The organism is Cryobacterium sp. M15, assembly GCF_002929675.1.
Classification (GTDB): domain Bacteria; phylum Actinomycetota; class Actinomycetes; order Actinomycetales; family Microbacteriaceae; genus Cryobacterium; species Cryobacterium lyxosi.
Window position 1 is genome coordinate 57,672 of sequence record NZ_PJJW01000039.1, and the last position, 57,671, is coordinate 115,342.

A 57,671-nucleotide genomic window follows, 5' to 3' on the forward strand; every position below is an offset into this window, starting at 1 on the left:
TCGACACGAAGACCACCATCTCGCCCACTGCTGGCAGCATTTACTCCATCGGCGAAGACGGAACACCAGAGCTCAACCCCGACTATGCAACGTCGGTCGAGCTCATCAGCGAAGATCCCCAGGTCGTCGAGATCAAGCTCAACCCGGACGCCGTCTGGCAAGACGGTGCTCCCATCACCTACAAGGACTACGAGTCCACCTGGGGTGCCATGAACGGTGCCGATGAGGCCTACCAGCCGGCCTCGAGCGCGATCTGGGAAGAGATCGAATCGATAGAGCCGATCGAGGGGGACTTCGACTTCACGGTGACGTTCAGCAGCGTCAACGCGGACTGGCAGTCCGTCTTTGCGGACCTGCCTGCCATTCTTCCGGTTGCTGCCACCGCCACGTCGGAGGCCTTCAACACCGGTTACATCACGTCGCCGATACCGTCCAGCGGACCGTTCATGATTTCGGACATCGACACGACCGGCCAGGTCGTCACGCTCACCCGCAACCCGGTGTGGTGGGGTCAGACGCCCAAGCTGGAGACCATTTACGTGAAGGTCGTCAGCGGCGACGCGCAGGCGGCAGCATTCGGCAACTCCGAAACGGACGTGCTCTACATTTCGTCCAACGCCGACGCCTACCAGACCGCCCAGGGACGAACGGATGCCCAGATCCAGTCCTCCGGTGGCCTCACGTGGACGCACGTGACCTTTAACGGTTCCAAGGGGCCGCTCGCCGATGTGAAGATGCGTACAGCGCTTGGTCACGCCATCAACCGGTCCGTTATTTCCGAATCAGCCAACACCCCGGTGGGCGTTCCTGCCACAACGCAGGGAAGCTACATCTTCATGCCCGGTCAGAAGGGGTTCGAAGACAACGTCGGTGACGCGATCGGCTTCGACGTCGACAAGTCCAAGGCACTCCTCGATGAACTCGGTTACACGGAAGGTGACAACGGCGTGCGTGAGAAGGATGGCACCCCTCTCGTTCTCACCATGACGATCCCAGCCGAGACGGCCACGAACAAGCAGCGTGCCGTTCAGGTGCAGGCCGACCTCAAGGATGTCGGCGTGACTGTCGAACTGAACGAGGTTCCCGCGGCTGGATTCTTCTCCGACTACGTCATCACGGGCGACTTTGAAATGACGGGCTTTTCCTGGGCCGGTACCGCCTTCCCGATTTCGTCGTCGGAGGCGTTGTTCTCCCCGGTCGGTTCCGAGTCGAACTTCACCGGGATCACCGATGACTCGCTCACCGGTCTCTTCGACCAAGCAAACACCGAGCTCGATCCCGAGAAGCGCCTGGTGATCGCCGACAAGATCGACAAGGTGCTGGCCGCCTACGTGCCCATCATTCCGATCGCACCGCTCCCCAATGTGTACGCGGTCAAGGACGGTCTCGTGAATTACGGAGCCACGCAGTTCGAAACCGTCGACTGGACCCTCGTCGGTTGGAAGAACTAACCGACTCGCAGCACTGCTACGCGGGGTGAGGCCATCCGGTCTCGCCCCGCTTGTGTCTGCCTTCGGGCTCGCGGTCCGCCGGAGCGTAAAAATCATACGGTAGGATACTACTTTGGGTCACACTATGACCCTTGGTATCCATTCTTCGTCGCGCGCGAGACTCTGCGGCACTCATTCTTCGTAAGGATTTATTTTTATGGCGATTGCTACACGCAATAACCTCCGAAATGTTGCAATCGTTGCTCACGTTGACCACGGTAAGACGACGCTGGTCGACGCGATGCTCAAGCAGACCGACTCTTTCGCTGACCACTCTCACGTTGAAGAGCGCGCGATGGACTCGAACGAGCTCGAGCGCGAAAAGGGCATCACGATTCTCGCCAAGAACACGGCGGTTTCGTACAAGGGCATCCACGCCACCGAGGGTCCCATCACGATCAACGTGATCGACACCCCGGGCCACGCCGACTTCGGTGGCGAGGTCGAGCGCGGACTGTCCATGGTCGACGGCGTCGTGCTCCTCGTCGATGCTTCAGAGGGCCCGCTGCCGCAGACCCGTTTCGTACTCCGCAAGGCGCTCGAAGCCAAGCTTCCCGTCATCCTGCTGGTCAACAAGACCGACCGTCCCGACGCGCGTATCGATGAGGTCGTGGCCGAGAGCCAGGACCTCCTGATCGGCCTCGCGAGCGACATGGCCGACGACTTTCCCGACCTCGACCTCGACGCCGTCCTCGACGTACCCGTCGTCTACGCGTCGGGCCGTAACGGTGCCGCCAGCTGGAACAAGCCCGAAGACGGCACCCTGCCGGACAACGATGACCTCGAGCCGTTGTTCGATGCGATCCTCAAGCACATCCCGGCACCGACCTACGATGACACGCACCCGCTCCAGGCGCACGTCACCAACCTTGACGCGTCGCCGTTCCTCGGCCGTCTCGCACTGCTGCGCATCTTCCAGGGCACCATCAAGAAGGGTCAGACCGTGGCCTGGGTGCAGCAGGACGGCACCGTCAGCAATGTGAAGATCACCGAGCTGCTCATCACCAAGGCTCTCGACCGCTACCCGACCGAGAGCGCTGGCCCCGGCGACATCGTCGCCGTAGCCGGTATCGAGAACATCACCATCGGTGAGACCCTCGCCGACCCCGACGACGTGCGCCCATTGCCGACCATCACGGTCGACGACCCGGCCATCTCGATGACCATCGGCACCAACACCTCGCCGCTCATGGGCAAGGTCAAGGGCCACAAGCTCACCGCCCGCATGGTCAAGGACCGCCTTGACCGCGAACTCGTCGGTAACGTCTCGCTCAAGGTCGTTGACATTGGACGCCCGGACGCGTGGGAGGTTCAGGGCCGTGGTGAACTGGCCCTCGCCATCCTGGTCGAGCAGATGCGTCGCGAAGGCTTCGAACTCACCGTTGGCAAGCCGCAGGTGGTTGTCCGGCGCGTTGACGGCAAGATCCACGAGCCGTACGAGCACCTCACCATTGATGCGCCCGAAGAATACCTCGGTGCCATCACGCAGCTGCTCGCAGCCCGCAAGGGTCGCATGGAGAACATGGCCAACCACGGCACTGGCTGGGTTCGCATGGAATTCATCGTTCCGTCACGTGGATTGATCGGCTTCCGCACCCAGTTCCTCACCGACACGCGTGGTACCGGTATCGCCAACGCGATTCTGCACGGCTACGAGCCTTGGGCCGGCACCATCAACACCCGCACAAACGGTTCCATCGTGGCCGACCGCTCCGGTGCTGTCACGCCGTTCGCGATCATCAACCTGCAGGAGCGCATGTCGTTCTTCGTGCAGCCGACCAGTGAGGTTTATGAAGGCATGGTCATCGGCGAGAACTCGCGCGCCGACGACATGGACGTGAACATCACCAAGGAAAAGAAACTGACCAACATGCGTCAGTCCAGTTCCGACACGTTCGAGTCGATGACGCCGCCCAAGGTGCTTTCGCTCGAGCAGTGCCTCGAATTCGCTCGCGAAGACGAGTGCGTCGAGGTCACCCCCGCCGCCGTGCGTATTCGCAAGGTGGAGCTGACGGCATCCGCTCGCTCACGCCAGGTTTCACGCGTCAAGAAGATGGACGCGAACTAGCCAGTTTCGCTCCCAAGAGCGTAAAAAGTGCCGCTTTGACCAGGTCAAAGCGGCACTTTGTGCATCCTCGCGGTGTACTCATTCGCATAACGTGAAAGGTTTTTTCATGACAACCAGCAGACCAACACGACGAGTTGTTCTCGCTCTCGTAGTCGCTGCCGCCGGGTTACCGCTCTTGGCGGGCTGCTCCGTGGGCGAGTCCGTGCGCGATAGCGTGAATGGCGCCGTCAACGGGGCTGTTCAGGACGCGACGGGCGGTGACGTCAGCCTCGGTGGGCAGCTTCCCGCCGACTGGCCGACCGAAATTCCTGTGCTCGACGGAGAGGTTCTCTTCGCGACCGGTGGCCTGGGCGAGAGTGGGGTCGGTGCCTGGGTCGTGACCGTCAGTACCACGTCGACGGCTCCCCTGGACGACGCGCGGGCCCAGCTGTTGGCGGCCGGCTTCACCGAAGTTGTGGCCGGAGTAGACGCTGAGGTGGTCACAATGGCGAATGCGACGTACGGCGTCGTCGTCGCTGGAAATTCCGATGGCGTTCTGTACACCGTCACTCCGGTGCCGGCGCTCGGTTAGGCGAACAGGGCTGCGCCGACGTAATTCTTGGTCGGAGATGCCTCCGGGAACGGCGAAAAGGGCGCTGCTAACGCGCCGAAATGTACTCGTCGAGCGCGTCGAGCTTGACCAGGTTCAGCTGCACAGTAGCGAATTGGGTGGCGACCGCTGGAAGCTGATGCAGAACAACCCGGCTTCCAGTCGCCCCAACTCATCGTTGCCATCGACGAAATTGTAGCTGGGACGCAGTAATTTGGTGCCGTTGTTCTGGGCTGTATGCGCCAGCCGCACGTGTGCCAGGCGGTCCGGTCCTGGTCCTCTTCGAGGTCGGGCTCGCGCAGGTCGAGCGTGGGGTCAAGGTCGCCGAACGATTCGGTGCCCGTGACGAACTGGTTGATCTACTGAGAGACGTATGAGGCGTAGTCGGAGTTGGCGGTGTCGATCTGGGCGGCGCGGTTGACGCTGACGGTGGCGGCGGCATCCGTTTTGGTAGCGGTGAATTCGGCCTTGCCGACGCTGTCGCCGGCCATCCCCGGCTTACAAGAGGTGAAGTAGCTACCGGCGTCGAGCTGCACGACGAGGTCGCGACTAAGACCGGGGCCGATGTTCTCGGCCTCGCCGACGATGCGCAGACCGTCGGCGGCGAGCAGGTAGAACTCGGTCACCTGGTCACCGGAATTGGTGACCGAGAAGCGAATGCTGCCAGCCGGCGCCTCGTCGGCTGACACCGCACAATTCGTCGCGTTGCTGTCCACGGCGAGGGCCGTGTGCGAGGCGGCCGGGTTGTTTGCGACGCAGCCGCTGAGCAGAGTGACACCGAGAACACCGACGCCGAGCAGGCGGGCATAACGCAAGACACGAGGCATGAAGATCCTTTGGCAGAGAAATGAGAAGTCAGTGCGCGGCAACCGGAACGGGTGCCGGCGTCTGGGGTGCGGTCTGAACCGGGTGGGTGGTCGTGCGGCCGTGGCGGCTTTTTTTGATGAAGAGGCTCAGTGTCGGCACGGCGTAGGCCAGCCAGGCGAACATCTCCAGCCAGGTGGTGGCGGGGGAGAAGTTCAGGGTGCCCTTGAGCAGCGTGCCATACCAGCTGTCGGGCGGCACGGCGGCGCTCACGTTGAAGGCCAGGGCATGCAGGCCGGGCAGGAATCCGGCTTCCTGCAGGTCGTGCACGCCGTAGGAGAGTACGCCCGCAGCGACGATGATGAGAATCGCGCCGGTATAGGTGAAGAACTTAGACAGGTTGATCTTGAGCATGCCCGCGTAGATCAGTGCGCCGAGGCCGATCGCCGTCGCGATGCCGAGCGCCGCGCCGAGCAGTGGCATGGTCGTCGCCCCGGTGGCCTGCACGGCGGCCCAGAGGAACAGGGCGGTCTCGATGCCCTCACGACCGACCGCGAGAAAGGCGACGAGAACGAGGCCGAGGCCGGTGCCGACAAGGTGCTTGTCGATGTTGCCCTGCAGGTGCCCCTTGAGGTCGCGTGCGGTGCGCAGCATCCAGAACACCATCCAGGTCACCAGGCCGGTCGCGACGATCGACAACACGCCCCCGATGGTCTCCTGTGCGGTGAACGAGAGCCCATAGGTGCCATAGGTGAGCAGGGCGCCGATGCCGAGGGCGAGGAGCACGGCCAGGCTCACGCCGATCCAGATGCGCGGCAGCACGTCACGACGGTTGATTTTCACGATGTAGGCGATGAGGATCGTCACGATCAGCGCGGCCTCAAGGCCTTCGCGCAGGCCGATCAGGTAGTTTGCGAGCACAGGGTCCCTCGAATAGGTCGGGCACGTTTCGGGTGAAAGCTTTGGTAAGGCTATCCTTACCGAATCCGACTCTAGTCGGAACGGCGCGAACGTGTCTAGTTATAATTTGACTCGAGCACGGGTGTTACCCAGCAAGATGAATAGCCAGCAGAACAGAAACGGTGCGTACGCCCATGGTCATGTCCGGCAGCAGCGAACGAATCCTGTTCGTGCATGCCCGGCCCGGCGACGAATCCGCACTTACCGGCGGCACGATTGCCCGGCTGCGCGCCGATGGGTCACGGGTGGTTGTGCTCTACGCCGGTGCTCTCATCGAAGCAGACGCCGTGATCTTTGCGGCGTTGGCCGAGCTGGGGGCGCGCAGCTGGCACCGCTTGCCACAGGTCTCCGCGCTCGAATTCGTCTCGACTTTTCGAGAGGCGATTGACGCACTCGGGGCAACCGCAGTGGTCGTTGGCGCCGTCGATGACGGTCTGCGTGTGGTCGCGACGACCGCAGCGCACGAGGCCGGCCTGCCGGTGTTCCTGGCCTGCACGGTGCGGCAGGCAGCCGGCCAGCGTCTCATCGCCATCGACGTCGGCGCTCACCTCGACCAGAAACTGCGCGCCCTCTCTCACTTCCCTGCGCGCTGGACGCTGACCGAGCACACCCGCGTCCTGGCGGACGGGGCTATCGATGTCATCACCGACACCGAAACGTTCCTGAGAGCGGATGCCCCGCGCACAGCGCTGCCCGCGCCCACCCGACGGCCCGCGCGCCCGACCCTGGCGAACCGTTCGTTGGGCGGTCTCGGCGGACTGCTTCTGGGCATCCTCTTCGGTGTGCTGGGAACCATCGCTCACCAGGCCACCCTGACCCTGTTCGGGATGGCGCTGCCGATCGGCCTGACAATCGCGTTCGTCGGCATCGGAGCGCTGCTGCTCGGGCTGCGCCTTGTCGTGGGGGACAGGTTCGTGGTCGGCCTCGCCGCGACGGGATTACTCCTGACCATTTTTGTGCTGTCACTGCGCGGTTCCGGGGGGTCGGTGCTTGTGCCGGCGGGCCTGCCCGGAACCCTGTGGACTGTTGTTCCGGCGCTGATCGCGGCTTTCGTGCTGGCTTGGCCGAAACTGCCGCCGCGCCGGCGCTAGCCGGCGCCGCGTAATACGGAAAGAGGCCTGACCGAGGGGGCGTACAATCAGGTGTCCGCTCTCGAAGGGAACCCCCAGCCTGTGACGTATGTGATCGCTCTTCCGTGCGTTGATGTCAAAGATCGTGCCTGCATCGATGAATGCCCGGTGGACTGCATTTATGAGGGCGAACGATCCCTCTATATCCATCCGGACGAGTGCGTCGACTGCGGCGCCTGCGAACCGGTCTGCCCGGTCGAAGCCATCTACTACGAAGATGACCTGCCCGAACAGTGGTCCGACTACTACAAAGCCAACGTCGAATTCTTCGACGACATCGGCTCCCCCGGCGGAGCCGCCAAAATCGGCGTCCTCGCCAAGGACCACCCCGTCATCTCCGCACTGCCACCACAGGTTCAGCACTAAGCGATTTTCGTGCTGAAGCCGCTTCCGGACTACCCGTGGGACCAGATGGTTCCGTTCGCCGAACAGGCTCGGCAGCATCCAGGCGGGATCGTCGACCTGTCGATCGGTTCGCCGGTCGATGCCACGCCCGACGTCGTGCAGCAGGCGCTGCGCACCGCAACGGATGCCCACGCTTATCCGCAAACCGTCGGTACGCCCGCCCTGCAGCAGGCGATCATCGCCTGGTATGCCCGGCGCCGCGGTGTCACTGGGCTGGAGCCCAAGAACGTGTTGCCCACGATCGGTTCCAAGGAGCTCGTGGCGCTCATGCCGTTCATGCTCGGCCTCGGTGATGGCGACACGATCGTGCACCCGCGGGCGGCCTACCCGACCTACGCGATCGGTGCGGCTATTGCCGGTGCTGTGGCCGTGGCCTCTGATGATCCGGCCGAGTGGCCCGAATCGACCAAGCTGATCTGGCTGAACAGCCCCGGAAACCCGGACGGCCGAGTCTTGTCGGTCGACGACCTGCGCGCTGCCGTTGCCCGCGCCCGCGAACTCGACGCCGTGATCGTGAGCGACGAGTGTTATGCCGAGCTTGGCTGGGACGCCCCGTGGAATGCCGAGGCGATCCCGAGCATCCTCGACCCCCGGGTTATTGACGGCGACCGACGCAAAATCGTCGCTATCTACTCGCTCAGCAAGCAGTCCAATATGGCCGGCTATCGGGCGGCTTTCGCGGCCGGCTGTAGCGCCGTGCTCGAGCGCCTGCTGACCGTACGTAAACACGCCGGCCTCATGCTTCCGGCGCCGCTACAGGCGGCAATGATCGCCGCTCTCGGCGACGACGAGCACGTGAGCGTTCAGAAAGAGCGCTATCGCGCACGCCGCGCTGTGCTGCTTCCCGCGCTGGAGGAGGCCGGCTTTCGCATCGATCGCAGCGAGGCGGGGCTCTACCTGTGGGCGACCGAGGGACGACCGGCATGGCAATCCGTCGAACGGATGGCCGCCCTCGGCATTCTGGCCGGTCCCGGTCCGTTCTATGGTGATGTCTACCCTGAGCACGTGCGATTTTCGCTCACCGCGACCGATGAGCGTATTGCCGCCGCTGCAGCACGCCTGGTGGTTTGAAGCAGCGTTTGTCTGGGCTGAGGGCTTGTGGACTTCTGCCAACGAATCGACCGAAGTCTTAGCTGATGCAACAGCGGGTGGTCAGGCGGATTAGGCTGTAGTCGCGACGGAGTCGACCACAGCATCTTGATCACTGGCCGACTCAGTGACGCGTCGTCACATTTCATCCGGCAGTGATACCCGAGGAGGCTCCGTGACCGACGTCGCGCAGCACACAACATCCGGCGAACCGATCAGCGCTGACCCGAATAAGGTCACCATCACCTTTCCTGGCGGGAGTGCAGAGTTCCCGATCCTGACCAGTGTGGACGGCGTGTCGAGCATCGATATCTCCACCCTGACCAAGAAGACCGGCCTCACGACGCTGGACTACGGTTTCGTGAATACTGCGGCAACTCGCTCCGCGATCACCTATATCGACGGTGACGCCGGTATCCTGCGCTATCGCGGGTATCCGATCGAACAGATCGCTCAGAACTCGAACTTTCTCGAGACGGCCTGGCTGTTGATCTACGGTGATCTGCCCAGCGCGAGTGAACTGGCTAACTTTGACGATCGCATCCGCCACCACACGCTGTTGCACGAAGACATGCGTCGGTTCTTTGACTCTCTGCCGCACAAGGCGCACCCGATGAGTGTGCTCGCCTCGGGCGTCTCGGCCCTGTCCACGTTCTACCAGGACTCGCTCGACCCGAGGGACCCGGAACAGGTCGAGATTTCGACCATTCGCCTTCTGGCCAAGCTGCCGGTCATGGCCGCCTACGCGCATAAGAAGAGCGTCGGTCAAGCCTTTCTCTACCCCGACAACTCCCTGAGCTTCGTCGACAACTTCCTCAAGCTCAACTTCGGCAACATGGCCGAGCCCTACGAGATCAACCCGGTCGTCAGTAAGGCCCTTGAACGCCTACTCATGCTTCACGAAGATCACGAGCAGAACGCGTCGACCTCGACGGTGCGCCTGGTCGGCTCGACGGAGGCCAACCTATTCGCGTCGGTCTCCTCCGGCATCAACGCGCTGTTCGGGCCGCTGCACGGCGGAGCCAATGAAGCCGTATTATCGATGCTCGGTGAGATCCAGGCATCTGGCCAGGGCGTCGAAAAGTACGTCGAACGCGTCAAGAATAAAGAGCAGGGCGTGAAGCTCATGGGCTTCGGGCACCGGGTCTACAAGAACTACGACCCGCGCGCCACGTTGGTCAAGGAGAGCGCCCATGAGGTATTGGCCGCCCTCGGCGTGCAGGACGACCTGCTCGACATTGCGCAGGAACTTGAGCACATTGCGCTCAATGACGATTACTTCAAGGAACGTCGCCTGTACCCCAATGTCGACTTCTACACCGGCGTCATCTACAAGGCGATGGGCTTTCCGACCCGCATGTTCACTGTGCTCTTCGCGATCGGTCGTCTGCCCGGCTGGGTTGCGCACTGGCGTGAGATGAACGAGGATCCGGCCACCAAGATCGGCCGCCCGCAGCAGCTCTACGTGGGTTCCCCGGCCCGCGACTACCCCCGCAGATAGCATCGCGCCTGTACTCTTCCTGCGCAAATGACCCGGTGCTGAAGACCCCGCGCACTACGAACAGGGGCGCAATCACGGGTCGATAGCGCGGGCGCGCGAGCTGCTGGTGGGTGTTTGAAGAGCAATAGCTGTGATGTGCTCTGGTGACTGGCGTGTGGCGTGATGGGTGCTGACGCGGTGGCCTGCGTCAACGGCCGGCGCAGTAATTATTTATGGATACATCCGCACGGTCGAGCGTGCGGACCGACGCCCCAAATCACTCGGACGTCGGCTGTCCCTCGTTGATCGCGCCTTCCGCCGTCTGCCCTCCGCATCTAGCTTTTCGCTTTTAGCCGGAGCTGGCATGGACCTTCGGAACGTATTCGTGGGACGGAATATGCACGGGAATAGTCTGTGAAAGGGCGCCCACCCGTGGTGTCCGTCACTGAAAGGTTCGCTTATGACTCTGCTCCAGATGACTGCGTCCGTGATACTTGCGACGGCCACATCCACGACTCCGCGCCCAACGCAGGCGCTGCCAACCATCATTCAGGGCGGCATGGGAGTTGCCGTGTCATCGTGGCAACTCGCCCGCGCGGTGTCCAAGGCGGGGCAGCTCGGTGTCGTCAGCGGTACCGCTCTCGACACGGTCATAGCAAGGCGCTTGCAGGACGGCGACGCGAGTGGCCACGTGCGCCGCGCGTTGGCTCATTTTCCGGTGCCGGCCCTGGCCGATCGGGTACTGCGGAGATACTTTCGGGCCGGTGGCCGTCGCTCTGGAATTCCGTACCTTCCCATCGCGAAGGTCAGCCAGCATCCGCTTGTGAAATCGCTAGAGCTGAGTGTCGTCGCGAACTTCGTCGAAGTCTGGCTGGCCAAGGAGGGCCACGAGGGTCTGGTCGGCATCAATTTTCTTGAGAAGGTGCAATTGGCCACCCCGAGCGCGGCCTACGGAGCAATGTTGGCTGGCGTCGACTATGTGCTGATGGGAGCTGGAATCCCGGCCGAGATACCCGCGCTGCTCACCGGACTTGCCCGGCACGAGACCCGGGCGCTCGACCTGCACGTCGAGAACTCCACCACCAGATACTCCGTCGAATTCGATCCGGAAGCCCTGACCGGTGGAGGACTGCCGCCGTTACACCGCCCCCGTTTTCTGGCGATCGTCGCTGCCCATGTGCTCGCTGTGTACCTGACCCGGGAGGAGTCGACGCGTCCCGACGGCTTCATCATCGAAGGACCGCGGGCCGGCGGGCACAATGCGCCTCCGCGCGGACGCGGTTCCCTCGATGACGACGGCCAACCCGTCTACGGCCCCCGGGATGACGCCGATCTGGCGAAGGTCGCAGCGGTCGGCCTGCCGTTTTGGGTCGCTGGCGGTTATGGCACCCCCGAGCGGGTCAAGGAAGCCCTCGCGATTGGTGCTGCTGGCGTTCAGGTGGGGACACTGTTCGCCCTCGCGGCCGAATCCGGCCTCGACGATACCCTGCGGGAGCAGCTGCTCCGCCAAATCGACAGCCAGGAGCTGGAGATTCGTACCGATCCGCTGGCCTCCTCGACAGGATTCCCGTTCAAAGTCGCGACGCTTCCGGGAACCCTGTCGGACGCCACCCTGTATGAAGAGCGCCCACGCCTATGCGATCTCGGTTATCTCCGGGTGCCGTACGAACGTTCCCCCGGAGTGCTCGGCTACCGGTGCCCAGCCGAACCGGTCGCGACGTTTGTGCGCAAGGGCGGTTCCAGCGCGGAGGCCGCCGGCCGCAAATGCCTGTGCAACGCCCTCACGGCCAACGTCGGACTCAGCCAGACCCGGCGAGATGGATACGAGGAGTTGCCGCTGGTTACTCTCGGTACTGACCTCGACGGGGTCACCGCCTTGCGTGCCGCGTACCCCCAGGGCTGGGCCGCCACCGAAGCCGTAGCCTATCTCGAGTCTAAATCTCGATGGCAGCCCACGGACTGAACCGGCGCAGTGCGGGTTTCAGCCGTGCGGGTACAGCTGGAAAGCTGAGCAAGGGAGAGTCTTATCGGTCGGGTTATGGGCGAGGTAGCGGTACCGGTGATTTGAGGCCGGGACGTTGTCGCCACGACGAGCGCGCACACGGAGTTGCGGTGAATCTCTCGATGTCGAGCGTGTGGTGGTTGTGTCGGTCAGCAGCCGGGTCCGCGGGGGTTGGTGTTGCAGTCTTGGGCGACGAGCACGGTTGATTCTTTGGCAGCCATAACGGTNGCGAGCCAGACAGGGTCTTGACCAGCCACGGCGTTGACCAGCCACGGCGTTGACCAGCCACGGCGTTGACCAGACACGGTGTCGACCAGCTCGATCGACGGATATGGAATGGCTACGGGCATGAGCGGGTTCTGGGATTCGGATGTCACCATGTATGACCTCCGAATGGACAGAGTCCCGGCCGATTGTCGTGCGCGTATTGACTAGTGGGTGCGCGGCGAGGTTTGGGTGGGCCGTCGCCAATCGGTCAGCAGCCGGGTCCGCGGGGGTTGGTGTTGCAGTCTTGGGCGACGAGCACGGTTGATTCTTTGGCAGCCATAACGGTGAAGGGGGCTGACGGCACGGTGACGATGCCTTCGACGGGCCGCCAGCCTTGGTCGCCGAAGCTGTAATCGGCGCGGTAGTCGATGGTGAGGCTGACGGTGTAGGTGCCTTTTGTGGCGTACGTGTGGCTGGTGGTGGTGTTGGAGAATTCGGCGAGGTTGAGGTTGTTCCAGTTCGAGCCGCTTGTTGGGGTTGAGGTGGTGTTGCTGTCTCCGTAGTCCCAGTGGTAGCCGATCGGGGTGAACATGACGTGGGCGGGTTGGCCGAGGAGTAGTCCTTCTTGGATTTGTGCGGATGGGGCGGCCCAGAAATTTGTGGGCAGTCCGACGATGGTCCAGCCGTTGGGTTCCATGTTTGTGGGGGCGGCGTAGGCGGGGAAGTTTTGCAGGTCGGAGACGCTCACAATGGTTGAGGGGGAGCATACGGTGCAGGGAGTTGTGGGTGTGTTGGGTCGGGCGAAGGGTAGGAAGGAGCCGTTGCCGCAGGGAATAGTGTCGATGCCGGGCTTTGCCGGGTCGCCGTTTGCGCACACTCGCGGTGGCGCCAGGGGGTCTGTTCCCCCGCGTCCTCGTCGTGGGTGACTTGAGATTCCGGTACCGCTGGAGCCCGTGGTGGTATCTGCCGTCAGATCAACGCCGCTGCCGATAGCCTTCCCGCCCGTTTCCGGAGGGTCGGGACAGGCATAGAGAGCGCCGGCTATTGCAGTGCAGGCAATAGTGCGTGCGCCAGCGAATGCGACTTCAGTGGGATAGAGCAGTGCAATCGATGTGGCTGTAACAATTAGCAGAAATTTGAGCCGGACCATGAGTCTGATTTCTCGACGAAGAGTCGGTTGGCGGAGGAATCATGAAGAAGAGAAACTTGTAGCGGGTAGCGATCGGGGCGCCCTGCCGGAATAACCGATGCCCCCGCAGCGTCGATCACGTCCGTCTGCGTAACGTCAAGGCAGACATAGGCGATGACGTCGCCTGACGACAAATCTGCACTCTGCAGCGTGAATGAATCGAACGCAAGATCACCGACGAGGTGGATTTTGTCCGTCGATATTCGTTCGTAAGTTGCCAGTTCCGATTCGAGGACTTCGCCGACTGTGTACTCGGAAATTCTCTGCGCTTCCGCTCCACCTTCATGGGCGATCTTGTTGGACATCACCTGGTATTCGGAATAGGCATCTTCCGCAGCAGCCAACGCCTCGTCGTTCGAGGCGAAGACCGGGGGAGTGTCGGTCGGCGTGGCCGTTGCTTCGGCGACGGGTGCCGCCGAAGTAACGGGAGCGGAGTCGGGAGCGGCCATGCATCCACTCAGCGCGCCCATGACGAGAGTCGAGAGAACACTAAAAAGCACAGCGCTGTGCACGCGTCGTGGCCGCATCGAGTTTTGCATGGGGTCACCATAGACCGAATTGCTACAACCGCGCTTGAACTTTCCACAGGCCGGTGTTTAACCTAAAACCCCACTGAGCCAGGCCTGCCGAGCGCTCTCCGAGCGTGATCATTCAGACATGCAACCGCTTGGGAACCTACCTACGACGCGGGCTCGAGGGTCAGTGTGTTGGTCGCGTTGCCGTTGATGGCAGCGGGGGTGAACAGCCAGGGGCGGGTTTCGTGGTCGCGCCAGAGCGGGGCCTGGTCGGTGTAGTTGGGGTGGAAAGCGTGCCCGGATGCCCCGGTGAGGTTGATCCAGCTGGAGTCGTCGAAGTTCTCCAGGCTGACGACCTGTCGCATCGACGGTACCCAGTCCACTTGGTAGCCCGAGGTGGCATCCCAGCCGACCGCATTGACGACGGCTGAACCTCCGGCGAGCTCGTACGGCCCGCGGTTGAACAACCATTCCAGCGGGCCGATCCCGGACTTGCCGAAGCTCTGGTTGGTGAGCTCAAGGGTGTGGATGCTGCCCCACTGCCAGTCCGTCGGGTTCGATCCCATGAGGTCGGCAGCCTCCACCGCGGCATCCGTCATTACTCGGCGCAGCATACTGTCCTGCCCGATGGTTCCGTAGGCGGCGTTGGACCACCACGGGGAGTTCGGCTCAGCGAGGAGGCTCGTGACCACGGAGAAGGCACGATCACCGCCGGTGAGGGCAGCGCCGGCGTCGATCTTGCCGGTAAATATGTCGTGCACAAGCGTGCGCCAGATCACGTTGAAGTACGCGGCGGCGGCACTGTCGGCGTCCATTTGGTAGTCCCAGCCGTCGAGCAACTTCTGTGCTTCGGTGGCGTCACCGGTGAGTCGCACCTGCTGCAGGGCCGGCACCAGTGCCGCCGCGATGGCGCTGTAGTTGTCACCCTGAATCTCGCTCATCAGCTCTGCGGTCAGCGGGGTTTTCGCGGCAATGAGTTCCTGCAGCCGGGCCGTGATCTGGTTTGCTCGATAGCCCAAATCCCAATCGGCGGTGAGTAGGTAGGGGTAGCTCTGGTCGGTGGCCGCGTTATTGGCCGTGACGATGTATCCGCTCGGCGGATTGAACGTGCTGGGCAGGGCGTCGAAGGGGATGTATCCGGTCCAGCCGTACTGACTGGTATAGCCCGGCACCGGCAGGGTACCGTTGCCGCTGGCCCGAATGGGGATAAGCCCGGGCGCTTGATAGCCGATATTTCCGTCGACGTCGGCATAGGTCAGGTTCTGCGCCGGTACCTCGAACAGGGCGGCCGCGGCGCGAAAACTGGTCCAGTCGGTCGCCTGGTTCAGGGCGAAAATAGCGGATGCTGTATGCCCCGGCGTGAGCGCCGTCCACTGTAACGACAGCTCGTATGTGGTTGAGTCCGCGCCGGTTGGGTCAGCGCCGGTCTGGTCAGCACCCGCCTCGGCGATCGGGGTTGGAGGCAGCCCTGCCGCCTCCGGAAAGTCACTGGCGATCTGGGGGTAGGCGGTGCCCTCGAAACCGCTCAGCAGCGGACCGTGTCCGGTCGAGCGGATCTCGATCTTGACGTCGTCACCGCCGGCGACGGAGATCTTTTCGTCGCGCAGCAGCAGGGGCCTGAGAACGCCGTCCACCTCGTAGCTGTCGCCGGTGACCTTCTCGATATAGAGATCAGCGACGTCAGGGCCGAGGTTCGTGAAGCCCCAGGCGATGCGCTCGTTGTGCCCGATGATCACGCCGGGCATTCCCGAAAAGCTGTACCCGGCAACGTCGAACGGGCAGTCGACCGTGATCGACTGGCAGCGTAACCCCACCTGGTACCAGACCGAGGGCAGCGCCGGGCCGAGGTGCGGATCGTTGGCGAGCAGGGGCTTGCCGGTGTCGGTGAGGGCCCCGGCGACGACCCAGGAATTGGAACCGATCTCCCCGCCGGCCGGTCCGAGTAATTCAGGCACCGTTCCGAGGTGCGAGCGCAACTCGGTGAGAGCCCGCGCGTACGAATCGACGGAACCGGAACCGGCACCGGAACCGGAACCGGGTGCGTCGGGCTCGGTGCCCGGGGTGGCGCCGCGGTCGGCGGCGGGGATATCCGTCGAGTCAATGTTCGGCCGAGCGGCCAGCGCCCCGGGTGACGGCTTGGTGATGGCCTGGCTGCCGGTGATGGTGGGGTGCTGGTCGGACGGAAAGTCCGGGTGCAGTTGGCTCACCTCGGTGGGGGTGAGCGTCGTTGACAGCAAGGCGCGGTCGATCTCGTCGTCGAGGTTGGAACGCAGGTCCCAGGCCATGGCTTTCAGCCACGCGACGGAGTCGGCCGGGGTCCACGGTTCCACCTCGTATCCGGGGTTCTGGAGGCCCAAGACGGCATACTCGAGCGACAGGTCGGCTCCGTGGTGGGTGCCCAGGTAGGCATTCACGCCATCGGCGTAAGCCTGGTAGTAGCCGAGGTTGACCGGGTCGAGAAGGGCAACCTCCTGCTCGGCGACGGCTCGCCAGCCGAGCGTGCGCACGAATGTGTCGGTACCGACCTGGCTTTCTCCGAACAGTTCCGACAGTCGCCCGCTCGTGATGTGCCGGCGAAAGTCCATCTCCCAAAACCGGTCCTGCGCATGCACGTAGCCCTCGGCGAGAAACAGGTCGGCAGCGGTCTTCGCGGTGATCTGGGGAATTCCGGCGTCATCGCGGGTGACCGTGACCGTGTCGGTGAGCCCCGGAATGTCGACGGTGCCAGCCAGCGTCGGAAACGACCGCGTGACCGTCCAGACCCCGAGACCCGCGGTGACCACAACCAGGCTGACCACGATACCGAGCGCGATCAACGCACGCCGAACGCGACGGTGCCCCTTGCTGCGCGGTGCGTCGGTGCCCACATCACTCCCTCGTGAATCGAGCGATCCCCACCCGAGCGGATGCCGCTACCCGGATGGTATCGGAACCCGCCGACATCCGCTTGGCGGCCGCTGTCTAGGCGTGCAGCGCGGCGTTCAGCGTGATGCCGCTGCCACTGCGAGCGAGCACCTCGACGGCGCCGGAGATGGAGTTGCGGCGAAACAACAGGTTCGGCATGCCGGAAAGCTCGACCGCTTTCACCGTGGACGGGGCGCCGTCTGCGGTGACCGCTTCTCCGACCAGGACAACCTTGGTGCCGGCCGTGACGTAGAGCCCGGCCTCCACAACACTGTCGTCGCCGATGGCGATACCGACACCGGAGTTAGCACCGAGCAGGGCGCGGGCGCCGATCGAGATGCGCTGCGTTCCACCGCCGGACAGGGTTCCCATGATGGATGCCCCGCCACCGATGTCGGCGCCGTCACCGACCACGACACCCTGCGAGATACGGCCCTCGACCATGGAGGAGCCGAGGGTGCCGGCATTGAAATTCACAAAGCCCTCGTGCATCACGGTCGTGCCGGGAGCGAGGTGGGCGCCGAGCCGCACGCGGGAGGCATCCGCTATTCTCACGCCGACCGGCACGACGTAGTCGAGCAGCGGCGGAAATTTGTCGACGCCGCTGGCCTGGATGCCGGCGCGTTGCAGGATAGGACGAAGCCGGGCGAAGTCGGCCGGCAGCATCGGGCCGGCATTGGTCCAGACCACCGTGGGCAGGTGCGCGAAGATGCCGTCGAGGTTGATGGTGTTCGGTCTGACGAGCAGGTGGGAGAGCAGGTGCAGCCGCAGATAGGCATCCGAGGTGCTTGCCGGCGCCGCATCGAGAGTGATTTCCACCGTGATGGCCTCGAGACGCACCGCGCGGCGAGCGTCGTCACCGGCTGCTTCGCACAGTTCGGCCGAAACGATCCAGCGGTCACGGCCGGTCGGCAATGCTCCGAGCGCCGGGGACGGAAACCAGGTGTCGAGCACGGTGCCATCCGAGGCGACGGTGGCGAGACCATACCCCCAGGCCTGAGTCGGTGCGGATGTGGCGTTTTCGGTAACAGCAGAGGGCATACCTCTAGATTAGTAGAGTGACTTCTTTGACTCCGGCCCCGGCCGCTCCCGCCAGCGCCGCCGCAAGGCCGGCACAGCTCACCGTGCTCGACCTGACGGCGACCTCGATCGACCTGACCCGGCAAATCTGCGACATGGAGTCGGTGTCGGGCAACGAGACCGCCCTCGCTGACGCGATCGTGGCTGCCCTCGCCGGTTTCGATCACCTCGAGATCATTCGCGACGGCGACACCGTCGTCGCCCGCACCAACCTCGGCCGCGGCCAGCGCGTCGTCATCGCCGGCCACATCGATACGGTTCCGCTCAACGACAACCTGCCCACCCGTTACGAGACCATCGACGGCACCGAGTATCTCTGGGGTCGGGGCACCGTCGACATGAAAGCCGGCGTGGCCGTGCAGCTCAAGCTCGCCGCCGAACTGACCGACCCCGCAGTCGACGTGACCTGGATGTGGTATGACCACGAAGAGGTCTCCGATGAACTCAACGGCCTCGGACGCCTCGCCCGCAACCGTCCCGACCTCTTCGCCGGTGACTTCGCGATCCTTGGCGAGCCGACCCGGAGCCAGGTCGAGGGCGGCTGCAACGGCAACCTGCGCGTGGAGATTCGCACCTTCGGGCTGCGCTCGCACTCAGCGCGCAGCTGGGTCGGTGAGAACGCCATCCACAAAGCCGCTCCTATTCTCAACATTCTGGCCGGGTACGAGGCCCGTGAGGTCGAGGTGGAGGGCCTCGTCTACCGCGAAGGCCTCAACGCGGTCGGCATCACCGGCGGCGTCGCCGGCAACATCATCCCCGACGAGTGCATGGTGCATGTCAACTATCGTTTTGCGCCGAGCCGCAGCGGCGACGAAGCCGTCGCCCATCTGCGCGAGCTCTTCGCCGGCTATGATCTCATCGTCGTCGACCGGGCCGAGGGTGCCCGCCCCGGTCTCGACGCCCCGCTCGCCCGTGAGTTCCTCGCCGCCGTCGGTGGCGTGGCCACGCCGAAATATGGCTGGACCGATGTCGCTCGCTTCTCGGCCCTCGGAGTTCCGGCCGTCAACTACGGGCCCGGTGACCCGCTCAAGGCTCATGCCGACGACGAACGCGTCGCCGTGGCCGAGATCACGGCCTGCGAGAAGGGTCTGCGCGACTGGCTGAGCGCATCCGTTCGGTAGCGCAGCGACAGCACAATGACTGAACGGATGCTCGGCCCCCGCAGCCCGGCCGCCCGCAGTCAGCGCGCCCGCAGTCAGCGCGCCCGCCGGCTGCCAACCGTCTGGCACGTCCGCTACCGGCTGACCCCGTGGTGGGGCAAAGTGTTCGTGGTTTGGGCACTATCGCGACTGGTCACAACGAGCCTCATCCTCGTGCTGGCGAGCGTTCAGGGCCCCAACGCCTGGACCGGTGCCAGCCCGAAATACACCGACTTCGCGACCATGTGGGACGGGCGCTGGTACAACATCGTCGCGATGCTCGGCTACCCGAGCGTGCTGCCGATCACCGACACCGGCGAGGTGGGCGAAAATGCCTGGGCATTCATGCCTGGCTATCCGGTCGTGGCCCGGCTACTCATGGAGCTGACTAACTTTCCGTGGGCGCCCGTGGCCGTATTCGTGTCGGTGGTGTTCAGCCTGGGTACCGCCCTGCTGTTCTACCGCCTGATGGCTCGGGTGCAGCCGCCGAACACGGCACTGTTCGCGGTCGTGCTGTTCTGCGCCGCCCCGCTATCGCCGATTCTGCAGTTTGCCTACGCCGAGTCGATGTACCTGTTTTTTCTGACCCTCGCCCTCTACCTGCTGCTGGAGCGCCGCTACTGGTTGCTCTACCCCGTCATCGCGGTCATGGCCCTGACCCGGCCGAGCGGGCTCGCCTTCGCCCTCGCCCTTGGCCTGCATGTCATCTATCGCTTCGTCACCCGCGCCCGCGACCCGTTTTCCCGTCACGAGTGGATGTTGGCGGCATCCGTGGCCCTGTTCAGCGCGCTGATGGGATTGGTCTGGCCGATCACGGCCTGGGCCGCCACGGGCGACCTGATGGCCTACACCGACACCGAACTGGCCTGGCGAGCGCCGTACATCGGCTACGTGGAGCTGGTCCCGTTCACCGCGTGGTTCCAGGGCGGGGTCTGGTGGCTCGGCGACCCGTGGGGCATTGTCGTGGTGACCGCCCTTATCCTGACCTTCGCCGTGCTGCTGTTCACTCCCGCCGTCCGGCGTCTTGGCGTGGATTTGAGGCTCTGGCTGGCCAGTTACGGCCTCTACCTGCTCGCGGTGTTCTTTCCGCAGTCGAGCACGTTTCGGCTGCTCATGCCGATGCTTCCCCTACTCGGGGCGGCCGCGTTGCCGCGCAGCCGGGTCTACCGCGTGGCCATGGTTGCACTGTTCGTGGCCGGCCAGTGGGGGTGGCTGCTGATCTGCTGGGGCGTCGACGGGTACGACTGGACACCGCCTTGACGGGCGGCTGCAACCCTCGAATCTGACGCTGTGTCTGACCCGAATTTACGTCTCAGGCTGAGATAGTCGATAATGGTGGTACAAAGACGAATGGAAGGGGAGTTCATGGCGGCCATGAAGCCACGGACCGGAGACGGGCCAATGGAGGCTGTAAAAGAGGGACGCCTAATCATCGTGCGTGTGCCGCTCGAAGGTGGGGGGCGGCTCGTTGTGTCAGTCAACGACGCCGAGGCCAAGGAACTTCACGATGCACTCGCCGGGGTTGTCGCAGCGGCGAAGTAGCCTCGTGTTCCTGTAGGTGACACACCAGAACGGCCGCGCAGTAACTGCGCGGCCGTTCTGGTGTTTTAAGGGCGTGTCAGGCGCGCAGCTTGGTGATCTGCAGCAGGCCATCGCCGACGGGGGAGAGCGCACTGATGACAGCGCTCGACGCGGCAATCTCGGTCAGTAATGTGCGAAAGCCGGTCGCGACATCGTCGCGCTGGGCTGGGTCGGCCACCCGGCCGCGCCAGAGAGCGTGCGCGACAAGCACGGTGCCACCCGGACGAGCCAGACGCAGTCCGTGTTCGACGTATTCGATGACCGATTGCGGGTCGGCGTCAATGAACACAATGTCGTAAGAATTCTCGTTCATGCGCGGCAAAACTTCGCTGGCCTTGCCCGTGATCAGGCGCACCCGGTTGGCGGGAACCTTCGCCTCGGCGAAATTCGCCTTGGCGTGCTGCAGATGGTCGACCTCGGTGTCGATCGACGTGAGAGTGGCGCCAGGAGCCCCAGTCAGCAGCCAGATGCCCGAAACTCCGGCCCCCGTGCCGACCTCGAGGATACTGCGCGCCCCGGTCGCAGCGGCCAGAACGGCCGATTGCGCCCCGACCGCAGGCGTTATCGCGTCGATTCCCAGCTCGAGGGATTGCTGGCGCGCTCGGATGATGGCTTCGGATTCCACGACACAGTCGTCGGAGAATTTCCAGTTCAGTTCAATGTCAGACACAAATAACTCCAGTAGATGATTAGGTCAAGACTAGGGCCGTGGCGCGTGTGGTCTGTGGATGCCTCGCCGGGCGCTAATCTAAGGACATGTTTGGGCTGACGTTCGAAAAGATTCTGCTGATCGGGATCATCGCTGTTTTCTTGCTCGGCCCCGATAAATTACCGCACTATGCCGCCCAGCTGGGTCGTCTCGTGCGGCAGCTGCGCGACATGGCCAACGGTGCCAAAGATCGTATGCGCGATGAAATGGGCCCGGAGTTCGACGATCTGGACTGGAAAAAACTGGACCCGCGCCAGTATGACCCGCGCCGCATCATCCGGGAAGCCCTTGCCGACGAAGACCCGTTCAAGGAACAGTCTGCGACGATTTCTCGCGCCGAGCCCAACCCTGAAGGCGCCTACCTGAAACGTAAACGTGCCAGGGATGCTGCCCGAACCGCGCTCGGGCCGGCCCCGTTCGATTCCGAATCCACGTAGACAGCATGCGTTTGCGAGTAGTGAAGAGCGGAAAGAGAGGTTGATGTCTGCTGTCAAGAAACCCAAACGCGTTACAAAGACCGTCTATGAGGCCGAGCTCGCCCGGCTGCAGGCCGAATTGGTCACGATGCAGCAATGGGTGAAGTCATCCGGCGCCCGGGTCGTGGTGATCTTCGAGGGCCGCGACGCCGCTGGCAAAGGGTCGGCGATCAAGCGCATCACCCAGTATCTCAATCCGCGTGTTGCGCGCGTGGTGGCCCTGCCGATGCCCACCGAACGCCAGCGCGGCCAGTGGTATTTTCAGCGCTACATCGAGCACCTGCCGTCGACCGGTGAGATCGTGCTGATGGACCGCTCGTGGTACAACCGGGCCGGCGTCGAGCGGGTCATGGGCTATTGCACCAGTGATGAATACCGTCGGTTTCTGCATCAGGCCCCTCTGTTCGAACGGATGCTGGTCGAAGATGGAATTTTGCTGGTCAAGTATTGGTTTTCGGTGTCTGACCTGGAGCAGGAACGACGGTTTCGTTCGCGTCTGAAAGATCCCATGCGTCGGTGGAAGTTGTCCGAGACCGATGTGCTGTCGATTACCAAGTGGGTGGATTACTCCAAGGCGAAAGACGAGATGTTCGTGCACACCGACATTGCCGAAGCGCCCTGGTGGGTGGTGGAGAGTGAAGACAAGCGAGCTAGCCGCCTGAACGCAATCAGCCATCTGCTCTCCCTCGTGCCCTACGAGAAGACCGACCCACCCAAGGTGCACATTCCGCCACGCCCGCCGGCTTCCGACTATGAGCGGCCGCCGCGCGAGAGCAACCATCAGGTTCCCGACCACGCGGCGACGCTGGTCAAGCCCGAGGAGTAGGCGTCAGCGGGGCGTGAGTTTCAGGCTGAGCCCAGCCAGGCTTCGAGTGCGCGTCTTCATAGTGTGGGCGAGTGCGAGAATAGCGCGGGCTGAGGGGTCATCCGGTGCGCCGAGTACGACCGGCAGGCCGGCATCCCCGCCGGTGCGCAGCGCCAGGCTCAGCGGAACCTGCGCGAGCACCGGAACCGGTGCTGTCTGGCCGGCGGAGAGTCGCCTGGCCACTTCGGTGCCCCCGCCCGAACCGAACAGTTCGAGCAGGCTACCGTCGGGCTGCACCATCGCCGACATGTTCTCGATCACGCCGTACACGCTTTGTCCGGTCTGCCGGGCCACGATTCCGCTGCGCTCGGCCACATCGGCCGCCGCGGCCTGAGGGGTGGTCACGACGATGACCTCGGCGTGTGGCAAAAGCTGGCCCACCGTGATGGCGACGTCTCCGGTACCGGGCGGCAGGTCGAGCAGCAGCACGTCGAGGTCGCCGAAATACACGTCGGTCAGAAACTGTTTGATCGTGCGGTGCAGCATCGGGCCGCGCCAGGCGACCGCCGCCGACGCATCGTCGATGAACATACCGATCGAGATGACCTTCACGTTGTGCGCGATCGGCGGCAGGATCATGTCGCCCACCTGGGTCGGTTTGACCGCGAGACCGTCGTGCACGAGGCCGAGCAGGCCAGGAATGCTGAAGCCGTGCACATCGGCGTCGACGATACCCACCCGCAGTCCCTCTCCGGCCAGGGCCACGGCCAGGTTGGCAGTGACGGTGGATTTGCCGACGCCGCCCTTGCCGCTCGTGATCGCGTAGACCCGGGTGAGTGACTCCGGGCCGAACTGCACGCTGCGTTCCGCCTGGCCACCGCGCAGTTTCTCGGTGAGCGCGGTGCGTTGTTCGCGAGTCATGACGGCGACCTCGACGCTCGCCCGGCCCGGCCCGGACACCGACTCGGCGGCGGCGAGAACGTCGCTCTCGATGCGTGCAGCGGCCGGACAACCGGCAATGGTCAAGCGGATGCCTACGCTCACCCGTCCGGTGTCGCTCACCGTCACCCCCGATACCATGTCGAGATCGGTGATGGGCTTGCGAATCTCCGGGTCGGTCACCCCGGCCAGGGCGGTGAGAACACGGGAGCGGATGGCGTCGGGGGCAGAATTCATGCGGTGGGGCGGCTTTCCGTGGTGCTGTTTGGGGCAGGAGGTTCATCTACGGGATTGCGCTCGTCTGCGCGACTGCGCTCATCCAGGTGCTCGAGCAACGTGCGCAGTTCCGCGCGAATGAAATCCTTCGAGGCCATGTCCTTGATCGCGATGCGCAGGGCCACGACCTCCCTGGCCAGGTATTCGGTATCGGCGAGGGTGCGTTCTGCGCGCTGCCGGTCTTGTTCGAACTGCACCCGGTCGCGATCGTCCTGCCGGTTCTGGGCGAGCAGAATCATCGGAGCAGCATACGATGCCTGCATCGACAAGACGAGGGTCAGCGCGATGAACCCGAGCGCAACCGAGTCGAACCGCCACGCCTCCGGGGCGAGGGTGTTCCAGGAGATCCAGGCGACGGCGAACAGGGTGAGCCCGAGCAAAAACCAGGGGGTCCCCATACCGCGGGCGATGGCCTCGGTGAAGCGGCCGAAGCTGTCCCGGCTGTGACCAGTGCGGCCAAGACCTACGAGGTTGCCGGTGCGCAGGCCCTTGGGCGCATCCAGGCGCAGGTCGGCGCGGTTATTGCGGGCCACGAGGCGTCCTCTGCACTCCGGGCAGCGGGATGCTGCCGGTTCTCAATTCGCTGCGGGCAGCGGCCCGGCGGCGCACATCGTCGTTGCCGTCGTGGCTGCGCCAGTCGTCGGGCAGCAGATAGTCGAGCACGTCATCAATCGTCACCACCCCGACCAGTCGGTAATTCTCATCAACCACCGGCACCGAAACCAGGTCATAGCTCGCCAGAATTCGGCTGACTTCAGCGGCCGAGGTGTCGGCGGTCACCGGGTCGAGGCCGGCGTCGAGCAGCGTGCCGAGACGTTCGTGGGGTGGGTAGCGCAGCATCCGCTGAAAATGTACCATGCCCAGAAAACGACCGGTAGGAGCTTCGTAGGGGGGCAGGGTAACGCAGATCGCCGCGCCGAGCGCTGGGGCCAGGTCGTGACGACGGATGCGGGCGAGCCCCTCGGCGACGGTGGCGTCTGCCGAGACGATGATCGGCTCGGTCGTCATGAGCCCACCGGCGGTGTCGGGGGCGTAGGAGAGCAGAAAACGTACATCTTCGGCTTCTTCGGGTTCCATCAGGTCGAGCAGCTGCTCGCCGCGCTCTTCCGGCAGCTGGGCGATGAGGTCGGCCGCGTCGTCTGGCTGCATCTGGTCGAGCACATCGGCGGCGCGCGCATCGCCGAGGCTGGTCAGAATACCGACCTGGTCGGTTTCGGGCATCTCCTCGAGTACATCGGCGAGGCGATCGTCTGGCAGTTCGCCCGCTACCTCGAACATGCGCTCCCGCGGCAGGTCCAGCAGGGTATTGGCGAGGTCGGCGGGCTTGAGATCGGAGTAGGTCGCGATGAGGTGCTCGGCGGATTGCGCCTGGCCCTTGGTCTCTTTTTCGCGCACTTCGGCCCAGGTCGCGAATGACGTGACGCCCTTGACGAAAGGCGAGGCGCTGGTCTTGGGGCGGCGCACGAACAGCTGGCTGATGGCCCAGTCGGCCTCCGTGCCTTCTTTGATCGCGACGTCTTCAATGGTCGCTTCGCCGGAACCGTCGGTGAAGAGCACTTTGCGCCCGAGGAGTTCGGCGATAACGCGCACTTCGCCGCCGCGCTGCTCGTAACGGCGCACGTTGATCAGGCCGGTCGTGATGATCTGGCCGCTGCCGATGCTGGTGACCCGATTGATCGACACGAACACGCGCCGTTTGCCGGGGATCTCCACGATCAGGCCTACGACGCTGGGCGGGTCGTTTTTTCGATACACCACGAGAACATCGCGCACCTTGCCCACGCGGTCGCCCGCGGGGTCGAAAACGGTGCACCCGGCCAGTCGGGCAACAAAAACTCTGGTGGCACTCACATGACAAATCTAGGCCACCCGCGCGGTAATACGGCCACTCTCAGTGACCCAGCGAAAATGTCAGAGTGCGATCCGACATCGAACATCGCTGATCAGGCACATTTCACGATCAGCACGGCGTGGAAGAATGGCGTGATGAGTAACCAGAGCCTTTTCTCCCGACGCCGCCCGGTGCTTCCTCCCGTGTTGCCCCGCGGGGAGGTGCTATCCACCTACGGCACCTATGCCGATGCGCAAGCCGCGGTCGATACGCTCGCAAAGGCCGACTTTCCGGTGAAACAACTTTCGATCGTGGGCAACGACCTCAAGAGTGTCGAGCGGGTGACCGGCAAACTCACCTACGGCCGGGTCGCGCTCGCGGGGGCGGCATCCGGTGCCTGGCTCGGAATCTTCTTCGGCATTCTGTTCTTTCTGTTCTCGCCCACCGGGTCGAGCCTGCCGTTCGTTTTTGCCGCACTCATCATGGGTGCCGGTTTTGGCATGCTGCTGGGTATCGCGAGCTATGCCATCAACCGGCGTCGACGCGACTTCACCTCGACCATGCAGGTCATTGCGACCAGCTATCAGATTATTGTCGACGTCGAATTGGTCAACCGGGCGCGAAACTTACTTGGTGGCAGTTCGACTGAACCGGCAGCTGCTGCACGCTCGGAAGTCCCTGTTGACCCGGCAGCCCCCGTGGAGCACGAGTAAAAATTCGCGATAAAGCGAAAGAGCACCGGGCCTGCCGCGCTGAACGGGTGCTCTCGTCGCTTCCGCGATGAATTCAGCGCTGTGCGGCAGCGATCCAGGCCTCGACCTCTGTCGCGGTGCGGGGGATGGCAGCTGAGAGGTTCTCGGCACCGGTGGGAGTCACCAGGATATCGTCCTCGATCCTCACGCCGATACCTCGGAACTCCGCCGGAACGGTGAGGTCGTCTGGCTGAAAGTACAAACCGGGTTCGATGGTGAAGACCATGCCCGGTTCGAGCACGCCATCCAGGTACATGTCGCGGCGCGCTTGCGCGCAGTCGTGCACGTCGATGCCGAGGTGGTGGCTGGTGCCGTGGACCATATAACGGCGGTGGTGGCCGTTTTCCGGCTGCAGGGCTTCGTCGGCGGTGACCGGCAGCATGCCCCACTCGGCGGTGCGCCGGGCGATCACGGCCATCGCCGCGGCGTGTACGTCACGGAACACAGCGCCGGGGCGAACGACGGCGAAGGCGGCATCCGCTGCCTCACGCACGGTTTCGTACACCAGGCGCTGCACGTCGGTGTACACGCCGTTGACCGGCAGGGTGCGGGTGATGTCGGCGGTGTAGTAGCTGTCGAGTTCAACGCCGGCGTCGATCAGGATGAGATCGCCGGGGGCGACGACGCCGTCGTTGCGGGTCCAGTGCAGGATGCACGCGTGTGGTCCGGAGGCTGCGATGGTGTCATAGCCGACCGTGTTGCCGTCGGTGCGGGCGCGGGTATTGAAGACGCCCTCCACCAGCCGCTCGCCGCGGGCGTGCTGGCTTGAGCGGGGCAGATCGGCGATGACATCGTCGAAGCCGCGGGCTGTTGCAGCGACGGCGAGGCGCATCTGCGCGATTTCAAAGGCGTCCTTCACCAGGCGCAGCTCGGAGAGGTCGCGGGTGAGACCGGCGTCAGGCTCGTGCTCGGCGTTTATCTCGATGCTGAACGGTGAGTCAGTGGCGTTGCTGCCGAGTACGCGCTCGGCGGCGAAACGCAGGCGGGCTTCATCGACCTGCTCGGTGACGGTCGGGTCTGCCGCGCGAAGTACGAGCGTTTCGCTGTCGACGGCGCTCAGCACGCCAGCGAGCTCGGCGATGCCGCGCACGTGGAGGGCGAGGTCGCTCGCGACCTGGGCGACCGATGGGCGCGGACCGATCCAGAATTCACCGATGTCGGGATTGGCGTAGAACTCGTCCGAGTCGCGGCCGGCTCGTTCTCGAAAGTACAGGGTCGCGTCGTGGCCGCCGGCTGCTGCCGGTTCGAGCACGAGTACGGCGCCGGGTTCGCTGTCACTGCCCCAACCGGTCAGGTAGGCGAAGGCGGAATGCGCGCGGAACGCGTAGTCGGTGTCGTTGGAGCGCTGTTTCAACCGGCCAGCCGGAATGATGAGGCGGTGCCCCGGGTACTGAGCCGAGAGACGTGCGCGGCGCGCGGCGGCGAAGGGCGCCTGCTCGCGGGCGCCAGGCAGGGCATCCGCACGGTCAGCCCAGCCGCTCGCGATGAACGATTTGAAACCGGTGGATCCGGGAGTCGTCGAACGGTTCTCGTTCGAGCGGGCAGCGGGAATGAGAGGAAGAGCAGTGGTATCAGCCATCTCACTAGTCTGGCACCGGACTCTGGGCGGTGGCCGATCATGCTGGTGTGGATGCCGGGCTAAGCGGATGCGGGACCCGGCAGAAACTATCTGGCCGGTGTGAGAGTGGTGACGATCGGGCGGTGATCGCTGCCGGCGTCGTCGAGCGACTCGATCACCTGCAGCGTGGTCACCTGCCAGTTCACGGTCGCCATCACATGATCGATCGGGGTGCCGAGGAGCGCCGGAATGCTTGTGGGCCAGGTGCCGACGGCTGCCGCACCGGCCGAAAGAGCGGAATCCGCGCAGTTACCGAGAACAGCAGTCACGCCTTCGTTGGCCCGGCCGGCCATGTGGTCGAGCGTTGAGTTGAAATCGCCCGCCAGGATCACGTTGTCGCCCTGGCACTGGCTGGCGAGCCAGTCGAGGTCGCTGCGCCAATTCGACATCTCGTACTGAATCGGGGCGACGGCGTGCACGGCAACAATAGTCGGGCCACTCCCGTCGACCGGTTCGGCCACGACGGTGGGCAGTACGTTGGTGTTGCCGGGCGGGCCGGAACCCGCAGCGTTGGTCACGGCGTAGTCACCGAGGTCGGGGCTGATCAGCAGCGTCGTTGACCGAGCCTTGGAGATCAGATCGAACGAGAGCGTGTGCACCCACATGGGGCGGCCGGCCGCGCGCATCATTTCGGCGATCTGAATCCCGGTCGCCTCCGTTGTCTCGGGCAGGGTCAGAACGTCGGCTTTCTGGGCGAGCGCCAGTTCTGCGATGACCGCAGCGCCGGAAGCGTCGCCGAGCGTGTTCCAGCTGAGTACCGTGACGGTGGCGGCATCCGTTTTGGCGTCGGCTGGACCCGTGTTTTCCCGGGCGGTAACCGCGGTAAAACCGCGAGATGCAAGAATGCCAGCATTCGCCACGGCGAATAATACCAGCAGCACCATGGCCATGCTGAGGATTGGGCGGAGTGGCCGTATGAATCGGAGCAATCCAAGCACAATGAGGCCAACGATCGCGCCGATCACGGCGATCGCACGAAACGAGACGAGATGCGCAACGACCCAGGTGGTGTGCAGGCCGAATGCCTGCGGCCAGGTCAGGACCAGCAGAAGAACGGCGGCGGCAAGGAGAATCAGTGCCCGGAGGACTCGCGTGAACATTATTCTGAACCCTAGATCAGAATTCTGGGGAATCCCCAGCGCTGCACCGCGGGGAAGAGGCGGGGGCGTCCAACTAGCATGGGGTTATGGCAGTCGTGCGGCAATTTCAGGGTCCGATTGATCTGCACGCGCACTCGAGCGTGTCAGACGGCACCGAAACGCCGGCGGAACTGGTTCGTGCGGCGGCCGGTGCGGGGCTCGGAACGGTTGCCCTGACCGACCACGACTCTACCGCCGGCTGGGCTGCGGCATCCACTGCCGCGCGCGCCGCGCGAATCACGCTTATTCCCGGAATGGAATTCAGTACGCGGGTGCAGTACGCCAGTGTTCATCTGTTGGCATATCTTTTCGATCCGGCCGATTCTGCACTACTGGCCGAAGTGACGCGGGTGCGGGCAGCTCGCCTGAGCCGCGCGGAGCAGATGGTGGCCCGCATCGGTATGGACTACGACCTCAGCTGGGACGATGTACTCGCCCAGACCACGCCCGGTGCGACTGTCGGCCGGCCGCACATCGCCGACGCGCTCGTCGCGCGCGGTCACGCGCTCAACCGCAGCGCGGCTTTCGCCGACATTTTGCATTGGAAGGCCGGCTACTTTCAACCGCACTACGCGCCAGATCCGTTACACGCGATCGAACTCGTGCGTGCCGCCGGGGGAGTGCCGGTTATCGCCCATCCCGCCACGCGGGGTATCGCCGACGTGGTCTCGGAATCGCGGCTGAAGACGATGGTGGGAGCGGGGCTGTTCGGCCTCGAACTCGAGCATCGCGAGAACAACCCGGAACCCACAGCGCGCCTGTACGAACTCGCCACCAAATTTGGGCTGTATGTCACCGGTTCGAGCGACTACCACGGCACCGGCAAACCCAATCGGTTCGGCGAGAACACGACCGCCCCCGAGGTGCTCGACCGCATCATCGCTGAGGGCCACGGCTCCGCGCCCGTCTACGGCTGACCTTCTCAGTGAGTGCCGTGGCCGTGCTCGACAAAGCCCGGCACGAAAGCTGCCATGGCCGAAACGGTGGCAGCCCGCATGCCGGGCGTTGACAGAGCTGATCAGGGACTAGATGGTGTTGCCGGTCTGCGGCGAGCGACGACGCGTGCGGCTGCGGCGCAGCGGTGCGTTGTTGCCGTCGTGGTGCTCGGTTCCGCCGCCGTCGTGTGTGCCGGCTGCCGGGGTTGCGGCGGGGGCGTCGGGGTTGGTGCTGGAACTTACGCGGGTACGTGACCGCGTCGGTCGACCCGTGTCGTCCCCACCGTCGCGTACCGGGCTCGTTGCCGGTCGGTCGGAGCCGCGCGGGGAATCGCCACGCCGGTCGCTGTGGGTACCTTCGGAGCGGCCGCCTTCGGAGCGAGCGCCTTCCGAGCGGCCGCCGCGAGCCGCACCGGAGCGACCAGTGTCTGAGCGGCTGCCGGCTGCGGAGCGTGCACCTCCGGAGCGACCGGCGCCGCCGGTGCGAGCCTCGCCAGCAGTGACGTCCTTCACCGGGGTTGCCCGCAGGCGTCCTTTGGATCCGGCCGGAATATTGAGGTCGGTGTAGAGGTGCGGTGACGACGAGTAGGTTTCCATCGGTTCCGGCTGGCCGAATTCCAGTGCCTTGTTGATGAGGGACCACTTGTGCAGGTCATCCCAGTCGACGAAGGTCACGGCGATACCGGTTTTACCGGCGCGCCCGGTGCGACCCACGCGGTGCAGGTACGCCTTCTCGTCCTCGGGAATAGTGTGGTTGATGACGTGGGTGACATCTTCGACGTCGATGCCGCGAGCAGCGACATCCGTTGCGATCAGGATTTCTTTCTTGCCGCTTTTGAAGCTGGCCATGGCGCGTTCGCGCTGTTCCTGGTTCAGGTCGCCGTGCACGGCCGTGGCGTTGAAGCCGCGGTCGCCGAGTTCTTCAACGAGCTTCGCGGCGGCGCGCTTGGTACGGGTGAAGATGATGGTCTTGCCGCGGCCCTCCGCCATGAGGATGCGGCCGATGACCTCGTCCTTGTCCATGTTGTGCGCACGGTAGACGAGGTGCTCGATGTTGGCCTGCATCAGGCCCTCATCGGGGTCGGTCGCGCGAATGTGAATCGGGCGGTTCATGAAGCGCCGGGCCAGGGCCACGATAGGTCCGGGCATCGTCGCCGAGAACAGCATGGTGTGGCGGGTCGACGGAGTCTGCGCGAACAGTTTCTCGATGTCGGAAAGAAAACCGAGGTCGAGCATCTTGTCGGCTTCGTCGAGCACCATTTCGCGCACGTTGGCGAGGGTGAGCAGGCGCTGGCTGGCCAAATCGAGCAGGCGGCCGGGGGTTCCGACCACGATCTGTGCGCCGGCCTTGAGCTGTTCGATCTGACCCTCATAGGCCTTGCCGCCGTAGATGGAGACGATCTTGGTGTTACGGCCGGTTGCGGCGAGCTCGAGATCTTCCGAGACCTGCACGCATAGTTCACGCGTCGGAACGACGATGAGGGCCTGCACGCCGGACTCGGGATCGAGGCCGAGGCGTTGAATGACCGGAAGGCCGAAGCCGAAGGTTTTGCCGGTGCCGGTCTTGGCCTGGCCGATGATGTCCTGGCCGGCGAGCGCGAGCGGAATGGTCTGGGTCTGAATGGGGAACGGTTCGAGGATGCCCTTGGCGGCAAGGGAGTCGACCATGTCCTGGTCAATATTAAGTTCGGAGAAAGTCACGAATGTTTGCCTGTCATTAACTGGAAGCGAAGTGCGCCCGTTTTTGCGTCTCGGGCAGCGGCCGCCGATCCTTGTCGGCGACGTAATTCCAGCTTACTGCCCCGTCTGTACCGCGGCCACAGGCGCGCTGTCCTAAGCTGAGCCAGTGGTCACGTGGTTCGGTCGGCGCCCGCAGCGCAATGAAGCCCCGCGGCTTTCCGCCCGCGGGGCGCTCCAGCCGACCGAAAAAGTGGACATCAGTTCGCTGGCCCCCGGCGTGCAGCATTTTCTGGGCCAAGCCGCCTACTGCGAGCTCGGGGAATTCGAAAGTCTGGCCCGCGCCGTGGCCACCGCGCCGAATCTTGCCGTGAAGGAAGGCCTCAGCGCCGCCGCAGGTCGAACCTTGAGCAAGCATCACGGTCTGATCACCGAGATTCGACGCCGCGGGCACGATCCGGCCACCGAGATGGCCCCGTTTGTCGCGAGTCTTGACGAGTTTCGCCGCAACACCAGCGGCGCCGACTGGCATGAGCTGCTCCTGAGCTGCTATCTCGCGGGCGGCCTCCTCGAGGACTTCTTCATCCGGCTATCGGACGGCCTGCCGCGCGATATCGGACCGAGGGTGGCGCGGCTCCTCGGCGAAAATTCCGGCACCGACGTGCTCGTGCACGAACTGCAGACCGCCATTGAAAACGACGTCGAGCTCGGCTCCCGGCTGGCTATGTGGGGCCGTCGGCTCGTCGGCGATACCCTGCTTGTGGCTCGCTCGGCGATGCCGGCAACGGACCCAGGCACCGACTCGACCGCTGGCCCTGGCGCCGCGGCCGAGGCGCGAATCGAACCGGTCTTCACCGAACTCATTGCCGCGCACACCCGCCGCATGGACGGTCTCGGCCTGACGGCCTGACGCCTGGGGTATCGGTCAGGCGCTTGGGTAGGTGGCCAACCAGTTTTTTCGATGCCTCCGTACGACCAATCATCGCGACCCCTCATACGCCGAGGCGGGCCGGACGGCTAGAGGGGTCGCGAGGGATTTACGCGGTGGCGGCGGACCCGGTGTTGGCGAGGCGTTGCAGCAGCCGATGGTCGGCATGAATGCGTCGCCGACTGATCACCAGATTCAGCACGACGGATGACACGGCGGCGCCGCCAAGAGACATCCACCAGATCCAGCCACCGGCCCAGTTCCAGCCGAGCCAGGTCAGGGCGACCCAGACAGCAGATGCAGCAGCCGTTCCGATCGCTGGAACCAGCACCGAACCCTGCGTCGACCGACCGGGCAGAAAATACCGTGCGCCGAGGCCGATGAGAGCTCCGAACAGTGCGACGAACAGGAGTTCCATGGTGCTTTAGGCGACGAAACCGACGCGACGCGATTCTTCGCTGCCGAGTTCGACGTAGGCCAGGCCGACGGTCGGAACGATATAGACGCGACCCTTGCTGTCGCTGAGCTTCAGATAGCCGGTCTGACCGGAAAGAGCCGCAGCAACGGTCTCCTCAATCTCGGTCGCTGGCTGCGATGTCTCGAAACCGATCTCCCGGGGGGAGTTGAAAATACCAATGCGAATGTCCATAGAACTGCCTTTCGTAGCCTTGCGCCCAGAGTACGACAGAACGCGTCACCGTCCGGACAGAGTTCACTGTCGGCGCAACCCGTTACCGTTGAAATGTGACCAACCACACCCTTGATTCCGCCCAGACGGCCGTTCTCGAGCTCCCCGACGGGGTCAGTGCCGCGGTGATCGGCGCGCCCGGCTCGGGCAAGACGACCACGCTCGTCGAACTCGTCGCCGACAGGGTGCTCAACCGGGGGTATTCTCCGAGCGAGGTATTGGTACTGGTACCGACCCGCGCCGGAGCCACGGAGCTGCGCGACCGGCTCGCGCTGCGCCTTGGCGTACCGACGAACGGCCCGCTGGCTCGCAGCGCCAACTCGGTGGCCTTCCAGATTGTGCGTTCGGCCGTCGCGCAGGCCGGCGGTCCGACTCCCACTCTGCTCACCGGTGGTGAGCAAGACCAGATCATTGCCGAGCTGTTGCAGGGCCACATTGACGATGAGACCGGCCCGGCCTGGCCGACTACCCTCGGTCCCGATGTGCGCCGCTTGCGGGGCTTTCGCACCGAACTTCGCGATCTCATGATGCGCGCGGTCGAATACGGTGTCTCGCCGGGGCAGCTCGAGCGTTTCGCAGTCGGACGTGCAGAGTGGGTGGCGGCGGCCGAGTTCATTCGCGGTTATGAAGAGGCCAAAGACCAGGCCCGTCCCGGCCAATACGACTCGACCGAGCTGGCTCGCTATGCTGCCGCTGTCGTCGCGGGCGCCCAGATTGGACCGGCCGGCGTTGCAACGCTCGGCTCCCTCGCCCAACTGCGCCTGATCGTGCTTGACGATGCCCAGGAAGTCACGCAGGCCACGATCACGCTGTTGGCCCAGTTTCAGACGCGCGGGGTGGCGATCATCGCCGTAGGTGACCCCGACATCAGCACCGGCTCGTTTCACGGTGCGCATCCGGATGCCCTCGGTCGCCTCGGCTCGTATCTCAGCGAGGGCCGGGCCATACCGGAAGGCCGTGTGGCCGCGCCGATCGTGCTGCAGACGGTGTATCGGCACGGCGCGAACATCCGTCGAGTCGTTGCGCAGGTCACCGGCCGGATCGGCGCCGCCGCGGCTGGCACCCAGCGTGCTGCGGCCGGTCACGATTCGACAGAAGCGAGTGAGCGTTCAGTGCAGACCGTGGTTGCGACCAGCCCGGCCGATCAGCTCGCGGTGATCGCCCGGCTGCTGCGCGAACGCCACGTGATCGATGCAATTCCCTGGTCGCGTATGGCCGTGATCGTGCGCACCGGAGCGCTCGTGCCGTCGATTTCCAAGGGGCTCGCCGCACTCGAGGTGCCGACTCAGATCTCCACCGCGAGCACAGCCCTGCGTGACGAATACGCGGTGAGGGCGTTCATTTTGGCACTCGAGGTGACCCTGGGGCGCAAACCGCTCGACCCCGAAGCGGCGATCCAGTTGCTGCGCGGTCCGCTCGGTGGGCTCGACCCGATCACGCTGCGCCGGCTACGTGCTGCGTTGCGCCAGCACGAACTGGCCACTGACACTCCCACACCGCGCAGCGCTGACGAGCTGCTCGTCGTCGCACTGCAGACCCCCGACCTGCTCGCCACCATCGATAACCGCACCGCTCGCCGCGCAGCCGGCTGCGGAGCGAGTCTGCGCGACGCGAAAATCGAATATGAAGCCGGTGCCACCATCGAGGAACTGCTCTGGGGTCTCTGGCAGCGCAGCGGACTTGATCGCGAGTGGAAAGAACAGTCCACCGGCACCGGAATCGTCGCCGACGAAGCCAATCACAACCTTGACGCCGTCGTCGCCCTGTTCTCGGCGGCGCAGCGCTACGTCGAACGCACCCCGTCAGCCCCGCCGGTACTTTTCCTGGAACACCTCGTCGATACCGATGTGCCCGAAGATACGCTCGCGCCGCGTGCCCTGGGCGCGGCCGTTACCGTGTCTACCCCAAGCGGCACCGTCGGGCGCGATTTCGACATTGTCGTGGTGGCCGGCGTGCAGGCCAATGTCTGGCCCGACCTGCGCATCCGTGGCTCCCTGCTCGGCGCTGGCGACCTGGCCGTGGTCGCCACGGGCCAGGACGGCACCGGGCACGACGCTGCCGGCACCGACGCGCGCACCGCGGTTCTCCACGACGAATTGCGCATGTTCGCCCAGGCCGTCAGTCGTGCCACGACTGAACTGCTCGTCACCGCCGTGAGCAATCAAGAAAACGAGCCGTCGGTCTTCCTTCGTCTGCTGCCAGACCCCGAGCCTGAGCGGGCTGTCGACGATTTTGCCCGTTATCCCCTGTCGTTGCGCGGCCTGGCCGGGCGGATGCGCCGTGACCTGACCCGGGCTATCCGCTCACCGGCCCGCATCGACTCCGAGACGGTCGCCCGCGCAGCGGATGCCGCGGCCACTCTGTCCCGCCTGGCCAGCGAAAACGTGCCCGGCGCCGCACCGGATCAGTGGTACGGCCTGACCGATCCGAGTACCGTGCGCCCGCTCAACGACTCCGTGGCCGGTGATGATCCGGTGCGTGTCTCGCCGTCGCGAATGGCCGCCTTCGAAACCTGTCCGTTGCACTGGCTGATCGGGCAGGTCGGCGGCGGCAACTCGAGTACCGCCGCCAACCTCGGCACGATCATTCACAAGGTCATGGAAGACTGCGTCGACCGTCGGCCAGAGGCGCTCTGGCAGGGCGTGGAGTCCCGCTGGAACGAACTCGACTTCGACGCCGACTGGCAGTCACGCGTGCAGAAAGTCGCCGCCAGAGCGCTCACCGACCGGCTCGCCTCGTACCTGCTCGATTTCGAGAATGGGGGCGGTGAGCTGCTGAGCGCCGAGGGGACCTTTCAACTGGAAGTGAGCGGTGCCGTGCTGTCGGGCACCATCGACCGAGTGGAACGCCAGGCCGACGGACGGGCCGTGATCGTCGACCTGAAAACCGGCAAGGGCGACGCGACAAGCGATGTAGGCGTCGCGGAGCATCCACAGCTCGGCGCCTACCAGCTGGCGTTTCAGGAGGGCGTCATCGAGGGCGTTTCCGGCGACATGGCGCTGGCCGGTGCCCGTCTGGTCATCATCTCCTCCGGAACGGTCAAACAGAACTACCGCAATCCCACCCAGCCCACCTTCACCCCGGAGCAGCTCGACGCATTTCGCACCCGGGTAAGCGACGACGCGGCCGGCATGGGCGGCAGCACTTTCATCGCCGAAATAACCGCGCACTGCCTCGACCCGCGAAGTCACGGGTCCTGCCGCATCCACATCATCAAGCAGGTCAGCTCATGAGTCTCACGACAACGGTCACCACATCAGTCACCACGGTCTCCGCCCTCGACATTGCCTCGGAGCTCAGGCTTCCTCCGCCCACCGATGAGCAGCAGGAGGTCATCGAGGCGCCGCTCAGGCCGACCCTGGTGGTCGCCGGCGCTGGAAGCGGCAAGACCGAGACGATGGCCAACCGGGTACTGTGGCTACTGGCCAACGGCCACGTTCGCCCCGACCAGATTCTCGGCCTCACCTTCACCCGCAAGGCCGCCGGCGAGCTGAGCGATCGCATCAATAAGCGCATCGCCGACCTCGATGCCGCCGGACTGATACCGATCATCGCCAACTCAGACGCCAGCTCAGGCGCCGGGTCGGCGGCTGAGCCTTCCGACCTCTTCAACACGCCGAGCGTCTCCACGTACAACTCTTTTGCCAGCCGGCTGTTCACCGACAATGCCCTGTTGCTCGGCCGGGAGCCGGAATCTGTCCTGCTCAGTGAAACGAGCGCCTGGCTGCTCGCTCGGCGCGTGGTCATCGATCACGGCGACGGTCGCCTGGTGCCCTACGGCAAGAGCGTCGACCAGGTCACCGACGCCGTGCTGCAACTCAGTCGTGCCGTCGCTGAGAACCCGCCGCCCTGGCACAACGGCGCGCCGGGAACCCCGCACGACCTCGCGGGCCTGGCCGAAAGTTTCGTTTACCTGGGTGATTTGCCCTACGGCAACCCGCGTAAGAAAAAGCCGTACGACTCGGTGGTCGATGCCTTGGCCGCAGTAGCGCCATTGCCGGTGCTCGCCGAACTCGCTGCGCAGTACAGCAGTGAGAAGCGCCGTCTCGGCCTCATCGAATTCTCCGACCAAGTGGCCCTCGCGCTTCAGGTCTGCCAGAAAGTCGATGCGGTCGTCGACCGCTATCGCGAGCAGTACCGTGTCGTGCTGCTCGACGAATACCAGGACACCTCCGTACTGCAGACCGAGCTGTTGCATACGCTCTTTCACAACCACCCGGTAATGGCCGTCGGTGACCCGCACCAGTCGATTTACGGATGGCGCGGCGCCAGCTCGGCAAATTTGCTCGGCTTCGAGCGAGATTTCAACACCAGCGACGCCAGTCCGGCGTCCGCAGCGCCGACCATGTCGCTGTCCTTCACCTGGCGGAACCCCTCCCTCGTTCTCGACGCTGCGAATGCCGTCGTCGATCCGCTGAGTCAAACGCTGCGCGCCCAACCTGGCGGAATCCAGGTCGAAACACTCAAGGTGCCAGCCGGCACCAGGGCCGGCGGCATTGACGCGCTCATGGCGGAGACCATTGCCGATGAGGCCGATGCGGTAGCCGACTGGTTCGCCGCCCGGCTCGTTGGTGATCACACCGGTGCCATGCTTTTTCGGGCGCGCCGGGAAATGGACTACTTCGCCGAGGTGCTGCGCTCCCATGGCGTGCGCGCGCACGTGCTGGGCCTTGGTGGATTGCTTTCCACACCAGAGGTCGCCGACGTCGTGAGCGTCCTACGGGTGGTGCACGATCCTGCTGCCGGCAGCGAGCTCGTGCGCCTCCTCAGCGGCGCTCGCTACCGCGTCGGCGCACGCGACCTGCAGGCTCTCGCCAATGTGGCACGCTGGCTGGCCCGGCACGATTGGGCCCAGAAAGCCATTTCGGCCGATCTGCGGGGCAAGCTGCGGGCATCCGTCGCCGGTGATGAGGGCAGCTCCCTGGTTGATGCGCTCGACTTTCTGGGCACAGCCCCTGACTCTCACGGCCAATTCGCGGAGTTCAGCGAGCTGGGGCGCGCCCGCGTGCAGTCGGCCGGCCGGCAACTGGCGTGGCTGCGCTCCCGCGCCAGCCTGCCGCTGCTCGACTTCGTGCGGCTGATCGAACAGGAATTTCGGCTCGACATCGAACTGACCGCGAACGAGGACAACGACCTCGGACTCGCCAACCTGTATTCCTTCCACGACACGGTGGCCGCATTCCTCGACAGCGACGAGCAGGGCACCCTGGCCAGTTTTCTGCGCTGGCTGAAGCGGGCAGAGCTGCAAGACGACCTTGGCCCGCGCGCTGAAATATCGGAACAGGGCACCGTGCAGTTGCTGACGATTCACGGCGCCAAGGGCCTCGAATGGGATTTTGTCGCCATTCCCAACCTCACCGAGAAAAGCCTGCCCGCGTTGGCTCACGATTCCAGCGGGTGGCTGCGCTTCGGCGAGCTGCCCTACGGCTTTCGGGGCGATCGCTCCGAGCTACCCGAGCTCGAAGTCGCCGGTCACGACACCCAGCTCGATTATGACCTGGCTTTCCAGACCTACAAGGAGCAGTTGGCGACGCGGCACGACGACGAAGAACGCCGACTCATCTATGTCGCCATCACCCGTGCCAAGCAAGATCTCCTGCTGACCGGCTCCTTCTGGGGCCCGGGAGTGACGGTTCGAAAGCCCAGCCGCTACCTGGTAGAACTCGCCGAAGCCGGGCTCATCCGGGCCATCCCCGACACGAGCACCGAGGTCGAGAAACCTGGCTCCGCCTCCAGCGGCACGGAGCTGTGGCCGTTCGACCCGCTTGGCACCCGCCGCGCTCTCGTCGAAGCCGCCGCGACCCGCGTCTTGAGCAGCACTGCGGATGCTCCCACCCGCTGGTCCCACGCGGTTACCCTGCTGCTTGAAGAACGTGCCCTGCGGTTGGCCGGTGGCGCTGTCACCCCGGTTCCCACCCGCATCCCCGCATCCCGGTTCAAAGACTACGTCGACGACCCTGCCGGAGTTGCTGCCGAACTGCGCCGCCCCATGCCGCAGCGCCCCTACCGAGCCACACGGCTCGGCACCCTGTTTCACTCCTGGGTGGAGCAGCGTGCCGGCGGTGCGACCGGTACCGATCGCGTCGATGCCGCGCTGAACGAACTGGACTTCGGCGATGACGATGCGGGCGACGGCGGTGCTGGCGACGACGGCGGTGCCGGCGCACTGAACGACCTCGCCGTGCCCGAGCAGGAACAGTTTGCGGTTCTGCAGGCCACCTTTGAACGGTCCGAATGGGCCGATCGAGCGCCGGTCGACGTCGAGATTGAAATTCACCACGTGCTCGCGGGCCAGGTCTTCGTCTGCAAGCTCGACGCCGTCTATCGCACCGAAGCGGGGTATCAGGTCGTCGACTGGAAAACCGGGCGGGCTCCCAAGAATGCCGCTGACCTCGAACTGAAGCAAACCCAACTCGCGCTCTACCGGTTGGCCTACGCCCGGTGGAAGGGAATCGATCCGAGCATTGTCGACGCCGTGTTCTATTTCGTCGCCGACGACACCGTCATTGCCCCCGAGCGCCTCTACTCGGAGGCGGACCTTCTTGCTGCCTGGTCGGGGGCGATGACCCCGGTGCGCGAGTCGCCGGACACAGAGTCGTCGGTGGACCCATTATCGGAGTCAGAGTCGGAGTCGGAGTCGGAGTCGGTATCCGAGTCCATGCTGAGCCCCGAGAAGTTGTAGCTGTCGGTGTGCATGGCTGCATGCTGATCGTAGTCGCGGGCGGCGCGCGGCATATGGTCGAGCATGTTCTCCACGTCACCGACGGTCATGATCGGGCCGGTTTCGGGGGAGAGCGGCTGCTGGGTGTGGCTGTGCACCGTGTCGACGAGTCCGTCGAGCATCGCGACGGCGTCATCGACTATGGACTGGTCGTGGCTGCTGACGCCGTGCAGCAACCAGCGGGCCAGTTCGAGCTCGGCGTAGAGCATGGCACGCTGGGTGATATGAGTGTCGCTGCCCTGACGAGCGGTCGAGTACGTGGTGATGGCCAGTTCAGCGGCATCTCCGCGCGCGGCGAGCAACCAGTGGAGGTCGCGGGCCGGGTCTCCGACAGCCAGGCCAGACCAGCCGAGAATACCCGATACGGCGTCGTCGGTGATCAAAATGGAATCGGAGGACATCGACCCGTGCACCACCGCCGGCGCGAACTGCCACAGGGCCTCGTCGTCGGTGGCCTGTTCCCAGCGGCGCAGCAGTGCCGCGGGCAGGTAGCCGGTATTGGCGGCACGGTCGATTAGGTCGATGGCATCTTTGCGGCACTGTTCGGCGCTCTGCTGGGAAAGTCCGGCTGTGCCGATGAAAGCGCTCGGTAGTGAGTGGATCGCGGCGATGGCCCGGCCGATTGACCCCGAGACGCCCTCGTGTCCGGTGAGGGCATCCGCATCGAAACTGTCACCGGCCAGCAGCTCGTAGACGACAGCGCGGGTTCCCTGAATCGGCGTTTGACCGACATATTCGGGCACGTCGAACGGAAGCCGGCTGCGATTGCCGGTGGTGAGAGCACGCAGCGCCACAAGGTCGGCGGACTGTTCGGTTTCGGCTGACTGGCTGGTGGGAACGCGAATGATCAGCGCCCGCCCGTCTGTGTCGATAACGAGCGCTGAGTCGAACAGTCCGTGCGCGCCGGCACTGTGCTTGCGGGCGTAGGCCACGTCGAGCCCCGGAACTGCGGAGGTGGCTAACGCGGCTAGAGTGAGTTGAGTTCTGGCCATGCTTACTAGGTTAGATCGACTTCCGGTTGCGTGGCTGTTCGCCACGCCTCCACACCCACGTTCTCGCAGAGCTCGGAGATGACCATGTCGTTCACTTTCACGACTCGGTTGCCGCTGTCTCGCCACGCGGTTGACCGCGACCACCTGAGCCGCGCAATTCCCGGGCTGTTCGACCAGCTCTGGGCGGATGCCGCCACCCGCGTTCTGCCGGTTTGGCACGGCAAGATACTGCTCGCGCCAAACGACTCGACCAGCGCCGCACACCTCGTCCTGCTGCCTCCGACGAGCGTGGCGATGAGTCGAGAGAATCCCGGCTTGTGCGTCTACCTCGGCCGGTCCCTGCCGACCGACCTGCCTGAGCCGACCGGCACCCGAATTGTCGCCGCGCAACTCGACGACGACGCTGCGGCCCGGCTGGAGCCCGACGAGAGCCGTTGGGTGAACCTTCGAATGGTCGCGACCGTGCTCAATGACCGTGACGCCGGTCTGTTCACCGAGGCCCTCGGTGTGCTCAACTGGCACGCCTCGCACGCGCACTGCCCGCGCTGCGGCGCCGCAACAGTGGTCGAGGAGGCCGGTTGGGTGCGTCGCTGCCCGGTGGACAACAGCCAGGTGTTCCCACGTACCGACCCCGCCGTGATCGTGCTCATCACCGACGCCGACGACCGCATCCTGCTCGGCTCCAATGCGATGTGGGAGAACAACCGTTACTCGCTACTTGCCGGATTCGTCGAACCCGGCGAAAGCCTCGAAGCGGCCGTGATTCGCGAAATGTTCGAGGAGTCCGGCCTGCGTGTGACCGATCCGGCCTACGTCGGCTCTCAGCCGTGGCCGTTCCCGGCCTCGGTCATGTGTGGGTTCACCGCTCGCCTCGCCGACGGCCAGCGGGCCCGTGATCTGCTGCCCGACGGTGCTGAGATTCTGGCGCTGCGCTGGTTCACCCGGCAAGAGCTGGTCGATGCAGGCGAGTGGATGCTGCTGCCCGGTCCCTCGTCAATAGCGCACGCCATGATCGAACGCTGGCTCGGCGCCCCGTTGCCGGCCTCGACGGAACTGATTCGCCCGTGACGGTGACCGCCGACTCGCTGCTGGAGGGCCTCGATGAACAACAGCGCATTGCCGCCGAAGCGCTGATCGGCCCGGTCTGCATGCTCGCCGGCGCCGGCACCGGCAAGACCCGCGCCATCACCCACCGCATCGCGCTCGGCGTGTTGACCGGCGCGTACGCTCCCAACCGGGTCATGGCGCTCACGTTCACGAGCCGGTCGGCAGCGGAACTGCGTGGGCGCCTGCGGCAGCTCGGTGCCGGGGGAGTGGCCGCGCGCACGTTCCACGCTGCAGCGTTATCTCAACTGAACTACTTCTGGCCACACGTGGTCGGCGGGCAGGCACCGCGCATCCTCGACGGAAAGGGTCGCATCCTCGGGCACGCCGCCGAGGCACTGCACCTCAAAATCGATACGGCCACCCTGCGTGACCTTGCGGCCGAGGTGGAGTGGCGCAAGACCAGCGGCCTGAGCATCGAGCAGTATGCGGCCGGCATCGCCCGCCGCAGCCTGCCAGGACGGCTCGACATCGACCAGGTCGTCGCCCTGCAACAGACCTATGAGAAGCTCAAAGACGATCGCAAGCAGATCGACTTTGAAGACGTGCTGCTCGCCATGGCCGGCATGATCGAGGCCGAACCGTCGGTGGCGCTGCAGGTTCGTGAGCAGTACCGGTTCTTCGTCGTCGACGAATATCAGGACGTCTCGCCACTGCAGCACGACCTGCTCGCCCTGTGGCTCGGCGACCGCCGCGATCTCTGCGTCGTCGGCGACGCCAGCCAGACCATCTACTCCTTCGCCGGTGCCCGCAGCGACTACCTGCTCGACTTTCCCAAACACTACGAGGATGCCACGGTGGTGCGGCTCGAGCAGAACTACCGGTCGACCGCGCCCATCGTTGCTACCGCGAACCAGCTCATGCGCGGCCGCTCCGGCGCACTGACCCTGCACGCCGCACAATCCGACACCGGCTCCGATCCGAACGTGCGCGGCTACGCCTCGGATATGGCCGAGGCCCGCGGTGTCGCGGAGCAGATTCTGCAGCTCATCGGCACCGGTACCAAACCCGAAGACATAGCCGTATTGTTCCGGGTCAACGTGCAGGCGGCACTACTTGAAACAGCGCTGACCGAGGTCGGGGTGAGCTACCAGATTCGCGGCGCCAAACGGTTCTTCGACCTGCCGGAAGTGAAGCAGGCCGTGATGAGCCTGCGCGCGGCATCCGTTTCGATCATCGGAGAACCGCTGTTCAAGTCGGTCAGCGACGTGCTGCGGTCCCTCGGCTGGAGCCAGACCGCCCCGGAGACGCGCGGCGCAGTGCAAGCTCGGTGGGAATCGCTCAATGCCCTGATGGGCCTGGTCGACCAGGCCACCGCCGGCACCACCTTTCGCCAGTTCACCGACGACCTGATGGAACGCCAGGCCGGCCAGCACGAACCGACCGTCTCGGCGGTGACACTCGCCACCATGCATTCGGCCAAGGGTCTCGAGTGGGATGTCGTGTTCGTGGTCGGCCTGAGTGAAGGACTGGTCCCGATCAGCTATGCAAGTACCTTCGAGCAGATAGACGAGGAGCGCCGACTGCTCTACGTCGGCATCACGCGGGCCCGTAGGCGGCTCGCGCTGAGCTGGTCGTCCTCCGGAGTGCAGGCTCGTGCGCCTCGGGAACGATCTCGTTTTCTGCAAGAGCTTGACAGCCGCACCGCTCGTGGAGCCGGTGCACGCTCCGCGTAACGGTGCCGGAGACGGCGTCAATGCGCAACGACCGGGCGAACACCGCTGACCGTCCGGTCTCGAGGCGATCCTGTACGAGCCCGGCTACCCGGGCGGCCACCTCAAAGCTCAGCCGGGGTGTTTCGCTCGGAGCCTGCCGCGGGGCCAGCTGGCAGGCCATGGCCGGCCACGCGGGATCGTCATCGACGTGCGCGAGTTCGAGACAGGTCAGGCAGGGCCCAAGGCCCGGTTCGACCAGCGGTCCGACCCGGGCGGCGCTGTCGCTGAACACCACCGGCAGGTGGGGAATGTCGCGGCGTAGCCAGCGCCCGTGACGCTCCGGTGAGAAGACGTACTGTCCGACCAACACTGCCAGTTCTGGTTCAGTGCCGGGTAGCGGCTCCTCGATTCCGAGGTTGGCCAGCAGGGTACGCACGCGAAAAGCGGTCGTTCCGGTACCATCAACGAGCACGGTGCGGGGCACCGGCGCGACCGGAGGTTCCGCATCGTCTGATATGTACAGCAGCGCCGGCTCAAGCAGTTCGAGCAGATGCGTCACCTCGGCAGCGGATGCTCCGGCCAGCGTTCCCAGCAGCATCGCACCTGATCGATGTACCCCGGCGGCGAGGGCTGACAGCACGGCCTCGTGGGCGGCAGTGAGCCCATCGATCCGCACAACGGCGTGGTCGATGCCGAGTTGTACGCAATCCGGTGTGCGCCACACCAGGGGGTATCGAGGATTCAGTCGGAGGGCCATGCCGACATGATGACGCACATGGCCCCGGCTAAATGAGTTCTCCACAGGCTGGTTATCAAGGGGGTGCGGGCGGTCACGCAGGAATATTGGGATTCGACGGTAACGCCGCCCGCACCGGATATCAGTAGCGGATGACCACGCGACCGTCAATCTTGCCGTGCTTCATCTCGTCGAGCACTTCATTGACTTCGTCGAGGCGACGCTCGGAGACCGTGGGGTGAATCTGGCCGCGAGCGTAGAACTGCAGGGCTTCTTCCCTGTCCTGACGGGTACCCACGATGGAGCCGCGGATGGTGAGGCCCTTCAGCACGATGTCGAAGATCGGGGCGGGAAAGTCTCCGGGCGGCAGGCCATTGAAGACGATGGTGCCGCCCCGACGGGTCATGCCGATGGCTTGGCCGAAGGCGGCGTGCACGACGGCCGCGTGCATGGTCGTCGGCACCCGGGTGGATGTTCTCGTATTGCTCTCGGTTACTGTCATTGCCAAACTCCTTCGTTTGGGACATCCCGTCCTTTGAACGACGGTATCCCAGCAAAGGTTCCGGCAACGTTGCGCGCGTCTATGCCTCGTGTGGGCGCTCGGCACCGTCATCGCGCAGCAGGTCTTCGAGGGCCTGATCGACGTCGTCGAGCACCTCGGGCTCGCCGCGTGCTGCGCTCGTCAGGCGGGCGATCAACTGCTGGGGATCGTCGATGTCCTGCTCAGTGGGCAGCAGGTCGGGGTGCGACCAGAGGGCGTCGCGCGCTTCGTTGCCGACGGCATCCGTCACGGCTTGCCACATTGCTGCGGCCTCCCGCAGTCGGCGCGGGCGCAGTTCGAGACCGACGAGGGTCGCGAAAGCGGATTCGGCCGGACCGCCGGAAGCCCGGCGGCGCTTGACGGTCTCGGCGATGGCATCGGCTTTGGGCAGCCGAATCGTGGCGCGGGCGGTGACGACATCAACCCAGCCTTCGACCAGGGCGAGCATCGTTTCGAGGCGCGACAGTGCCAGAAGTTGCGACTCGGACTTCTGTTGGATGAGCGAACCGTCCACCATGGCCTGACGCAGGTCTTCCGGGTTGGAGGGGTCGAAGCTTCCGGCGAGTTCTTCAAGACGGCTGGAGTCGATGCTGATACCGCGCGCATACGCCGTGACTGCGCTGGTCAGGTGCAGGCGCAGCCAGCGGGCGTGTCGAAACAGTCGGGCGTGGGCAATCTCACGTACAGCCAAATAGATCTGCACCTGGTCGGTGGGAACGTCGAGGCCGGCGCCGAAATCGGAAACGTTCTGGGGGAGCAGGGCAGCCTGCTGCTCGCCGAGCAGCGGAATGCCGACGTCGCCGCCACTGACGACCTCGCTGGCCAGCTGGCCGACGACCTGGCCGAGCTGCATTGCAAAGAGGGTGCCGCCGATACTGCGTACGAGCTGGCTCGCGTTGGCCACCATGCCCTGCATCTCTTCGGGCACCTGTTCGGCGAAGACCCGGGTGAGCGAGTCGGAAATACTCGTTGCCACGGGTTCGGCCAGCTGGGTCCACAACGGCATGGTCGCAGTAACCCACTCGCGACGGGTCATCATCCGGGGTTCAACGGTCAGTTCGGCCACGGAGATGACGTCGTCAAGCCAGAGGGCCGCGATGTGAAAAGCCTGGCGCAGCTGGGTCTGCTGCTCGTCGGTCGCCGTGAGCTGGCCGTTAGCCGCTCGCTGCTGGCCCTGGGTGAGCGCAATCTGCCAGTCCACACCGGTGCCTTGGGAGTTCATAGCGCCCTGGAGCTGTTGCATAAGAGCCGCCACACTGGCCGGGTCGCTGGGCAGACCGGCCGCGTTGGCGAGCTGGCCCGGGTCGATACCGCTCTTGCCGCTCAGAATGTCGCGCAGCATGTCACGGAACTCGTCACTGGGCGTGTTATCGCCGGGCTCGCTCGGGTTCTGGTCGTTCGGGGGTAGGGAGTCGTCGGCCACTTCAGGCCCCTCTCAGTTGCATTCTTCTACGCTAGTGCGAGTAGCCCGCTCGGGGCTGGGAAATATCCTAGGCTGAAGGGCTTGCAGTGCGCCCGTCGCGAACACGACCCGGAACCTGGCAGGAACCAATACGGAAGGAGCACGGTGGCTCTCTTCACCGATGACCCACCGGCACCCCAGGGTGCACGGCGTCGCCGCCCCTCGATCGGTTGGACGGCGTTGTTGATCGCCCTCGTCGCCGGAGTGATTCTCGGCGTCATGCCGGCCCCTTACGTCATCGAAAAGCCCGGACCGGTCTACAACACTCTCGGCTCCGCCACCGATGCCGACGACGTCGAGACCGCCCTCATCACCATCCCGGGTGAGACGGTCTACCCGACCAAGGGCACGCTCGACCTGCTCACGGTATCCCTGCTCGGCAACCGGGAGAACCGCCCGAACTGGCTTAGCGTCGCCGGAGCATGGCTCGATCCGAGTGAAGCCGTCCTCCCCATCGACCAGGTGTTTCCCGCCAATGTCAGCACCGAACAACGGGATGCGCGCTCCAGCGCCGACATGATCAATTCCCAACAGGATGCCATCGCCGCGGCCCTCACTCATCTCGGCTACGACTACCCAACGACAGTCACGGTGGTCAGCTTGCCCGATGGCTCCCCGGCGGCAGGCGTGATCGAACCCGAGGATCAGATCTCCGCGGTGAACGGAACGCCGGTCGTCAACGTCGCGGAACTGCGCGCCGCGTTGCAGACCAACGGCGCCGAGACGGCGGCCAGCCTCGACATCAGGCGAGGCGGCGTAGCGCGCACCGTCGAGGTCACCCCGATCGATAGCGACGGCACGGTCGTGGCCGGGGTCAACGTCTCAGTCGCTTACGATTTTCCGTTCGAGGTGCAGATTCAACTCGACAAGGTGGGCGGACCGAGCGCCGGCATGATGTTCGCGCTTGGAATCATCGACAAACTCACCCCCGGAGAGCTGCAAGGCGGCGAGAACGTAGCCGGTACCGGCACGATTGACCAGTCCGGTGCGGTCGGCCCGATCGGCGGCATCCAGCAGAAGCTGTACGGCGCCGTCGAGAATGACGCGAGCTGGTTTCTGGCTCCGGCAGGCAACTGCGACGAGGTGACCGGCAATATCCCCGACGGCCTGACCGTGTTCTCCATTGCCACCCTCGATGAGGCCCTGGCCGCCCTGGATGCGATCAAGACCGGCGACACGAGCGGGGTCCCGACCTGTCCAACGAGTTAGCGTCGCAGGAAAAACTTACGACAGCTCGGTAATGGTGACTCTCTCAGGGGTGCTTAAGTAAGATAGACCGCGACCCTGATCACGCGGTTAATGATCACCCTGTACCTAATGACTGAGCGCAAGAGGCCAATTCGTGAGTTCATCAGCAGCCGACAACGCCCCCCGGCGCGGCCGAGCCCCGCTAGCAATTTCCGCAGCAATTATCGCGGGGTTGGTGATCCTGTTCTTTATCTTCGCCGGACTATATACCGATGTCTTGTGGTTCGACCAACTCGGGTTCCTCAATGTGCTGACCACCCAGTGGATCGCCGGCACCGTGCTGTTCCTGATCGGGTTCGTCGCCATGGCCGTGCCGGTCTGGGTGAGCATCCAGCTGGCCTACCGGCTGCGCCCGGTGTATGCGAAGCTCAACTCGCAGCTTGACCGCTACCAGCAGGTCATCGAGCCGCTGCGTCGCCTCGCGATGTATGGCATCCCCGCCCTTCTCGGCCTGTTCGCCGGCGTGGCAGCCGCCACTCGCTGGCAGACGGTGCTCATATGGCTCAACCGCACCGAGACCGGGCGCGTTGACCCGCAGTTCAACTTCGACATCTCCTTCTACCTGATGGACCTGCCGTTGTACCAGGCCGTGCTTGCCTTCGCATCCGCTGTCGTGCTCATCTCCGCCCTCGTCACGGTAGCGACCAGCTACCTGTATGGGTCCATCCGGGTATCCGGCCGTGAGGTGCTCATCTCCAAGGCTGCGCGCGTGCAGATCGCCGTCACGGCGGGCGTGTACCTGCTGCTGCAGGCCGTGAGTATCTGGTTCGACCAGTACTCCACTCTCACCAGCCAGGGTTCGCTCATCACCGGCGCCGGCTACACCGACGTGAACGCCACTATCCCCGGCCGAGCCATCCTTGCCGGAATCGCCGCCGTCGTCGCCCTGCTTTTCATTCTCACGGCCATCATCGGCCGCTGGCGCCTGCCGGTCATCGGCACGGCCCTGCTCATCGTGTCGAGCCTGCTGATCGGCTCGCTCTACCCCTGGGTCGTTGAGCGTTTCCAGGTGGAGCCGAACGCGAAGGCGCTCGAAGCTCAATACATCGAGCGCAATATTGATCTCACCCGGGATGCCTATGGTGTGGCCGACATCGAGGAGATTCCGTACAACGCGAAGACCACCGCCGAACCTGGCGCCCTGCGCGCGGACGCCGCGACGACGGCGAACATTCGTATCCTCGACCCGGCCCTGGTCAGCGACTCATTCCGCCAGCTCGAGCAGTTCCGCCAGTACTATCAGTTCCCCGACAACCTGAACGTCGACCGATACATGATCGACGGAGTGTCCCAGGACACTGTCGTCGCCGTGCGAGACCTCAATATCGACGGTCTGAATACCGGCAACACCTGGGTCAACTCGAAGACGGTCTACACCCACGGCTATGGTGTCGTGGCTGCCTACGGCAACCAGCGCTCGGTCGACGGCCAGCCGGTGTTCCTCGAATCCGGCATTCCCACCAGTGGCGCCCTCGGCGACTTCGAACCGCGCATCTACTTCGGCGAAACCTCGCCCGAGTACTCCATCGTCGGAGCCGAAGAGGGTGCCAACCCGATCGAACTCGACTATCCGTCGGGGGCAGAGGGTGCTGGACAGACCTACTCGACGTTCTCCGGAGACGGCGGACCGAAACTCGACAACGCGTTCAAGAAGCTCATTTACGCGCTCAAGTTCCAGTCTGAGCAGATCTTCCTGGCCTCATCGGTCAACGACAAGTCGGAGATTCTCTACGATCGTGACCCGGTCACTCGCGTGCAAAAGGTTGCACCGTACCTGACGCTCGATTCCGACGCCTACCCCTCGGTCGTTGATGGTCGAGTCAAGTGGATAATCGACGGCTATACAACCTCGGCGAACTACCCCTACTCGACACCGGTGAGCCTGAGTGAGGCTATCGCCGACACGCAGACTCCACCGCAGCCGTACGCCCTCGACAGCATCAATTACATGCGAAACTCAGTCAAAGCCACCGTCGACGCCTACAGTGGCGAAGTCACCCTCTACGCCTGGGACGACAAGGAGCCCCTGCTGCAGACCTGGCAGAAGATCTTCCCCTCGACGCTCAAGCCCATGAGCGAAATGACCGGCGACCTGATGAGTCACGTGCGCTACCCGGCCGACCTATTCAAGGTGCAGCGCGCCATCCTGGGCCAGTACCACGTCACCGACCCCGGCTCGTTCTACTCCAAGGACGACGCCTGGATCTCACCGAACGACCCGGATTCTCCGCCGACCAACCCCACCTTGCAGCCGCCGTACTACCTCACCATGCAGGTGCCCGGATCGGACAAGCCGTCATTCTCGCTGTACACGACCTTCCAGCCGGAAGCCACCGGCGAATCCAGTCGTAACGTGCTCTATGGCTACCTCGCCGTAGATGCCGATGCTGGATCCGCGGACGGTGTGCGTGCCGACGGATACGGCAAGCTGAGGCTGCTCAACCTGCCCAAGGACGGCACCGTGCCCGGCCCCGGCCAGGTGCAAAACGTCTTCAACGCCGACCCGACGGTCTCGACTGAGCTCAACCTGCTGCGGCAGGGATCCTCGACGGTACTGAACGGAAACCTGCTGACCCTCCCGGTTGGTGGCGGCCTGCTCTATGTGCAGCCGGTCTATGTGAAGTCAACCGGTGAGACCAGTTACCCCCTGCTACAGAAGGTGCTCGTGGCCTTCGGCGATCAGATCGCGTTCGAAGACACCCTCAACGGTGCCCTCGATGTACTGTTTGGTGGCGATTCGGGTGCGACAGCCGGTGACACGGCCGTGCCGGACCCGGCTGCCACGGACGGCGCAACGGGCGGCACGACCGATGGTGCTACCGGCGGCGCGGACGTGCCGACCGAGTCGACCGGCGATGCGGCAACGGATGCCCAACTCAAGTCGCTTCTCGCCGTCGCCAAGACGGCGCTCGCCGACAAGGCAACCGCACTCGCCGCCGGCAACTTCGCTGACTACGGCACCGCTGACGCCAAGCTCGCCGAGACGATCGCGAGCATGCTCGCCCTGCTCGGCGAATAGTCCCACCGCAAGACCGGCCGCAAGCCCTCACCCGTTTCGGGTGGGGGCTTGCGCTCGTTGAGCCGATGGTATTCGATACCAAATGAGGTCAAATTTGAGTAGTTTCTTGCGATACCAACCCAAAGTGGTCAACCGTGCTTTGAGGGTGTGCTAAATTTGTACTTGTAGCGCGGGGTGGAGCAGTTCGGTAGCTCGCTGGGCTCATAACCCAGAGGTCGTAGGTTCAAATCCTGCCCCCGCAACAGTTGCCCCCGGAACACTTGGTTCCGGGGGCTTTTTCGTGCCCGAATGTAGTCAGGCAACGAGGAGCCGATCAGGAACTCTCCTCGCTTTTTCGCCGGCGCCCTAGGGGATGACCGGTGCCACGAACTCGAAGGTTCGTCCGAGCAGCCAGACCAGAAGCAATACCACCGGCAGGTGGAACATGAACTGCAGGAAGGTGAATCCCACCAAATCTCGTGCTTTGAGGCCAAGGACCGCGAGCAGGGGCAGCATGAAGAACGGGTTGATGAGGTTGGGCAATGCCTCGGCCACGTTGTACACCTGCACCGTCCAGCCCAAGTTCATCTGAACATCGGTGGCCGATTGCATGACATACGGTGCTTCCACCAACCATTTACCACCGCCCGAAGGAACGAAGATTCCCAGGATGACCGTGTACAGCGCGACGATCACTGTGAAGCCGCCGCCCCCGCCCACGCTGGTAAAGAATTCGGCCAGGTGCTCCGAGACGGTCATGCCCCCATTTCCGACTGCCCGGGTCAGAATTGCTGCCATGGCCGCGTAAAGCGGAAACTGAACCAAGATTCCGGCAGTGGCAGGAACGGCCTTGGACACGGCCTGCAGAAACTTGCGCGGTGTTCCGTGGAGCACGAGCCCGAGCATCAGGAAAACCAGAAGGTACCCATTCAGGCTGCTGACCACCGACAAGACGGGACTCGTCACGAACTGCGACACGAGCCAACCCAACGTCAAGAGCGCCATCAGGAAGGGAAGGATGCGGCTGTACTCAAGCCATTCGCCGGGTCGTGAGCGTGGCGCGGCCGGCTCCGGCTCGTCATTGAGGTCCACGCCAAGATCCTGTGCTGTTCGAATGGCGTCGCCACGCGGAGCGGAGAAATGCGCGATCAGTACTGTCAGGGCAATGATGATCGCGCACATGGTGAGCGACTGCCAGGTGAAAATCGTCGTGCCGAAGTCGAGTACGCCGGTGACCTGCAGAAGGGCCGGCGGCAGGGACGTTGCCGTGGCCTGGAGTTGTGCGGCGGATGAGGACATGCCCAGCGCCCAGACTGCTCCCAGGCCCATGAACGCGGCGGCCCCCAGCGCGCGGTAGTCCACACGAAGATCGGTTCGGCGGGCAATGGCTCGCGCCAACAGGCCGCCGAAGACCAGGCTCAGGCCCCAATTGACAAAAGAAACGGACATAGACAGGAACGCGACAAAGCTGACCGCGGTTGCGGCTGACTGGGGCACAGCCGCAAGCGTATCGATCAGCCGAGCCACGGGTCGGGATGTCGCCACGACGTACCCGGTCAGGACGACCATAGCCATTTGCAGGGTGAACGCCGTCAGGTCCCAAAAGCCGTTGCCGAAAGAATCGACGATGGTCTGCGGGCTTGAACCATTAGCCAGGGCGGCGACGGCGACGAGGAGTACACCGACCAGGGCGAAGATATACGCATCCGGAAACCATTTCTGAGTCCAGCCTGCGAGAGACTGGGCCACACGCGCCAGCCCTTTCTCCGTGCGAATTTGTGGGGCGGTAGCCGTCACGGTGGGTCTCTCTTCTTTGAGGCGAGTGTGCACGCGCGCTGGCGCGATCGGGGGATGGCCGCACCCCGATGGGGATGAACAGCCATTTGCAGGCTAGATGCGGCGCGATGGGCATGTCAATGTGGTCAGATTCGGCGCACCGTCAAGCCAGAAGGCGTTATGACCTGCTCACACCGGCTTGAAAAACTTTTTGTCAATATGTCATGACATTAAGCGCTGAGGCGGCTACTGTGGAGGGACGGCGCTAAGCCGACCACTCCTAGTACAGAAAGTTGTACATCGACGTATGACGACTTCACCGCGAACCCCCCACGATGTACTGACCATAGGCCGCGTCGGCGTCGATATTTATCCGTTGCAGGATGGTGTCGGCCTCGAAGACGTGTCAACGTTCGGCAAGTATCTCGGTGGCAGCGCGACCAACGTTGCCGTCGCCGCTGCACGCCACGGATTGAACTCGGCGGTCATAACCCGCACCGGTAACGACCCCTTCGGCAACTACGTGCACCAGGAGCTCGTGCGCCTGGGCGTCAGCGACGAATTCGTCTCGGGGGTCGCCAACCTCAACACCCCCGTCGTGTTCTGCGAGATATTTCCGCCCGACGACTTTCCCCTCTACTTCTATCGGGCGCCGAAAGCTCCCGACCTGGTCATCAACCCCGACGAACTCGACCTCGACGCCATCAGGAACGCCCGCGTTTACTGGTCGACCGTGACCGGCCTCAGCGAAGAGCCGAGCCGATCCGCTCATTTCGCAGCCTGGCAGGCCCGCGGCCGAAGCCCGCTGACGATTCTCGATCTCGACTACCGGCCCATGTTCTGGGCATCGCCCGAAGAGGCGAGCGCTCAGGTTGCCCACGCGCTCAGCCAGGTCACGGTCGCCGTCGGTAACAAAGATGAGTGTGAGGTCGCCGTCGGCGAGACGGAACCGCTGCGGGCCGCTGATGCCCTCCTGGAACGCGGCATCGAACTGGCCATCGTCAAACAAGGTCCAAAGGGCGTGCTCGCGAAGACTCGTACCGAAACCGTTGAGGTGCCGCCGTACTTCGTCGACGTCGTCAACGGCCTCGGCGCCGGCGACAGTTTCGGTGGGGCCCTCTGCTACGGACTGCTGCAGGACTGGCCGCTGCGCCGTATTCTGCAATTCGCCAATGTGGCCGGCGCCATTGTCGCCGGCCGCCGGGAATGTTCCACCGCCATGCCCACGACCACTGAGGTTGAAGAAATCTTGAAGGGATTGTCAGCATGACCAGGCTTGACTTCGACGCGCTGCGGCATGCCCGCGCGGCGCACCCTGAGCGCATCGGCGAGATTCTAGCGAGCCGCGCCCGGCGCGACCTGATTCAGGGCGATGGCCGACTGTTCATCGTGGCCGCCGATCATCGTGCACGGGGCGCCCTCGGCGTGCGTAAAGATGCCACCGCCATGGCCAACCGTTATGCGCTGCTCGAAAGCCTCGCGACCGCACTCTCCCGCCCGGGCGTTGACGGCGTGCTGGGTACCCCCGACATCATCGACGACCTTGCCCTGCTCGGTCTGCTCGACGATAAGATCGTGGTCGGGTCGATGAACCGCGGTGGCTTGTGGGGTTCGTCCTTCGAGATGGATGACCGCTACACTGCCTACGACATCGACAACATCAAGCGCGACCGCCTCGACTTCGCAAAGAATCTCGTGCGCATCAACCTCGAAGATGCCGGCTCGCTCGCCACCCTCGAGGCCACAGCTATCGCCGTGAGCGAAGCGGCTGCGGCCGGCATCCCGATCATGCTGGAGCCGTTCATGAGCTCCTGGGTCGACGGTCGCGTCAAGAACGATCTCACGGCGGATGCCGTCATCCTCTCGATTGCCATCGCCGAAGGCCTCGGCAACTCCAGCGCCTACTCGTGGCTGAAGCTGCCGGTCGTTTCCGACATGGCGCGCGTGATGGCGGCGACCACCCTGCCGACCCTGCTCCTCGGCGGTGACCCGGTGGGCGACCAGGACGAAACCTTCGAATCCTGGCGCAACGCCCTCGAGCTTCCCGGCGTTCGCGGCCTCGTCGTGGGTCGCAGCTTGCTCTACCCGAGCGATGGCAACGTCGAAGCAGCCATCGATACCGCCGCCGAACTCGTGCACGGCGCCTAAAAACTCTCATCCACTCTCGTACAGAAGGAAGCACCCATGCCCGCAATAGTCACGGATTTAGCCCTCGTCGCGCACTGGATCGACGGAAAGGAACAGCCGGGAACCTCCGGCCGCACCGCGCCGGTCTTTGACCCGGCGCTGGGAACGGTGAGTAAGAATGTTTCGCTCGCCGACCAGGCCGAGATTGCGGCCGCCATAACCAGCGCCAAGGCCGCCTTTCCAGCCTGGCGCGACCTGTCCATGGCCAAGCGCCAGCAGGTTCTGTTCAGCTTTCGCGAACTGCTGAACGCCCGCAAGGGCGAGATGGCCGAGATCATCACGAGCGAGCACGGCAAGGTACTCTCCGATGCGCTCGGTGAGATCTCCCGCGGCCAGGAGGTCGTGGAATTTGCCTGCGGCATTCCGCACCTGCTCAAGGGCGACTACTCCGAAAACGTCTCGACTGGCGTCGACGTGTACTCCACCCGCCAGGCGCTCGGCGTCGTTGCCGTGATCAGCCCGTTCAACTTTCCGGCCATGGTACCCATGTGGTTCTTTCCGCTCGCTCTCGCGGCCGGAAACTCGGTGATCCTCAAGCCGAGCGAGAAAGACCCGAGTGCGGCCATCTGGATGGCCAAGCTGCTCCAGGAAGCCGGCCTCCCCGACGGTGTATTCACCGTGCTGCAGGGTGACAAGGAATCCGTCGATGGCCTGCTCGAGCACCCGGACGTGAAGGCCATCTCCTTCGTGGGGTCGACCCCGATCGCCCAGTATGTCTACGAAACCGGCACCCGCCACGGCAAGCGTATCCAGGCCCTCGGTGGTGCCAAGAACCACATGCTGGTGCTGCCCGACGCCGACCTCGACCTCGTGGCCGACTCCGCTATCAACGCCGGCTTCGGTAGCGCAGGGGAGCGTTGCATGGCCATCAGCGTGATCGTCGCGGTCGAGCCCGTCGCCGACGTGCTGATCGAGAAGATCGTCACCCGCATGAATACCCTCACCGTGGGCGACGGACGTCGTTCCTGCGATATGGGTCCACTCGTTACCGAGGTGCATCGAGACAAGGTCGCGAGCTACATCGAGATCGCGAAGGAAGACGGCGCCAACATCGTCGTCGACGGCCGCGGCATCGAGGTGGACGGCGACCCGAACGGGTTCTGGCTCGGCCCGACCCTGATCGATGCCCTGCCGGTGACGTCCAAGGCGTACACCGAAGAGATCTTTGGACCGGTACTATCGGTGGTACGGGTGGCGAGCTTCGAGGAGGGCGTCGACCTGATCAATTCCGGCGCCTTCGGCAACGGAACCGCCATCTTCACCAACGACGGTGGCGCTGCCCGCCGTTTTCAGAACGAGATCGAGGTGGGCATGATCGGCATCAACGTGCCGATCCCGGTGCCCGTGTCGTACTTCTCCTTCGGCGGTTGGAAGAACTCGCTGTTCGGCGACACCAAAGCGCACGGCGTCGAGGGCGTGCACTTCTTCACCCGCGGCAAGGCCATCACCAGCCGCTGGCTCGACCCGAGCCACGGCGGCATCAACCTCGGCTTCCCCGAGAACAACTAACGATGACAACCCCATCCGCTGACTGGTTCTACGCCCTGGGCTCCCTCGAACGCGACGGCTGGGAAACCGTCGTCGACAGGGCCATCAGCGGATGGCGCTACACCGGTATCCGCGTCGCGGCCCTCGCCGCGGGCGACGCCCAGACGCTGGCTGCGGAGGCCGTGGAGCGCATCGTGGTTCCTCTCGCAGGGTCGTTCACGGTGCGGTACACGCTCCGGGGGGAGACCGAGGCGCGCGTGCAGGATCTCGCGGGACGAGCATCCGTTTTTCACGGACCCACCGACACCCTGTACCTGCCCACCGGCACCGCGCTCTCGATCGAAGGTGCTGGCCGGGTGGCGGTGGCCGAGGCGCCGACCGACCAGGCGCTTCCGGTGGCCTACCTTCCGGTAGCGGATGTCCCGATCGAGCTGCGCGGGGCTGGTCGCTCGAGCCGCCAAGTGCACAACTTCGGCACCCCGGCCAGCCTCGCGGCCGACCGGTTGATCGTGTGTGAGGTGATCACCCCGGCCGAGAACTGGTCGAGTTACCCGCCGCACAAGCACGATGAATATGCGCCCGGTGTGGAGTCGAGCCTCGAGGAGATCTACTACTTCGAGACCGCAGTCACCCGTGGCCAGGTCGCGCCGGAGACGGCGAGCCCGTTCGGCCTCATGCGCACGTATTCCTCCGAGGCCGGAGACATCGACATCATGGCGGAGGTGCACACCGGCGACGTCGCCCTCGTGCCATTCGGCTGGCACGGCCCGTGCGTCGCAGCCCCCGGCTACGACCTCTACTACCTTAACGTGATGGCCGGGCCGGATCCCGACCGCTCGTGGCGCATCCGCGATGATCCGGCGCACGGCTGGATCCGCGACACCTGGGTGGGCCAGGAATTTGATTCCCGTCTTCCGTACACGTCATAATCCGATTTCTCCGGCAGCGACCGGCAGTACCCGAAAGGACACAACGCAGTGACTACTCGTCGTATGACAGTTAGCCAGGCGCTCATTGAGTTTCTAGCCCACCAGTACACGGTCGACGGCGATGTGCGCGAGCGCACCATCGTGGGCACCTTCGGCATCTTCGGCCACGGAAACGTCGCCGGCATCGGCCAAGCCCTCAAACAGCTCTCCGTCGAGGACCCCTCGCTGATGCCGTATCACCAGGCGCGCAACGAGCAGGGGATGGTGCACGAATCTGTGGCTTTCGCCAGGATGCGTCGGCGTCGGTCGACCTTCGCTTGCACTGCCTCGGTGGGGCCGGGTGCCACCAATATGCTCACCGGTGCCGCCCTCGCGACAATTAACCGTTTGCCCGTTCTGCTCCTTCCCTCTGACACGTTCGCTACCCGG

At 64.4% G+C, this 57,671-nt stretch carries 46 protein-coding genes, 1 tRNA gene and 1 pseudogene (2 of these 48 cut by a window edge); 28 read left to right on the forward strand and 20 right to left on the reverse strand.

Annotated features, from left to right (window positions below):
• The 3 genes from CXY83_RS11660 to CXY83_RS17455 form a co-directional block, all read left to right on the forward strand.
• Positions 1 to 1,451, forward strand: the 3' portion of a protein-coding gene (locus tag CXY83_RS11660) for an ABC transporter family substrate-binding protein (RefSeq protein ID WP_104197524.1). The gene continues 244 nt to the left of window position 1, outside the view; only the last 1,451 of its 1,695 coding nucleotides appear in the window; the start codon falls outside the window, past its left edge; its stop codon occupies positions 1,449 to 1,451.
• 196 nt (positions 1,452 to 1,647) lie between these two features.
• Entirely contained in the window at positions 1,648 to 3,558 is a 1,911-nt protein-coding gene (gene typA, locus CXY83_RS11665; RefSeq protein ID WP_104197525.1) for a translational GTPase TypA, read from the forward strand.
• Between the two features lie 106 nt (positions 3,559 to 3,664).
• Positions 3,665 to 4,129 (forward strand): hypothetical protein, encoded by a 465-nt coding sequence (locus CXY83_RS17455; RefSeq protein ID WP_146069924.1) that lies wholly within the window; start codon positions 3,665 to 3,667, stop codon positions 4,127 to 4,129.
• A 114-nt stretch (positions 4,130 to 4,243) separates the two neighbouring features.
• Here CXY83_RS17455 and CXY83_RS18620 read toward each other — a convergent pair whose 3' ends face one another.
• The 3 genes from CXY83_RS18620 to efeU form a co-directional block, all read right to left on the reverse strand.
• A complete protein-coding gene (locus tag CXY83_RS18620; RefSeq protein ID WP_369831158.1) occupies positions 4,244 to 4,399 on the reverse strand; it encodes a hypothetical protein in 156 nt (51 codons plus the stop codon).
• Positions 4,400 to 4,506: 107 nt separating this feature from the next.
• Positions 4,507 to 4,974 carry a cupredoxin domain-containing protein gene (locus CXY83_RS18170; protein ID WP_104197526.1) on the reverse strand — a complete coding sequence of 156 codons (468 nt, stop codon included), beginning with the start codon at positions 4,972 to 4,974 and terminating at the stop codon, positions 4,507 to 4,509.
• Between the two features lie 28 nt (positions 4,975 to 5,002).
• Positions 5,003 to 5,872, reverse strand: a complete 870-nt coding sequence (efeU, locus tag CXY83_RS11680) for an iron uptake transporter permease EfeU (RefSeq protein ID WP_104197527.1) — start codon at positions 5,870 to 5,872, stop codon at positions 5,003 to 5,005.
• 179 nt (positions 5,873 to 6,051) lie between these two features.
• Here efeU and CXY83_RS11685 point away from each other — a divergent pair, with 179 nt between their 5' ends.
• From CXY83_RS11685 to CXY83_RS11705, 5 genes are all read left to right on the forward strand, one after another.
• The gene (locus CXY83_RS11685; RefSeq protein WP_166786107.1) at positions 6,052 to 7,002 is read left to right on the forward strand and encodes a PIG-L deacetylase family protein; all 951 of its coding nucleotides are present in this window, start codon (positions 6,052 to 6,054) and stop codon (positions 7,000 to 7,002) included.
• An 81-nt stretch (positions 7,003 to 7,083) separates the two neighbouring features.
• The gene (gene fdxA / locus CXY83_RS11690; RefSeq protein WP_104128115.1) at positions 7,084 to 7,407 is read left to right on the forward strand and encodes a ferredoxin; all 324 of its coding nucleotides are present in this window, start codon (positions 7,084 to 7,086) and stop codon (positions 7,405 to 7,407) included.
• Positions 7,408 to 7,416: 9 nt separating this feature from the next.
• On the forward strand, positions 7,417 to 8,517 hold the full coding sequence (gene dapC / locus CXY83_RS11695) for a succinyldiaminopimelate transaminase (protein WP_277612390.1): 1,101 nt from the start codon (positions 7,417 to 7,419) through the stop codon (positions 8,515 to 8,517).
• A gap of 232 nt (positions 8,518 to 8,749) precedes the next feature.
• A complete protein-coding gene (locus CXY83_RS11700) occupies positions 8,750 to 10,036 on the forward strand; it encodes a citrate synthase (RefSeq protein WP_104197753.1) in 1,287 nt (428 codons plus the stop codon).
• Positions 10,037 to 10,475: 439 nt separating this feature from the next.
• Positions 10,476 to 11,978 carry a nitronate monooxygenase gene (locus CXY83_RS11705; protein WP_233200849.1) on the forward strand — a complete coding sequence of 501 codons (1,503 nt, stop codon included), beginning with the start codon at positions 10,476 to 10,478 and terminating at the stop codon, positions 11,976 to 11,978.
• A 514-nt stretch (positions 11,979 to 12,492) separates the two neighbouring features.
• Here CXY83_RS11705 and CXY83_RS11715 read toward each other — a convergent pair.
• From CXY83_RS11715 to dapD, 4 genes are all read right to left on the reverse strand, one after another.
• Positions 12,493 to 12,972 carry a hypothetical protein gene (locus tag CXY83_RS11715; protein WP_146069925.1) on the reverse strand — a complete coding sequence of 160 codons (480 nt, stop codon included), beginning with the start codon at positions 12,970 to 12,972 and terminating at the stop codon, positions 12,493 to 12,495.
• Positions 12,973 to 13,349: 377 nt separating this feature from the next.
• Entirely contained in the window at positions 13,350 to 13,883 is a 534-nt protein-coding gene (locus CXY83_RS11720) for a hypothetical protein (RefSeq protein ID WP_146069926.1), read from the reverse strand.
• Between the two features lie 209 nt (positions 13,884 to 14,092).
• On the reverse strand, positions 14,093 to 16,795 hold the full coding sequence (locus CXY83_RS11725; RefSeq protein ID WP_104197533.1) for a penicillin acylase family protein: 2,703 nt from the start codon (positions 16,793 to 16,795) through the stop codon (positions 14,093 to 14,095).
• Between the two features lie 94 nt (positions 16,796 to 16,889).
• Positions 16,890 to 17,873, reverse strand: a complete 984-nt coding sequence (gene dapD / locus CXY83_RS11730) for a 2,3,4,5-tetrahydropyridine-2,6-dicarboxylate N-succinyltransferase (RefSeq protein WP_104197534.1) — start codon at positions 17,871 to 17,873, stop codon at positions 16,890 to 16,892.
• A 26-nt stretch (positions 17,874 to 17,899) separates the two neighbouring features.
• Between dapD and dapE the strand changes: the two genes are divergently transcribed.
• From dapE to CXY83_RS11745, 3 genes are all read left to right on the forward strand, one after another.
• Positions 17,900 to 19,033 (forward strand): succinyl-diaminopimelate desuccinylase, encoded by a 1,134-nt coding sequence (dapE, locus tag CXY83_RS11735; RefSeq protein ID WP_199184962.1) that lies wholly within the window; start codon positions 17,900 to 17,902, stop codon positions 19,031 to 19,033.
• A 15-nt stretch (positions 19,034 to 19,048) separates the two neighbouring features.
• A complete protein-coding gene (locus CXY83_RS11740) occupies positions 19,049 to 20,311 on the forward strand; it encodes a hypothetical protein (protein ID WP_233200851.1) in 1,263 nt (420 codons plus the stop codon).
• Positions 20,312 to 20,416: 105 nt separating this feature from the next.
• Positions 20,417 to 20,593, forward strand: coding sequence for a DUF3117 domain-containing protein (locus CXY83_RS11745; RefSeq protein ID WP_092108645.1), 177 nt, complete (start codon positions 20,417 to 20,419; stop codon positions 20,591 to 20,593).
• A gap of 76 nt (positions 20,594 to 20,669) precedes the next feature.
• Here the strand turns inward: CXY83_RS11745 and CXY83_RS11750 are convergent, their stop codons facing one another.
• Positions 20,670 to 21,302 (reverse strand): O-methyltransferase, encoded by a 633-nt coding sequence (locus CXY83_RS11750; protein ID WP_104192976.1) that lies wholly within the window; start codon positions 21,300 to 21,302, stop codon positions 20,670 to 20,672.
• Positions 21,303 to 21,388: 86 nt separating this feature from the next.
• Here CXY83_RS11750 and CXY83_RS11755 point away from each other — a divergent pair, with 86 nt between their 5' ends.
• Together CXY83_RS11755 and ppk2 are read left to right on the forward strand one after the other, a co-directional pair.
• Positions 21,389 to 21,778 carry a twin-arginine translocase TatA/TatE family subunit gene (locus CXY83_RS11755; RefSeq protein ID WP_104197535.1) on the forward strand — a complete coding sequence of 130 codons (390 nt, stop codon included), beginning with the start codon at positions 21,389 to 21,391 and terminating at the stop codon, positions 21,776 to 21,778.
• Positions 21,779 to 21,821: 43 nt separating this feature from the next.
• The gene (gene ppk2, locus CXY83_RS11760) at positions 21,822 to 22,643 is read left to right on the forward strand and encodes a polyphosphate kinase 2 (RefSeq protein ID WP_104197536.1); all 822 of its coding nucleotides are present in this window, start codon (positions 21,822 to 21,824) and stop codon (positions 22,641 to 22,643) included.
• 3 nt (positions 22,644 to 22,646) lie between these two features.
• On the opposite strand, the gene CXY83_RS11765 is transcribed toward ppk2, so the two are convergent.
• The 3 genes from CXY83_RS11765 to CXY83_RS11775 are packed head-to-tail and all read right to left on the reverse strand — an operon-like array spanning position 22,647 to position 25,688.
• Positions 22,647 to 23,798: an Mrp/NBP35 family ATP-binding protein gene (locus CXY83_RS11765; RefSeq protein ID WP_104197537.1), complete on the reverse strand. Its 1,152-nt coding sequence runs from the start codon at positions 23,796 to 23,798 to the stop codon at positions 22,647 to 22,649.
• Positions 23,795 to 24,370, reverse strand: a complete 576-nt coding sequence (locus CXY83_RS11770; protein WP_104197538.1) for a DUF1003 domain-containing protein — start codon at positions 24,368 to 24,370, stop codon at positions 23,795 to 23,797. Before CXY83_RS11770 ends, CXY83_RS11765 begins: the two co-directional genes overlap by 4 nt.
• A complete protein-coding gene (locus tag CXY83_RS11775) occupies positions 24,357 to 25,688 on the reverse strand; it encodes a magnesium transporter MgtE N-terminal domain-containing protein (protein WP_104197539.1) in 1,332 nt (443 codons plus the stop codon). Before CXY83_RS11775 ends, CXY83_RS11770 begins: the two co-directional genes overlap by 14 nt.
• Before the next feature lie 135 nt (positions 25,689 to 25,823).
• Between CXY83_RS11775 and CXY83_RS11780 the strand changes: the two genes are divergently transcribed.
• Complete coding sequence (locus CXY83_RS11780) at positions 25,824 to 26,381, forward strand: general stress protein (protein ID WP_233200854.1); 558 nt, start codon at positions 25,824 to 25,826, stop codon at positions 26,379 to 26,381.
• A 73-nt stretch (positions 26,382 to 26,454) separates the two neighbouring features.
• Here CXY83_RS11780 and CXY83_RS11785 read toward each other — a convergent pair whose 3' ends face one another.
• On the reverse strand, positions 26,455 to 27,999 hold the full coding sequence (locus CXY83_RS11785; RefSeq protein WP_104197540.1) for an aminopeptidase P family protein: 1,545 nt from the start codon (positions 27,997 to 27,999) through the stop codon (positions 26,455 to 26,457).
• An 86-nt stretch (positions 28,000 to 28,085) separates the two neighbouring features.
• Positions 28,086 to 29,138, reverse strand: coding sequence for an endonuclease/exonuclease/phosphatase family protein (locus tag CXY83_RS11790; RefSeq protein ID WP_104197541.1), 1,053 nt, complete (start codon positions 29,136 to 29,138; stop codon positions 28,086 to 28,088).
• Between the two features lie 86 nt (positions 29,139 to 29,224).
• Here CXY83_RS11790 and CXY83_RS11795 point away from each other — a divergent pair, with 86 nt between their 5' ends.
• Positions 29,225 to 30,094 carry a PHP domain-containing protein gene (locus tag CXY83_RS11795; protein ID WP_104197542.1) on the forward strand — a complete coding sequence of 290 codons (870 nt, stop codon included), beginning with the start codon at positions 29,225 to 29,227 and terminating at the stop codon, positions 30,092 to 30,094.
• A 108-nt stretch (positions 30,095 to 30,202) separates the two neighbouring features.
• On the opposite strand, the gene CXY83_RS11800 is transcribed toward CXY83_RS11795, so the two are convergent.
• Positions 30,203 to 31,813, reverse strand: coding sequence for a DEAD/DEAH box helicase (locus tag CXY83_RS11800; protein WP_104197543.1), 1,611 nt, complete (start codon positions 31,811 to 31,813; stop codon positions 30,203 to 30,205).
• Positions 31,814 to 31,958: 145 nt separating this feature from the next.
• Here CXY83_RS11800 and CXY83_RS11805 point away from each other — a divergent pair, with 145 nt between their 5' ends.
• On the forward strand, positions 31,959 to 32,699 hold the full coding sequence (locus CXY83_RS11805; protein WP_104197544.1) for a ferritin-like fold-containing protein: 741 nt from the start codon (positions 31,959 to 31,961) through the stop codon (positions 32,697 to 32,699).
• Between the two features lie 127 nt (positions 32,700 to 32,826).
• On the opposite strand, the gene CXY83_RS11810 is transcribed toward CXY83_RS11805, so the two are convergent.
• Both CXY83_RS11810 and CXY83_RS11815 read right to left on the reverse strand, forming a co-directional pair.
• Entirely contained in the window at positions 32,827 to 33,135 is a 309-nt protein-coding gene (locus CXY83_RS11810) for a hypothetical protein (protein ID WP_104197545.1), read from the reverse strand.
• A 6-nt stretch (positions 33,136 to 33,141) separates the two neighbouring features.
• Entirely contained in the window at positions 33,142 to 33,366 is a 225-nt protein-coding gene (locus CXY83_RS11815) for a DUF3107 domain-containing protein (protein WP_092108379.1), read from the reverse strand.
• Between the two features lie 95 nt (positions 33,367 to 33,461).
• Here CXY83_RS11815 and CXY83_RS11820 point away from each other — a divergent pair, with 95 nt between their 5' ends.
• Positions 33,462 to 36,638 carry an ATP-dependent DNA helicase gene (locus tag CXY83_RS11820; protein ID WP_104197546.1) on the forward strand — a complete coding sequence of 1,059 codons (3,177 nt, stop codon included), beginning with the start codon at positions 33,462 to 33,464 and terminating at the stop codon, positions 36,636 to 36,638.
• Positions 36,635 to 39,874 (forward strand): annotated as a pseudogene (locus CXY83_RS11825) (UvrD-helicase domain-containing protein); the annotation flags it as partial. The gene CXY83_RS11820 and the pseudogene CXY83_RS11825, both read left to right, overlap by 4 nt.
• Positions 39,875 to 39,927: 53 nt before the next feature.
• On the opposite strand, the gene CXY83_RS18625 reads toward CXY83_RS11825, so the two are convergent.
• Complete coding sequence (locus tag CXY83_RS18625) at positions 39,928 to 41,118, reverse strand: phosphotransferase (RefSeq protein WP_104197548.1); 1,191 nt, start codon at positions 41,116 to 41,118, stop codon at positions 39,928 to 39,930.
• 84 nt (positions 41,119 to 41,202) lie between these two features.
• Here CXY83_RS18625 and nudC point away from each other — a divergent pair, with 84 nt between their 5' ends.
• Together nudC and CXY83_RS11840 are read left to right on the forward strand one after the other, a co-directional pair.
• Positions 41,203 to 42,186 (forward strand): NAD(+) diphosphatase, encoded by a 984-nt coding sequence (gene nudC / locus CXY83_RS11835; RefSeq protein WP_104197549.1) that lies wholly within the window; start codon positions 41,203 to 41,205, stop codon positions 42,184 to 42,186.
• A 2-nt stretch (positions 42,187 to 42,188) separates the two neighbouring features.
• The gene (locus CXY83_RS11840) at positions 42,189 to 43,898 is read left to right on the forward strand and encodes an ATP-dependent helicase (protein WP_199184963.1); all 1,710 of its coding nucleotides are present in this window, start codon (positions 42,189 to 42,191) and stop codon (positions 43,896 to 43,898) included.
• 857 nt (positions 43,899 to 44,755) lie between these two features.
• Here CXY83_RS11840 and CXY83_RS18180 read toward each other — a convergent pair.
• Positions 44,756 to 45,226 (reverse strand): zinc-binding dehydrogenase, encoded by a 471-nt coding sequence (locus CXY83_RS18180; protein WP_233200855.1) that lies wholly within the window; start codon positions 45,224 to 45,226, stop codon positions 44,756 to 44,758.
• The gene (locus CXY83_RS11850) at positions 45,195 to 46,496 is read right to left on the reverse strand and encodes a zinc-dependent metalloprotease (protein ID WP_104197757.1); all 1,302 of its coding nucleotides are present in this window, start codon (positions 46,494 to 46,496) and stop codon (positions 45,195 to 45,197) included. The genes CXY83_RS18180 and CXY83_RS11850 overlap by 32 nt, the downstream gene beginning before the upstream one ends.
• Before the next feature lie 225 nt (positions 46,497 to 46,721).
• Here CXY83_RS11850 and CXY83_RS11855 point away from each other — a divergent pair, with 225 nt between their 5' ends.
• From CXY83_RS11855 to CXY83_RS11865, 3 genes are all read left to right on the forward strand, one after another.
• On the forward strand, positions 46,722 to 47,825 hold the full coding sequence (locus tag CXY83_RS11855; RefSeq protein ID WP_104197551.1) for a PDZ domain-containing protein: 1,104 nt from the start codon (positions 46,722 to 46,724) through the stop codon (positions 47,823 to 47,825).
• Positions 47,826 to 47,958: 133 nt separating this feature from the next.
• Positions 47,959 to 50,883, forward strand: coding sequence for a UPF0182 family protein (locus CXY83_RS11860; protein WP_233200856.1), 2,925 nt, complete (start codon positions 47,959 to 47,961; stop codon positions 50,881 to 50,883).
• A 168-nt stretch (positions 50,884 to 51,051) separates the two neighbouring features.
• Positions 51,052 to 51,125, forward strand: a tRNA-Met gene (locus tag CXY83_RS11865).
• Positions 51,126 to 51,228: 103 nt separating this feature from the next.
• Here CXY83_RS11865 and CXY83_RS11870 read toward each other — a convergent pair.
• Positions 51,229 to 52,611, reverse strand: a complete 1,383-nt coding sequence (locus CXY83_RS11870; RefSeq protein WP_233200857.1) for a short-chain fatty acid transporter — start codon at positions 52,609 to 52,611, stop codon at positions 51,229 to 51,231.
• Positions 52,612 to 52,945: 334 nt separating this feature from the next.
• Between CXY83_RS11870 and iolC the strand changes: the two genes are divergently transcribed.
• The 5 genes from iolC to iolD form a co-directional block, all read left to right on the forward strand.
• Positions 52,946 to 53,908 (forward strand): 5-dehydro-2-deoxygluconokinase, encoded by a 963-nt coding sequence (iolC, locus tag CXY83_RS11875; protein WP_104197553.1) that lies wholly within the window; start codon positions 52,946 to 52,948, stop codon positions 53,906 to 53,908.
• Entirely contained in the window at positions 53,905 to 54,786 is an 882-nt protein-coding gene (locus CXY83_RS11880; protein WP_104197554.1) for a class I fructose-bisphosphate aldolase, read from the forward strand. The genes iolC and CXY83_RS11880 overlap by 4 nt, the downstream gene beginning before the upstream one ends.
• A gap of 36 nt (positions 54,787 to 54,822) precedes the next feature.
• Entirely contained in the window at positions 54,823 to 56,334 is a 1,512-nt protein-coding gene (locus CXY83_RS11885; RefSeq protein WP_104197555.1) for a CoA-acylating methylmalonate-semialdehyde dehydrogenase, read from the forward strand.
• A gap of 2 nt (positions 56,335 to 56,336) precedes the next feature.
• Positions 56,337 to 57,242 (forward strand): 5-deoxy-glucuronate isomerase, encoded by a 906-nt coding sequence (gene iolB, locus CXY83_RS11890; protein WP_104197556.1) that lies wholly within the window; start codon positions 56,337 to 56,339, stop codon positions 57,240 to 57,242.
• A gap of 63 nt (positions 57,243 to 57,305) precedes the next feature.
• Positions 57,306 to 57,671 carry the start of a 3D-(3,5/4)-trihydroxycyclohexane-1,2-dione acylhydrolase (decyclizing) gene (gene iolD / locus CXY83_RS11895; protein ID WP_104197557.1) on the forward strand. The gene runs 1,521 nt beyond the window's last position, so 366 of the gene's 1,887 nt are visible here — the first part of the coding sequence; its start codon is at positions 57,306 to 57,308; the stop codon falls past the right edge of the window.

What these genes read in the sequence shown, in the direction of transcription:
- iolC (WP_104197553.1), top strand. Translation starts at nt 52,946, where the DNA reads ATGACGACTTCACCGCGAACCCCCCACGATGTACTGACCATAGGCCGC.
- CXY83_RS11740 (WP_233200851.1), top strand. Translation starts at nt 19,049, where the DNA reads ATGACTGAACGGATGCTCGGCCCCCGCAGCCCGGCCGCCCGCAGTCAG.
- CXY83_RS11685 (WP_166786107.1), top strand. Translation starts at nt 6,052, where the DNA reads ATGTCCGGCAGCAGCGAACGAATCCTGTTCGTGCATGCCCGGCCCGGC.
- CXY83_RS18170 (WP_104197526.1), bottom strand. Translation starts at nt 4,974, where the DNA reads ATGCCTCGTGTCTTGCGTTATGCCCGCCTGCTCGGCGTCGGTGTTCTC.
- CXY83_RS11880 (WP_104197554.1), top strand. Translation starts at nt 53,905, where the DNA reads ATGACCAGGCTTGACTTCGACGCGCTGCGGCATGCCCGCGCGGCGCAC.
- CXY83_RS11850 (WP_104197757.1), bottom strand. Translation starts at nt 46,496, where the DNA reads ATGCTGCGCGACATTCTGAGCGGCAAGAGCGGTATCGACCCGGGCCAG.
- CXY83_RS11785 (WP_104197540.1), bottom strand. Translation starts at nt 27,999, where the DNA reads ATGGCTGATACCACTGCTCTTCCTCTCATTCCCGCTGCCCGCTCGAAC.
- CXY83_RS11720 (WP_146069926.1), bottom strand. Translation starts at nt 13,883, where the DNA reads ATGGGCGCGCTGAGTGGATGCATGGCCGCTCCCGACTCCGCTCCCGTT.
- CXY83_RS18625 (WP_104197548.1), bottom strand. Translation starts at nt 41,118, where the DNA reads ATGGCCAGAACTCAACTCACTCTAGCCGCGTTAGCCACCTCCGCAGTT.
- CXY83_RS11765 (WP_104197537.1), bottom strand. Translation starts at nt 23,798, where the DNA reads ATGAATTCTGCCCCCGACGCCATCCGCTCCCGTGTTCTCACCGCCCTG.
- CXY83_RS11780 (WP_233200854.1), top strand. Translation starts at nt 25,824, where the DNA reads ATGAGTAACCAGAGCCTTTTCTCCCGACGCCGCCCGGTGCTTCCTCCC.
- CXY83_RS11885 (WP_104197555.1), top strand. Translation starts at nt 54,823, where the DNA reads ATGCCCGCAATAGTCACGGATTTAGCCCTCGTCGCGCACTGGATCGAC.
- CXY83_RS11810 (WP_104197545.1), bottom strand. Translation starts at nt 33,135, where the DNA reads ATGGAACTCCTGTTCGTCGCACTGTTCGGAGCTCTCATCGGCCTCGGC.
- CXY83_RS11815 (WP_092108379.1), bottom strand. Translation starts at nt 33,366, where the DNA reads ATGGACATTCGCATTGGTATTTTCAACTCCCCCCGGGAGATCGGTTTC.
- CXY83_RS11755 (WP_104197535.1), top strand. Translation starts at nt 21,389, where the DNA reads ATGTTTGGGCTGACGTTCGAAAAGATTCTGCTGATCGGGATCATCGCT.
- CXY83_RS11705 (WP_233200849.1), top strand. Translation starts at nt 10,476, where the DNA reads ATGACTCTGCTCCAGATGACTGCGTCCGTGATACTTGCGACGGCCACA.
- dapD (WP_104197534.1), bottom strand. Translation starts at nt 17,873, where the DNA reads ATGCCCTCTGCTGTTACCGAAAACGCCACATCCGCACCGACTCAGGCC.
- typA (WP_104197525.1), top strand. Translation starts at nt 1,648, where the DNA reads ATGGCGATTGCTACACGCAATAACCTCCGAAATGTTGCAATCGTTGCT.
- iolB (WP_104197556.1), top strand. Translation starts at nt 56,337, where the DNA reads ATGACAACCCCATCCGCTGACTGGTTCTACGCCCTGGGCTCCCTCGAA.
- CXY83_RS18180 (WP_233200855.1), bottom strand. Translation starts at nt 45,226, where the DNA reads ATGACGGTGCCGAGCGCCCACACGAGGCATAGACGCGCGCAACGTTGC.
- CXY83_RS11795 (WP_104197542.1), top strand. Translation starts at nt 29,225, where the DNA reads ATGGCAGTCGTGCGGCAATTTCAGGGTCCGATTGATCTGCACGCGCAC.
- CXY83_RS11790 (WP_104197541.1), bottom strand. Translation starts at nt 29,138, where the DNA reads ATGTTCACGCGAGTCCTCCGGGCACTGATTCTCCTTGCCGCCGCCGTT.
- CXY83_RS11745 (WP_092108645.1), top strand. Translation starts at nt 20,417, where the DNA reads ATGGCGGCCATGAAGCCACGGACCGGAGACGGGCCAATGGAGGCTGTA.
- ppk2 (WP_104197536.1), top strand. Translation starts at nt 21,822, where the DNA reads ATGTCTGCTGTCAAGAAACCCAAACGCGTTACAAAGACCGTCTATGAG.
- nudC (WP_104197549.1), top strand. Translation starts at nt 41,203, where the DNA reads ATGTCGTTCACTTTCACGACTCGGTTGCCGCTGTCTCGCCACGCGGTT.
- CXY83_RS17455 (WP_146069924.1), top strand. Translation starts at nt 3,665, where the DNA reads ATGACAACCAGCAGACCAACACGACGAGTTGTTCTCGCTCTCGTAGTC.